Origin of the sequence: Curtobacterium sp. MCLR17_044 (genome assembly GCF_003234435.1) — a bacterium.
Lineage (GTDB): Bacteria > Actinomycetota > Actinomycetes > Actinomycetales > Microbacteriaceae > Curtobacterium > Curtobacterium flaccumfaciens.
Map to the genome: position 1 here is coordinate 112,249 of NZ_QKTC01000006.1, position 56,070 is coordinate 168,318.

At 71.2% G+C, this 56,070-nt stretch carries 48 protein-coding genes (1 of these 48 only partly in view); 23 read left to right on the forward strand and 25 right to left on the reverse strand.

Annotation, left to right across the window (positions count from 1 at the left end; translation table 11 throughout):
- The 4 genes in view from DEJ04_RS05795 to guaA are tightly spaced (at most 47 nt apart) and all read left to right on the forward strand, a layout consistent with a single transcriptional unit that may run on beyond the window.
- A protein-coding gene (locus tag DEJ04_RS05795) for a cation:proton antiporter (protein WP_111028990.1) crosses the window boundary here: on the forward strand, positions 1 to 1,229 show its 3' portion. Its footprint begins 223 nt before the window's first position; only the last 1,229 of its 1,452 coding nucleotides appear in the window; its start codon lies off the left edge, out of view; it ends in the stop codon at positions 1,227 to 1,229.
- Positions 1,230 to 1,276: 47 nt separating this feature from the next.
- Complete coding sequence (locus DEJ04_RS05800; RefSeq protein ID WP_181437745.1) at positions 1,277 to 2,011, forward strand: SURF1 family cytochrome oxidase biogenesis protein; 735 nt, start codon at positions 1,277 to 1,279, stop codon at positions 2,009 to 2,011.
- Between the two features lie 10 nt (positions 2,012 to 2,021).
- Positions 2,022 to 2,468 carry a DUF3817 domain-containing protein gene (locus tag DEJ04_RS05805; RefSeq protein WP_017885467.1) on the forward strand — a complete coding sequence of 149 codons (447 nt, stop codon included), beginning with the start codon at positions 2,022 to 2,024 and terminating at the stop codon, positions 2,466 to 2,468.
- The gene (guaA, locus tag DEJ04_RS05810) at positions 2,465 to 4,045 is read left to right on the forward strand and encodes a glutamine-hydrolyzing GMP synthase (RefSeq protein ID WP_110863189.1); all 1,581 of its coding nucleotides are present in this window, start codon (positions 2,465 to 2,467) and stop codon (positions 4,043 to 4,045) included. Before DEJ04_RS05805 ends, guaA begins: the two co-directional genes overlap by 4 nt.
- A gap of 413 nt (positions 4,046 to 4,458) precedes the next feature.
- On the opposite strand, the gene DEJ04_RS05815 is transcribed toward guaA, so the two are convergent.
- Together DEJ04_RS05815 and DEJ04_RS05820 are read right to left on the reverse strand one after the other, a co-directional pair.
- The gene (locus DEJ04_RS05815) at positions 4,459 to 5,331 is read right to left on the reverse strand and encodes a Bax inhibitor-1/YccA family protein (RefSeq protein ID WP_111046487.1); all 873 of its coding nucleotides are present in this window, start codon (positions 5,329 to 5,331) and stop codon (positions 4,459 to 4,461) included.
- A 31-nt stretch (positions 5,332 to 5,362) separates the two neighbouring features.
- Positions 5,363 to 6,376 (reverse strand): DUF817 domain-containing protein, encoded by a 1,014-nt coding sequence (locus tag DEJ04_RS05820; protein ID WP_111046488.1) that lies wholly within the window; start codon positions 6,374 to 6,376, stop codon positions 5,363 to 5,365.
- Between the two features lie 106 nt (positions 6,377 to 6,482).
- On the opposite strand from DEJ04_RS05820, the gene DEJ04_RS05825 reads away from it, so the two are divergent.
- Positions 6,483 to 7,505 (forward strand): glycerophosphodiester phosphodiesterase family protein, encoded by a 1,023-nt coding sequence (locus DEJ04_RS05825; protein ID WP_111046489.1) that lies wholly within the window; start codon positions 6,483 to 6,485, stop codon positions 7,503 to 7,505.
- Here the strand turns inward: DEJ04_RS05825 and DEJ04_RS05830 are convergent.
- Positions 7,470 to 8,141, reverse strand: a complete 672-nt coding sequence (locus DEJ04_RS05830) for a hypothetical protein (RefSeq protein ID WP_111046490.1) — start codon at positions 8,139 to 8,141, stop codon at positions 7,470 to 7,472. The two genes, DEJ04_RS05825 and DEJ04_RS05830, sit on opposite strands and share 36 nt — an antisense overlap.
- 57 nt (positions 8,142 to 8,198) lie before the next feature.
- Here DEJ04_RS05830 and DEJ04_RS05835 point away from each other — a divergent pair, with 57 nt between their 5' ends.
- From DEJ04_RS05835 to DEJ04_RS05860, 6 genes are all read left to right on the forward strand, one after another.
- Entirely contained in the window at positions 8,199 to 10,646 is a 2,448-nt protein-coding gene (locus DEJ04_RS05835) for an ATP-dependent helicase (RefSeq protein ID WP_111028996.1), read from the forward strand.
- A gap of 99 nt (positions 10,647 to 10,745) precedes the next feature.
- Positions 10,746 to 12,725, forward strand: coding sequence for a LamG-like jellyroll fold domain-containing protein (locus DEJ04_RS05840; RefSeq protein ID WP_111046491.1), 1,980 nt, complete (start codon positions 10,746 to 10,748; stop codon positions 12,723 to 12,725).
- Positions 12,726 to 12,866: 141 nt separating this feature from the next.
- The gene (locus DEJ04_RS05845; RefSeq protein WP_111046492.1) at positions 12,867 to 14,291 is read left to right on the forward strand and encodes a pyridoxal-dependent decarboxylase; all 1,425 of its coding nucleotides are present in this window, start codon (positions 12,867 to 12,869) and stop codon (positions 14,289 to 14,291) included.
- A complete protein-coding gene (locus tag DEJ04_RS05850) occupies positions 14,288 to 15,712 on the forward strand; it encodes a lysine N(6)-hydroxylase/L-ornithine N(5)-oxygenase family protein (RefSeq protein WP_111046493.1) in 1,425 nt (474 codons plus the stop codon). Before DEJ04_RS05845 ends, DEJ04_RS05850 begins: the two co-directional genes overlap by 4 nt.
- Complete coding sequence (locus tag DEJ04_RS05855) at positions 15,709 to 18,096, forward strand: GNAT family N-acetyltransferase (RefSeq protein WP_111046494.1); 2,388 nt, start codon at positions 15,709 to 15,711, stop codon at positions 18,094 to 18,096. The genes DEJ04_RS05850 and DEJ04_RS05855 overlap by 4 nt, the downstream gene beginning before the upstream one ends.
- A gap of 29 nt (positions 18,097 to 18,125) precedes the next feature.
- The gene (locus DEJ04_RS05860; protein ID WP_111046495.1) at positions 18,126 to 18,698 is read left to right on the forward strand and encodes a hypothetical protein; all 573 of its coding nucleotides are present in this window, start codon (positions 18,126 to 18,128) and stop codon (positions 18,696 to 18,698) included.
- Positions 18,699 to 18,714: 16 nt separating this feature from the next.
- On the opposite strand, the gene DEJ04_RS05865 is transcribed toward DEJ04_RS05860, so the two are convergent.
- The 8 genes from DEJ04_RS05865 to DEJ04_RS05900 all read right to left on the reverse strand — a co-directional run bounded on the left by DEJ04_RS05865 (position 18,715) and on the right by DEJ04_RS05900 (position 24,332).
- A complete protein-coding gene (locus tag DEJ04_RS05865) occupies positions 18,715 to 19,353 on the reverse strand; it encodes a pyridoxal 5'-phosphate synthase (protein ID WP_111046496.1) in 639 nt (212 codons plus the stop codon).
- 68 nt (positions 19,354 to 19,421) lie between these two features.
- Positions 19,422 to 19,832 carry a hypothetical protein gene (locus DEJ04_RS05870; RefSeq protein ID WP_146248433.1) on the reverse strand — a complete coding sequence of 137 codons (411 nt, stop codon included), beginning with the start codon at positions 19,830 to 19,832 and terminating at the stop codon, positions 19,422 to 19,424.
- A 121-nt stretch (positions 19,833 to 19,953) separates the two neighbouring features.
- The gene (locus DEJ04_RS05875; protein ID WP_111046498.1) at positions 19,954 to 20,538 is read right to left on the reverse strand and encodes a hypothetical protein; all 585 of its coding nucleotides are present in this window, start codon (positions 20,536 to 20,538) and stop codon (positions 19,954 to 19,956) included.
- Between the two features lie 2 nt (positions 20,539 to 20,540).
- Positions 20,541 to 20,897: a hypothetical protein gene (locus DEJ04_RS05880; RefSeq protein ID WP_146248434.1), complete on the reverse strand. Its 357-nt coding sequence runs from the start codon at positions 20,895 to 20,897 to the stop codon at positions 20,541 to 20,543.
- Positions 20,898 to 21,630: 733 nt separating this feature from the next.
- Positions 21,631 to 21,984, reverse strand: coding sequence for an SseB family protein (locus DEJ04_RS05885; protein ID WP_111046500.1), 354 nt, complete (start codon positions 21,982 to 21,984; stop codon positions 21,631 to 21,633).
- A gap of 28 nt (positions 21,985 to 22,012) precedes the next feature.
- Positions 22,013 to 23,596, reverse strand: a complete 1,584-nt coding sequence (locus tag DEJ04_RS05890) for a WXG100 family type VII secretion target (protein ID WP_146248649.1) — start codon at positions 23,594 to 23,596, stop codon at positions 22,013 to 22,015.
- A gap of 2 nt (positions 23,597 to 23,598) precedes the next feature.
- Positions 23,599 to 23,928: a DUF6507 family protein gene (locus tag DEJ04_RS05895; protein ID WP_128780490.1), complete on the reverse strand. Its 330-nt coding sequence runs from the start codon at positions 23,926 to 23,928 to the stop codon at positions 23,599 to 23,601.
- 107 nt (positions 23,929 to 24,035) lie between these two features.
- Positions 24,036 to 24,332, reverse strand: a complete 297-nt coding sequence (locus DEJ04_RS05900) for a WXG100 family type VII secretion target (protein ID WP_071404660.1) — start codon at positions 24,330 to 24,332, stop codon at positions 24,036 to 24,038.
- Positions 24,333 to 24,439: 107 nt separating this feature from the next.
- Between DEJ04_RS05900 and DEJ04_RS05905 the strand changes: the two genes are divergently transcribed.
- Positions 24,440 to 28,855 carry an FtsK/SpoIIIE domain-containing protein gene (locus tag DEJ04_RS05905; protein ID WP_111046502.1) on the forward strand — a complete coding sequence of 1,472 codons (4,416 nt, stop codon included), beginning with the start codon at positions 24,440 to 24,442 and terminating at the stop codon, positions 28,853 to 28,855.
- Between the two features lie 108 nt (positions 28,856 to 28,963).
- Here the strand turns inward: DEJ04_RS05905 and DEJ04_RS05910 are convergent, their stop codons facing one another.
- From DEJ04_RS05910 to DEJ04_RS05935, 6 genes are all read right to left on the reverse strand, one after another.
- Positions 28,964 to 29,575 carry an FHA domain-containing protein gene (locus tag DEJ04_RS05910; RefSeq protein ID WP_111046503.1) on the reverse strand — a complete coding sequence of 204 codons (612 nt, stop codon included), beginning with the start codon at positions 29,573 to 29,575 and terminating at the stop codon, positions 28,964 to 28,966.
- Positions 29,575 to 30,183, reverse strand: coding sequence for a hypothetical protein (locus DEJ04_RS05915; protein ID WP_071404663.1), 609 nt, complete (start codon positions 30,181 to 30,183; stop codon positions 29,575 to 29,577). Before DEJ04_RS05915 ends, DEJ04_RS05910 begins: the two co-directional genes overlap by 1 nt.
- Positions 30,184 to 30,188: 5 nt before the next feature.
- Positions 30,189 to 31,028: an oxygenase MpaB family protein gene (locus DEJ04_RS05920; protein ID WP_181437746.1), complete on the reverse strand. Its 840-nt coding sequence runs from the start codon at positions 31,026 to 31,028 to the stop codon at positions 30,189 to 30,191.
- Complete coding sequence (locus DEJ04_RS05925) at positions 31,025 to 31,390, reverse strand: hypothetical protein (protein ID WP_146248650.1); 366 nt, start codon at positions 31,388 to 31,390, stop codon at positions 31,025 to 31,027. The genes DEJ04_RS05920 and DEJ04_RS05925 overlap by 4 nt, the downstream gene beginning before the upstream one ends.
- A 57-nt stretch (positions 31,391 to 31,447) precedes the next feature.
- A complete protein-coding gene (locus DEJ04_RS05930; RefSeq protein ID WP_035809242.1) occupies positions 31,448 to 31,747 on the reverse strand; it encodes a hypothetical protein in 300 nt (99 codons plus the stop codon).
- Between the two features lie 242 nt (positions 31,748 to 31,989).
- Positions 31,990 to 33,621 carry a RecQ family ATP-dependent DNA helicase gene (locus DEJ04_RS05935; RefSeq protein WP_111046506.1) on the reverse strand — a complete coding sequence of 544 codons (1,632 nt, stop codon included), beginning with the start codon at positions 33,619 to 33,621 and terminating at the stop codon, positions 31,990 to 31,992.
- Between the two features lie 223 nt (positions 33,622 to 33,844).
- Here DEJ04_RS05935 and sucC point away from each other — a divergent pair, with 223 nt between their 5' ends.
- The 8 genes from sucC to DEJ04_RS05975 all read left to right on the forward strand — a co-directional run bounded on the left by sucC (position 33,845) and on the right by DEJ04_RS05975 (position 45,073).
- On the forward strand, positions 33,845 to 35,014 hold the full coding sequence (gene sucC / locus DEJ04_RS05940) for an ADP-forming succinate--CoA ligase subunit beta (protein ID WP_111024796.1): 1,170 nt from the start codon (positions 33,845 to 33,847) through the stop codon (positions 35,012 to 35,014).
- Between the two features lie 11 nt (positions 35,015 to 35,025).
- Positions 35,026 to 35,913 carry a succinate--CoA ligase subunit alpha gene (gene sucD, locus DEJ04_RS05945; RefSeq protein WP_111046507.1) on the forward strand — a complete coding sequence of 296 codons (888 nt, stop codon included), beginning with the start codon at positions 35,026 to 35,028 and terminating at the stop codon, positions 35,911 to 35,913.
- Positions 35,914 to 36,054: 141 nt separating this feature from the next.
- Positions 36,055 to 38,067: a DUF6350 family protein gene (locus DEJ04_RS05950; RefSeq protein WP_111046508.1), complete on the forward strand. Its 2,013-nt coding sequence runs from the start codon at positions 36,055 to 36,057 to the stop codon at positions 38,065 to 38,067.
- Between the two features lie 41 nt (positions 38,068 to 38,108).
- Positions 38,109 to 38,702 carry a phosphoribosylglycinamide formyltransferase gene (gene purN, locus DEJ04_RS05955; RefSeq protein WP_071404669.1) on the forward strand — a complete coding sequence of 198 codons (594 nt, stop codon included), beginning with the start codon at positions 38,109 to 38,111 and terminating at the stop codon, positions 38,700 to 38,702.
- Positions 38,699 to 40,333 (forward strand): bifunctional phosphoribosylaminoimidazolecarboxamide formyltransferase/IMP cyclohydrolase, encoded by a 1,635-nt coding sequence (gene purH, locus DEJ04_RS05960; RefSeq protein WP_111046509.1) that lies wholly within the window; start codon positions 38,699 to 38,701, stop codon positions 40,331 to 40,333. Before purN ends, purH begins: the two co-directional genes overlap by 4 nt.
- Positions 40,334 to 40,897: 564 nt before the next feature.
- Positions 40,898 to 42,706 (forward strand): ABC transporter ATP-binding protein, encoded by a 1,809-nt coding sequence (locus tag DEJ04_RS05965; RefSeq protein WP_027466673.1) that lies wholly within the window; start codon positions 40,898 to 40,900, stop codon positions 42,704 to 42,706.
- A 101-nt stretch (positions 42,707 to 42,807) separates the two neighbouring features.
- Positions 42,808 to 44,607, forward strand: coding sequence for an ABC transporter ATP-binding protein (locus DEJ04_RS05970; protein ID WP_111046521.1), 1,800 nt, complete (start codon positions 42,808 to 42,810; stop codon positions 44,605 to 44,607).
- 37 nt (positions 44,608 to 44,644) lie between these two features.
- Entirely contained in the window at positions 44,645 to 45,073 is a 429-nt protein-coding gene (locus DEJ04_RS05975) for a DUF805 domain-containing protein (protein WP_111046510.1), read from the forward strand.
- Between the two features lie 50 nt (positions 45,074 to 45,123).
- Here DEJ04_RS05975 and DEJ04_RS05980 read toward each other — a convergent pair whose 3' ends face one another.
- The 8 genes from DEJ04_RS05980 to DEJ04_RS06015 all read right to left on the reverse strand — a co-directional run bounded on the left by DEJ04_RS05980 (position 45,124) and on the right by DEJ04_RS06015 (position 51,312).
- Positions 45,124 to 45,462 (reverse strand): MGMT family protein, encoded by a 339-nt coding sequence (locus DEJ04_RS05980; protein ID WP_111046511.1) that lies wholly within the window; start codon positions 45,460 to 45,462, stop codon positions 45,124 to 45,126.
- Between the two features lie 13 nt (positions 45,463 to 45,475).
- Entirely contained in the window at positions 45,476 to 45,931 is a 456-nt protein-coding gene (locus DEJ04_RS05985) for a GNAT family N-acetyltransferase (RefSeq protein ID WP_027466669.1), read from the reverse strand.
- A 104-nt stretch (positions 45,932 to 46,035) separates the two neighbouring features.
- Complete coding sequence (locus DEJ04_RS05990; protein ID WP_111046512.1) at positions 46,036 to 46,785, reverse strand: SDR family NAD(P)-dependent oxidoreductase; 750 nt, start codon at positions 46,783 to 46,785, stop codon at positions 46,036 to 46,038.
- Positions 46,785 to 47,582: an SDR family NAD(P)-dependent oxidoreductase gene (locus DEJ04_RS05995; RefSeq protein ID WP_217499762.1), complete on the reverse strand. Its 798-nt coding sequence runs from the start codon at positions 47,580 to 47,582 to the stop codon at positions 46,785 to 46,787. Before DEJ04_RS05995 ends, DEJ04_RS05990 begins: the two co-directional genes overlap by 1 nt.
- Positions 47,579 to 48,928: an MFS transporter gene (locus DEJ04_RS06000; protein ID WP_181437747.1), complete on the reverse strand. Its 1,350-nt coding sequence runs from the start codon at positions 48,926 to 48,928 to the stop codon at positions 47,579 to 47,581. The genes DEJ04_RS05995 and DEJ04_RS06000 overlap by 4 nt, the downstream gene beginning before the upstream one ends.
- Positions 48,929 to 49,010: 82 nt before the next feature.
- Entirely contained in the window at positions 49,011 to 50,039 is a 1,029-nt protein-coding gene (locus tag DEJ04_RS06005; protein WP_111046513.1) for an asparaginase, read from the reverse strand.
- Positions 50,036 to 50,410 (reverse strand): hypothetical protein, encoded by a 375-nt coding sequence (locus DEJ04_RS06010; protein ID WP_111046514.1) that lies wholly within the window; start codon positions 50,408 to 50,410, stop codon positions 50,036 to 50,038. The genes DEJ04_RS06005 and DEJ04_RS06010 overlap by 4 nt, the downstream gene beginning before the upstream one ends.
- A complete protein-coding gene (locus DEJ04_RS06015; protein WP_111024790.1) occupies positions 50,410 to 51,312 on the reverse strand; it encodes a polysaccharide deacetylase in 903 nt (300 codons plus the stop codon). The genes DEJ04_RS06010 and DEJ04_RS06015 overlap by 1 nt, the downstream gene beginning before the upstream one ends.
- Before the next feature lie 195 nt (positions 51,313 to 51,507).
- Here DEJ04_RS06015 and DEJ04_RS06020 point away from each other — a divergent pair, with 195 nt between their 5' ends.
- The 3 genes from DEJ04_RS06020 to DEJ04_RS06030 all read left to right on the forward strand — a co-directional run.
- The gene (locus tag DEJ04_RS06020; RefSeq protein ID WP_220035547.1) at positions 51,508 to 52,560 is read left to right on the forward strand and encodes a LacI family DNA-binding transcriptional regulator; all 1,053 of its coding nucleotides are present in this window, start codon (positions 51,508 to 51,510) and stop codon (positions 52,558 to 52,560) included.
- A gap of 69 nt (positions 52,561 to 52,629) precedes the next feature.
- On the forward strand, positions 52,630 to 53,943 hold the full coding sequence (locus tag DEJ04_RS06025; protein ID WP_111046515.1) for an ROK family transcriptional regulator: 1,314 nt from the start codon (positions 52,630 to 52,632) through the stop codon (positions 53,941 to 53,943).
- 216 nt (positions 53,944 to 54,159) lie between these two features.
- Positions 54,160 to 56,070: lamin tail domain-containing protein (locus DEJ04_RS06030; protein ID WP_111046516.1), on the forward strand; the 1,911-nt coding region annotated here is incomplete at its 3' end.

The following is a 56,070-nucleotide window of genomic DNA, read 5'->3' on the forward strand; positions in this document are numbered from 1 at the left end:
TCGAGTTCGACCAAGAGGAGTTCTACGGCAACGCCGGCAAGCTCCTGGTGTCGGGCGGCACCTACGTCGTCATCAACATGGGCGTGGGGTTCGCCTTCGGGTTCTCGCTCGGCTGGGGCACCCGTGAAGCCCTGATCATCGCGGGCATGACGGCGACGTCGTCGAGCGCCATCGTGACGAAGCTCCTCATCGAGCTCCGGCGCCTGGCGAACGACGAGACCCCGATGATCCTCGGCGTGACCGTGATCGAGGACGTCTTCATCGCCGTCTACCTGGCGATCGTCTCCGTCGTGCTGTCCGGCGACACCAACGTCTGGGCCGTCGTCGGCAAGCTGGCACTCGCGTTCGGGTTCCTCATCGTGATGTTCACGCTCGCGCGCTTCGCGGGCAAGTGGGTCTCGAAGATCTTCGCCACCCGTGACGACGAACTGTTCACGGTGCTGTTCTTCGGACTCGCGGTCATGTTCGGTGGCATCGGCGACCTGCTCGGCGTGACCGACGCCATCGGTGCCTTCGTCATCGGCCTGCTCTGCGGGGCGACCCGGTACCGCGACCGCATCGAACAGCTCGCCCTGCCGATGCGCGACGTCTTCGCCGCGTTCTTCTTCGTGAACTTCGGCCTCGGCCTCGACCTGTCCACCTTCGGCGAGGTGCTCTGGCCCGTCCTCGGCGCCATCGGCATGACGGTCGTGCTCAACGCGGTCGCCGGCCAGATCGTCGCGCGGATGAACGGCTTCAACGTCCAGCAGGGCATCAACACCGCCGTCATCCTGGTGAACCGTGGCGAGTTCGCGCTGATCCTCGCGACGCTGTCGGCTGCCGCCGGGCTGGAGGCGCGGATCACCGCCTTCGCGGGCCTCTACGTCCTCTGCATGGCCGTCCTCGGGCCGCTGCTCGCGGTGAACTCGGACCGGATCGGCCGCCTCGTGGTGCGTCCGGGCCGGCTCATCCGCCTGCGCGGACGCCTGGGCGGCCGACGTGCCGTCGCCGCCGCAGCCGCTGCCGAGAGCGCCGAAGCGGCCGAGGCCGAGGCGGACGCGACCGCCGCGGCGCGGAAGGCCGAGCGGGACCGCCAGTTCGCCGAGGAGTTCGCGCTCGTCGAGGCAGCTGGCAGGGACGAGCGAGACAATGAGGGGTCCGACCCGACGTCCGCCCCCGTGACGTCGCCGGTCGAGATCCCCGCCGAGCGCCCCGAGCGCCCGGTCCGACAGCGCGATCCGGAGTACTGATACAGATGTGGGCCGTTGCCCGACGACCGAGGTGGATCGCGCTGCTGTTGCTGGCGCTCGTGCTGGCGGCGGTGTTCGCCGGGCTGGGCAAGTGGCAGCTGGAGCGGTCGATCGCCAACGGCAAGCCCCTACCGGCTACCACCGAGACCCGCCGCACGCTCGAGGCGGTCACCACCCCCGAGCGCCCCGTCAGCGAGAGTCTCGCCGGGCAGAAGGTCACCGTCACCGGGACCTTCGTCGCCGACGACACCACCGTCCTGACCGGCCGCACCGGGGGTGGGAAGTACCAGACCGTCGGACACCTGGTGGACTCGGACGGTGGGGCGAGCCTCCCGGTCGTCATCGGGTGGTCCGACCAGCGGTCGGCCGCCGTCGACGGGGGCGAGCGCCTGGCGGACGGGCAGACGCTCACGATCCAGGGTCGCTACTACCCGGCCGAGTCGCCCGACCAGGACGCCTACAAGAAGGGCGAGTACTCCGCAGTCGCCCCCGCCCGGTTCGTGAACACCTGGCAGGCCTTCGACGACCGCATGTACCTCGGGTACGTCGTCGCCGACGGCACCACCGCGAAGGCCGCCGACCTCGGCACCATCGCCGACCGCGCACCGTCGCGCGAGGTCCAGTTCGACTGGCTCAACCTGTTCTACGCAATCGAGTGGGTCGTCTTCGCCGGCTTCGCCGTGTTCCTCTGGTACCGGTTCGTGAAGGACGCCTGGGAGCGCGAGCAGGAAGAGGAGCGCGAGGCAGCCCTCGCCACCGAAGCCGACGCGCTCCGACGGTAGGATTGCCGGCATGGCCCTGACCGTCCGAACCCGTGACATCCCCAAGATCCCGGGGGCGGTGAAGTGGTACCGCGTCTCGGCGTACATCACCGGTGTGCTGCTGCTCGCCCTGGTGGTCGAGGTCATCATCAAGTACACGCCGCTGCAGCTCGAGATGCAGCTCGGCAACGGTCCGTTCTTCGTGCCCAACGGCACGGCGGGCGAGACCCCGGGCACGTTCAACCTGTCGATCGCGATCCTCATCGCCCACGGCTGGCTGTACGTGCTCTACCTCTTCACGGACTTCCGTCTGTGGAGCATCATGCGCTGGAGGCCGTCGCGCTTCCTGCTCATCGCCCTCGGGGGCATCATCCCGTTCATGTCCTTCGTGGTCGAACACCGCATGCAGCAGCGGGCCATGGACACCTACCACGAGCTGATCGCTGCCCAGCAGCGTGAGAAGGAGGCCGCTCGGTGAGCGAGACCGAACAGCGTCCCGTCCTCGTCGTCGACTTCGGGGCCCAGTACGCGCAGCTCATCGCGCGTCGGGTCCGTGAAGCGAACGTCTACAGCGAGATCGTGCCGCACTCCATCACCGCGGACGAGGTCCGCGCCAAGGACCCGGCGGCCATCGTGCTGTCCGGTGGTCCGTCGTCCGTGTACGAAGAAGGCGCGCCGTCCCTCGACGGTGACATCCTCGACCTCGGCGTCCCCGTGCTCGGCATCTGCTACGGCTTCCAGGCCATGGCGACCGCCCTCGGCGGCGAGGTCGCGAACACCGGTCTGCGCGAGTACGGCGCCACCGACGTGACGCTCGCCCCCGGCACCAGCACCCTGCTCGGCGACCAGCCGGCGGACCAGGTGACGTGGATGTCGCACGGCGACTCCGTGGCCAAGGCACCGGCCGGCTTCGAGGTGCTCGCCTCGAGCGCATCGACGCCCGTCGCGGCGTTCGCGTCCGACGAGCGCAAGCTCTACGGCGTGCAGTGGCACCCCGAGGTCAAGCACTCCGTGTACGGCCAGGCCGTGCTCGAGAACTTCCTGCACCGTGCCGCGGGCCTGCCCGGCGACTGGAACTCCAGCAACGTCATCGAGGAGCAGGTCGCCCGCATCCGCGAGCAGGTCGGCTCCGCACGGGTCATCGCCGGGCTCTCCGGTGGTGTGGACTCCGCCGTCGCCGCAGCCCTGGTGCACAAGGCCGTCGGCGACCAGCTGACCTGCGTCTTCGTCGACCACGGGCTCCTGCGTGCCGACGAGCGGAAGCAGGTGGAAGAGGACTACGTCGCCTCCACCGGTGTCCGGCTCATCACGATCGACGCCGAGCAGCAGTTCCTCGACGCCCTCGCCGGCGTGAGCGACCCCGAGCAGAAGCGCAAGATCATCGGGCGGGAGTTCATCCGCACGTTCGAGGGCGCAGCCGAGGCACTCGTGCTCGAGGCCCAGGCTTCCGACTCTGATGCCGAGGTCAAGTTCCTCGTGCAGGGCACGCTCTACCCCGACGTCGTCGAGTCCGGCGGCGGAGCAGGCACCGCGAACATCAAGTCGCACCACAACGTCGGCGGCCTGCCCGAGGACATGACGTTCGAGCTCGTCGAACCGCTGCGCACCCTGTTCAAGGACGAGGTCCGCGCGGTCGGCCGCGAGCTCGGGCTGCCCGAGGTCATCGTCGGTCGTCAGCCGTTCCCCGGCCCGGGCCTGGGCATCCGCATCGTCGGCGAGGTCACGAAGGAGCGGCTCGAACTGCTCCGCGCGGCCGACAAGATCGCCCGCGAAGAGCTCACCGCGGCCGGTCTCGACCAGGAGATCTGGCAGTGCCCGGTCGTGCTGCTCGCCGACGTCCGCTCCGTGGGCGTGCAGGGCGACGGCCGGACCTACGGACACCCGATCGTGCTCCGTCCGGTCTCGTCCGAGGACGCCATGACCGCCGACTGGACGCGTCTGCCGTACGACACCCTCGCGAAGATCTCGAACCGCATCACGAACGAGGTGCCCGACGTCAACCGGGTCGTGCTCGACGTCACGTCGAAGCCGCCGGGGACGATCGAGTGGGAGTAGGGCTCCCCTGAGTAACGGAAGGCCCGGTACGCGTCACGCGTACCGGGCCTTCGTGCGTCCGGGCGCGTCCCGGGGTCGGTGCCGGAGTCGCACGAACTGCCGTCTGCCGGGACGTCGGACGGCAGTTCGCGCGACCCGGGCGCTGCACGTGCGGCGTGTTGGGCGACCTCGGGCGGCTGGAGTCGGGGTGTGGGTGCTGCCGGGGCCGTCGAGTGGTCACGACACCCCGCGGGCCCGGTGCCGAGGGGTCACGAACTGTCGGCTGGCCCCGGCCCGAGCGACACTTCGTGACCACTCGGCGGGCGTTCGGCGGGGTGTTGTGACCACTGGGACCGCTGCCGCTCTCGCTTCCACCGGCCCGGGAACGACGAAGGGCCCCGGCAGCGCCGGGGCCCTTCGTGTGTGCGGTGGTACTAGTTGCGCGAGCTGCTCGCGATGATGGCGAGGATGCGCAGGATCTCGAGGTACAGCCAGACGAGCGTCACGATCAGGCCGAACGCCGCGGTCCAGGCGTAGATGCGGGGTGCCCCGCGCTCGACACCCGTCTTGATCTGGTCGAAGTCGAGGATCAGCGAGTACGCGGCCATCAGCACGACGAACACGCCGATGAGGACGCCGAGCGGGATGCCGAAGAGCGTCACGCCCATCAGGCCGAACGCGCTCTGCGTCACACCGGTCCACATCAGGACCAGGTTCACCAGGGAGAACGCCATGTACCCGACCATCGCGATCAGGAAGAAGCGCGTGGCCTTCGGAGTCGCGCGGACCTTGCCCGAGCGGAACAGGAGCAGGGTGACGAAGAACACACCGAGCGTGCCGAACACCGCCTGCGCGACGATGCCGTCGGCCTGGGGGAACGCGGTCTGGAAGTAGTTCGAGATACCGCCGACGAACAGCCCCTCGAAGAACGCGTACGTCAGGATCAGACCCGGCGACGGCTTCTTCTTGAAGGTGTTGACGAGCGCCAGGACGAACCCGACGAGCGCGCCGACGACCCAGACGGCCGGGGGCAGGTTCCAACCGGCCACCGCGGCGACGACGAGCACGCCGAACGCGAGCAGCGTCTTGACGATGGTGTCTTCGTACGACATGCGGTCGGTGTCCACCGGGGACGCAGTCGGACGGTCGTACATGTACTGCAGCTGCTCGGGGGTCATGCCGCCCTGGGCCTGCTGCGGGGTCTGTCCCCAGCCGGCCTGCTGCTGACCAGCACCGCGCCCGCCCCAGGTGTTTGCCCCCTGTGCGTTGAAGGCGGGGGACTGGTCGAAACCGGGCTTGAAGGCCATGGTGTCCTCTTCCTAGGAGATTCGAGTCCTCTCAGCCTAGGGGCGCTCGGTCGCGGAAGGCTGAGGATTCGCGGCGAGCGGACGCGGGCCCAGCGGGCCCCGTCGAGGGAAGCCTAGGGTCGCCCGCTGCACGCGCGCCCCGAGGACGTCGAGAGTCCGCCGTCGAGCCCGTCGAGCCCGTCGAGCGCGCCCGTCCCGACGGCAGCGCCGGGTAGAGCCAGGTGACGAGCGCGACCGAGATCGTCATGAGCAGGAACCACGCCACGATCTTCGTCGGCGCCACCGGCTGCCACACCGCGAGCTGCGCCGGGTAGCTCCACGCCCCGGCCCAGGTCGCGACGTTCTCCGCCGCCCAGATGAACACCGCGACGAGGGCCATCGCCACGAGGACGGGCATCCGCAGCGTCGCCCGGTGGATCCGCACGTGCATGGTCGTGCGGGCGAAGAGCAGCAGCACGAGCGCGAGCAGCACGTACCGGGCGTCGGCGACGAAGTGGTGGCCGAAGAAGTTCAGGTAGATCCCGCCCGCCACGCCCGCCAGCAGCCACTGCCGCGGGTACCGGTCGAACCGCAGGTCGAACAGCCGGTAGACCCGCACCATGTACGACCCGACGGCGCCGTACATGAACCCCGAGAACAGCGGCACCCCGGCGACGACGAACAGCCCACCCGGCTCGTAGGTCCACGAGCCCATGTGGGTCTTGAACACCTCCATCACCGTGCCGACGACGTGGAACAGCAGGACGACCCGGAGCTCCCGCACGGTCTCGAGCCCGAACACGAGCATCCCGACCTGCAGCAGCACGGCCGCGATCGTCAGGACGTCGTTCCGCATCGCCGCGGGCACCGTCAGGTGCACCACCGCCATGGTCGCGAGCAGCAGCGCCCCGAACGCGCACGCCCAGGCCTGCTTCGCGCCGAACACCAGGAACTCGGTGACGAACACCCGGACGGGTCGGTGCGGCTGGTGCCCGGCGTCGAGCAGACGGCGTGCGGCCCGGTCGATCCGGGCCTCGACGGCGGTGGAGAGCGAACGGACGGTCATGCGGCGATGGTCGGCGTCGTCGCTGGGAACGACGGGCCTCGGAGCGCCGGGTGTGTCCCGCGACACAGGTGCCCCGCTGGTCACTCGCGGCAAGTAGGGTCGCGCCATGACCCTCGTGATCGCCCACCGCGGTGCGTCCGGCTACCGTCCCGAGCACTCGCGGAGCGCGTACGAGCTCGCGATCGAACTCGGCGCCGACGCGATCGAACCGGACCTGGTGCCCACGAAGGACGGCGTGCTGGTGCTCCGGCACGAGAACGAGGTCTCGGGCACCACGGACGTCGCCGACCACCCCGAGTTCCGGCACCTGCGCACGACGAAGACCGTCGACGGCCAGACCCTGACCGGCTGGTTCACCGAGGACTTCACGTGGGCCGAGCTGCAGACGCTCCGCACCCGCGAGCGCCTGCCGGTGCTGCGTCCGGGATCCGCCGAGCACGACGGTGCGCAACCGATCCTGCGGCTCGTCGACCTGCTCGCGATCCTCGACGCGGCGCCCCGCCCGGTCGGGCTCGTCGCCGAGGTGAAGCACGCCGCGTCCTTCGACCGCGCCGGGTTCCCGATGGGTGCACTCGTCGACGCCGCGCTCGGCGAGGCCGGGTGGCGGCAGGACGAGCGGCTCACGGTGGAGAGCTTCGAGAAGGGCGTGCTGCGCGACCTGCGCGAACGGGGGGCCGGTGGTCGGCTCGTGTACCTCCAGGAGGCCCGTGGCAGCGCCGCGGACGAGGTCGCATCCCACGGGTCGCTCGCCCCCACCTACGCCGCCGAGCGTTCCGAGGACGCGCTCGCGTCGTTCGCGACCGAGTTCCACGGCATCAGCGTCGACCTCGGCACCCTGATGGCCGGTGTCGACAGCGTCGCGCTCGACGACCCGACGCCGGTGCGCAGCGCGATCGTCGACCGTGCCCACGCCGTGGGGCTCGCGGTGTACACGTGGACCCTCCGGCCGGAGAACCGGTTCCTGCCGTCGCCGCTGCGTCGTGGCGGCGACGTCGCGGCGTTCGGCGACTGGGAGCGGTGGTTCACGTCCGTGATCCGCACCGGACTCGACGGGGTGTTCGCCGACCACCCCGACCTGGCGGTGCGTGCCCGGTCAGTCCTCGAGCGCCTCGAGCGGGATGCCGGCTGACCGGAGGGCCTCGAGGGCCTCCTCGCGTGCGGACGTGGCAGCGGCGCGGAGCCCGGCCAGGTCCTCGGGCCGGTAGAACCACGAGCTCCGGTCGCCGGGCGAGACCGTCCGTTGCGCGTCCGTCAGGTCGGCGTCGTGTTCGCCCTTCCGGAGGTCGGCACGCGCACGGTCGAGCGCCTGCAGGACTGCCGAGGCACGGATGACCTCGGCCGCGGGCAGGTCCCCGGGCGCGAGACGGGCGACCCGAGGGTCGATCGGTGTCACCGGGAGGGCCTGCACCGGTGGCTGTCGGCGCCGCCGTCGATCGACGAGGACCGCGACGGCGGACGAGACGACGAGGAACACCACGACGGCGACGAGGAGCCGGGCACTCCTCGGGAACGTCGACGCAGCGAGGGCCCCGAGTACGGCCAGGCACAGCCCAGCGGTGACCAGGCCGACCGACAGCGGGACCAGGCACCCCGCCGTGTCCTGTCGAGACCGCTGAGCACGGGCCCGACGGTGGCTCTCGACGATCGCGGCCGGGTCGTCGCGCCCGTCCGGAGGCAGGATGCAGAGGACGTCCTGGGTGGTGGGGACCGCGGCCGACATCGCAGGGAGCACGAAGACGTCAGGTCGGTCCGGTGTGATCGCCACGGCGCCATCCTGCCGCACGAGGTCGCTGTCGGGGGTCTCGCCTAGAATGTCCCGAACATGACGATCGTGCTCGACCCCTTCGAATCGACGCCCGAGCCGGGCGCCGGTGCCCGCGCGTACGAAGACCCGTTCACCGCGGGTCTGAACCCCCAGCAGAAGGAAGCCGTCGAGTACCGCGGCGAGTCCCTGCTGATCGTTGCCGGCGCCGGTTCCGGCAAGACGAGCGTGCTCACCCGCCGCATCGCGCTGCTGCTCGCCAACCGCGAAGCCTGGCCGTCGCAGATCCTGGCGATCACGTTCACGAACAAGGCCGCCGCCGAGATGCGCGAGCGCGTCCGGGCCCTGGTCGGTGGCGAGGCCGAGGGGATGTGGATCTCCACGTTCCACTCGGCGTGCGTGCGCATCCTGCGGCGCGAAGCCGAGCGGTTCGGGTTCCCGCAGTCGTTCACGATCTACGACTCCGCCGACTCCAAGGCGCTGCTGAAGCGGATCATCAAGGAGCTCGAGGCCGACTCCCTCGGGCTGACCGTCGGTGCCGCGGCGTCGAAGATCTCGAAGCTCAAGAACGAGCTGCAGGACATCGACACCTACGCGCGCAACATCAATGTGAACGACCCGCAAGAGGTCATGTTCACCGAGGTGTTCCGGCGCTACACGAACGAACTCCGCCGGGCGAACGCGTTCGACTTCGACGACCTCATCGGGCAGACGGTGTTCCTGTTCCGGGCCTTCCCCGACGTCGCCGCCCTGTACCAGCGCCGCTTCCGGTACATCCTGGTCGACGAGTACCAGGACACGAACCACGCCCAGTACGCCCTGATCCGCGAGCTCACCCGCCCGGTGCCGGTCGAACAGGTCGACAAGCTCGAGGACTCCGGCCAGCACGTCGCCCGGATGCGCGAGACCGACGGCTCGATCGCCCCCGCGTCCCTGACGGTGGTCGGCGACTCCGACCAGTCCATCTACGCCTTCCGCGGGGCGGACATCCGCAACATCGTCGAGTTCGAGCGGGACTTCCCGAACTCCAAGACGATCCTGCTCGAGCAGAACTACCGCTCGACGCAGAACATCCTCGACGCGGCGAACGCCGTCATCGCGAACAACTTCGACCGCCAGGCGAAGAGCCTGTTCACCGACGTCGGCGCCGGCGAGAAGATCGTCGGCTTCACCGGGTACACCGGCCACGACGAGGCGCAGTTCGTCGCCGACGAGATCCAGCGCCTGCGTGAAGACGGCATGGACTACCGCGACATGGCGGTGTTCTACCGGACCAACTCGCAGACCCGTGCGCTGGAGGAGATCTTCATCCGTGCGGCGATCCCGTACCGGGTGCTCGGTGGCACCAAGTTCTACGAGCGTGCCGAGATCAAGGACGCCATGGCGTACCTGATCACGGTCGCCAACCCGGCCGACCCGATGGCCCTGCGCCGCATCCTCAACGTGCCGAAGCGCGGCATCGGCTCGGTCACCGAGACCACGCTGCAGCGCTACGCCGACGAGCACGAGACCACCATGCGCGACGCCCTGCGGCACGCGGGCGAGCTCGGGTTCGGGCCGAAGGTGCGCAACGCCATCACGGAGTTCGCGGCGCTGCTCGACGCCGTGTCCGAGAAGGCCCCGACGCAGCCGGTGGTCGACACCCTGACGCAGCTGCTCGACGGCTCCGGGCTGCTCGACAACCTGCGGAAGTCGCCCGACGCGCAGGACGCCGCCCGCGCCGACAACATCGACGAGCTCGTGGCCGTCACGCGTGAGTTCCAGAAGAACAACCCCGAGGGCACGCTGTCGGACTTCCTGACCGAGGTCTCGCTGGTCGCCGCGGCGGACGAGCTCGACGACTCCTCGGGCACGGTCTCGCTGATGACCCTGCACACCGCGAAGGGCCTGGAGTACGACGCGGTGTTCCTGACCGGTGTCGAGGAAGACCTGCTCCCGCACCGGATGTCCGCCAACGAACCCGGCGGGCCGTCGGAAGAGCGTCGGCTGTTCTACGTGGGCATCACCCGCGCCAAGAAGGTCCTGTTCCTGTCCCTCGCGATGACCCGTGCGCAGTTCGGTGACGTGAACGTGGCGATGCCCTCGCGCTTCCTGCAGGAGATCCCCGAGGGGCTCATCGAGTGGAAGCAGTCCCCGGGCATGGCGAACAGTCGTGGTGGCACGCAGCCCCGCGCCCTGAACGCCAAGCGCGACGGCGGCTTCGGTGGCGGTGGCGGCGGCGGTGGCTACCGCGGTGGTGGTGGCTGGGGCGGCGGCTCGTACGACCGCGCAGCGGCTGCCTCGAAGACCCGTCCGAAGACCGAGTGGGCGAACCGGGTGTCCGGGCAGGTGCGTGACAACGGCGACATGGAACTCGTCGCCGGTGACCGCATCAAGCACGTCGACTTCGGCGAGGGCACGGTGTCCGCGGTGACGGGGCAGGGTGCCAAGCGCATCGCCGAGATCGCGTTCGACTCCGCGGGCCGCAAGAAGCTCCTCATCAAGATCGCCCCGATCGAGAAGCTGTAGGAGCCCTCACCGGTCCACACCGAACCGGCAGCCGCGGCCGGTCTGGAGTTCACGGAACGGACCCGGGGCGTTCCCCCGCGATCCGTACGGTGCGGTGCTGTGCAGAACAGCCCTGACGACCGCGACGACGCCCACGACCACGCCGGAGAGCGCAGCAAGCGCATCCCGGTCTCCCGCCGGGGCTTCCTGGTCGGGTCCGGACTCGCCGGTGCCGCCGGTCTCGTGGCGTCGAACGGCTTCGGCAGTGCCCCGGCCGTCGCCGACGCGCTGACCGCGGCACCCGCTGCGGCTCCGGCAGCGCTCGGCGGATCGGCCGCGGCCGCGCAGGCAGCCGTGGTGCGCGGCCACACCGGACGGTGGCGCCCGGACACGACCTCGCCACGCTTCACCGTCGCGGTGATGCCGGACACGCAGTACATGTTCGACGGCGCCGCGGTCGACCAGGCACCGATGCGCGCCTCGCTCGAGTACGTCGTCCGCGAGCAGGCCCGGCACAACACGGTGTTCCTCGTCCACCTCGGCGACCTGACCCAGAACGGTGCGGCGTCCGAGATGCGCGCGTCCGGTGCGGTCTTCGACGTGCTCGACCGAGCCGGGGCGCCCTACAGCGTGCTCGCCGGCAACCACGACGTCGACTCCTCGACCGACGACCAGCGCGGCCGCACCCCGTACCTCGACGTGTTCGGTCCGCAGCGGTTCCGGAAGGCCCCGGGCTGGATCGGTTCGAGCCCCGACGGCTACAACACCGCCCACCGGTTCACCGCGGCCGGCCGAGAGTGGGTCGTCCTGGCACTCGACTGGCGGACGAGCGCGAGCGGGCTCGCCTGGGCCAGCTCCGTGCTCGCGGCCCGGCCGCACGCTCCGGTCATCCTCACGACGCACGCCCTCGTCGACTCGGACGCCAGCGGTGGAGCGGCGTTCGACCCCTACGGCCAGCAGCTCTGGGACTCCTTCATCTCGAAGCACGACCAGGTGTTCCTGACGCTGAACGGGCACTACTGGGGTCCGGGCCGCACGACGGCGAAGAACGCCGTGGGGCACGACGTCGCACTCCACCTGACCAACTACCAGAACCGCTACTACGGCGGCGCGGCCATGATCCGGCTATACCACGTCGACCTCGAGCGGAACGTCATCGACGTCGAGACGCTGTCGCCGTTCCTGCTCGACGGCGGTCTCGGCGACGCGAACGAGCTCGCAGCCCAGGAGGTCAACCTCAGTGGCGACGTCGACCGCTTCACCATGGCGGTGGACTTCGACGCGCGTTTCGCGGGGTTCGCGCCGGTCGCACCACGGGCCTCCCGGCCGGCGGCACGCATGCTGGTGCCGGGGACGCTGGCGTACTGGCGGTTCGACGGCAACCCGGACGGGGCGGCGCTCGCGCCGACGACGCGGGTGCGCGACCAGAGCGGCAAGGGCAACGACCTGGTGGTCGCCCGGCGGACCGGTGCCGTCGCAGGGGCGCTGCGCTGGACGGCGGCGCACCACCCCGACCAGCCGGGCGCCGGCAGCCTCGCGCTGCAGGGCGGCAAGACCGGCGGCGACCACCTGCAGACCGTCGACACGGCACCGCTCAACCGGACCCACTTCCCCCGGGGCTACACGGTCGAGGCGTTCTTCGTGCTGCCGACCACGTTCGACCCGAGTGCGAACGGGTTCAGCGCCCTGCTGTCGCAGTACTCGAGCGCCGGCCAGGTTGGGAAGGCGACCGGAGCCGACGGCGACCGGGACGAGCCCGCGGTGACGCTGAGCCTGTCGGGGGACCGCGAACTGCAGTGGTGCGTGTACCCGGCGAGCCAGGACGGATCACTGACGAACTGGGGGCACGAGTTGCCGCTCGGCGCCTGGTGGCACGTGGCCGTGGTGAACGACGGGACGCACACCGTGCTCTACGTCGACGGGTGCCCGGTCGTGCGCAACCCGTCCACCCCGAACCGCGGTCTCAGCACGATCGGCAAGCCGTGGCTGCTCGGTGGGTACCGCTACGGCGACAAGCTCGACAACGTGTTCGTCGGGTCGATCGGCGACGTGCGCGTCGTCGGCCGGGCCCTGCAGCCGAGCGAGTTCATGAACGCCTGACGTCCGGCGGCGGACGCCTGACCCGCGCGGTGGGTGGGGGCTCGGGCTGCCCGGCAGACGTGCGTCTGACACGCCCGACCGTTCGGCGCGCCCCTCGTTCGGGTGGCACGATCACGCTTTGTGAGGTTAGCCTTACCTAACGTGACACCTCCCATCGAACTCCTGACCACCGCCACCGCCGAGCGCTACCGCTCCGCCGCGACGTCCACGGTGGACCGTCTGGCCGACCGCTTCGCCGCCGCCGACCGTCCGACGACCGACACCGCTCCCGAGGTCCTCCGGGCCCGGGTGCAGGACGTCGACCTCGACGCCGAACCCCTCGGGACGGACCGTGCACTCGCCGAACTCGACGAGCTGTTCGTCCGCGAAGCCGTCTGGTTCCACGACCCGGCGTACCTCGCGCACCTGAACTGCCCGGTCGCGCTGCCCGCGGTCGCCGCCGAATCGGTCCTGGCCGCCGTGAACCCGTCGGTCGACACCTGGGACCAGTCCCGCATCGGCACCGAGATCGAGCGGCACGTCGTCGCCTGGCTCGCCGGTCGGATCGGGTTCGCCGCGGGGGACGGCATCTTCACCTCGGGCGGCTCGCAGTCGAACCTGCAGGCCCTGCTGCTGGCGCGCGAGGCCCTCGGCACCAGCGGCACCGTGTTCACGACCGCGGAGACCCACTTCAGCATCGCGAAGTCGGCGCGACTGCTCGGGCTCGAGGCCGTGGTCGCCGTCGCCACCGACCATGCCGGCCGGATGATGCCCGCCGCCCTCGCCGAGGCGGTCGCCGCCGCCCGCGCAGCCGGGCAGACGCCGATGGCCGTCGTCGCCACCGCCGGCACCACCGACCGCGGGGTCATCGACCCGCTCGAGCCGATCGCGGACGTCTGTGATCTGGAGGGAGTGTGGCTGCACGTCGACGCCGCGTACGGCTGCGGGCTGCTCGTGTCCCCGACCCGCCGGCACCTGCTCGACGGCGTCGAACGGGCCCGGAGCGTGACCGCCGACCTGCACAAGTCGTTCTTCCAGCCGGTGTCGTCGAGCGCCCTGATCGTCCAGCGCCCGGAGGACCTGCGCCGCACCGCCTGGTACGCCGACTACCTGAACCCCGAGGACGCCGCCGAGCCGAACCAGGTCGACAAGTCGCTGCAGACCACCCGCCGGTTCGACGCCCTGAAGCTCTGGGCCACGCTGCGGGCGACCGGTGCCGACGCGATCGGTGCGGCGTTCGACGCCGTCATCGACCTCGCCGCGGCCACCCACCGGATCGTCGAGGAGCACCCCGACCTGGTGCTCGTCGCGCCGACGCAGCTCAGTACGGTGCTGTTCCGCTGGCAGCCCGCCGGCATGACGGACGAGGCCGCCGACGCACTGGTCGCCCCGATCCGCTCGGCCCTGCTCGCCGAGGGCCGGGTGCTCATCGCCAAGACGGTCATCGACGGCCGGCCGTGCAACAAGCTCACACTGCTCAACCCGGAGACGACGCCGGAGCAGATGCGCGCGTCGCTGGAGCACGTCGTCGCGACGGCCGCGCGCGTCCGAGCCGCCACCACCGAGACCGAGGGAGCGAACCGATGACCGCCGACCGCACCGCCGCCGACCGCACCCGCGCCACCGCCGATCCCGCCGTGCACGACGTCGTCGGCATCGGCATCGGCCCGTTCAACCTCGGCCTCGCCTGCCTGACGGACCCGATCGCCGACCTCGACGCGGTCTTCCTCGACGCGGCTGACGGCTTCGCCTGGCACCACGGCATGATGCTCGACGACGCCACCATCCAGGTGCCGTTCCTCGCCGACCTGGTGACGATGGCCGACCCGACCTCGCCGTTCTCGTTCCTCGCGTGGCTCAAGGAGACCGGCCGCCTGTACCCGTTCTACATCCGCGAGGACTTCCACCCCCTGCGCAGCGAGTACGACGCCTACTGCCGCTGGGCCGCCGACCGGCTCGACACCCTGCGGTGGGGCCGCCGGGTGACGGCCGTCGAGCACGACCCGGTCACCGACACGTTCACGGTGCACGCCGAGACCGATCAGGGTCCCGAGACGTACCGCGCACACCACGTCGTCGTGGGCATCGGCACCGAGCCGTCCGTCCCCGCCCCGCTGCGCGGGATCGGCGGACCGGCGGTCCACTCCGCCGAGTTCCTGCCGAACCGCGATGCCCTGCGCGACGCCGGGTCGATCACCGTCGTCGGCAGCGGGCAGTCCGCCGCCGAGGTCTACCGCGAACTGCTCGAGGACATCCGGCAAGACGGCTACCGCCTCGACTGGATCACGCGGTCGCCCCGGTTCTTCCCGATGGAGGACACCAAGCTCACCCTCGAGATGACGAGCCCGGAGTACACGGACCACTTCCACGGGCTGCCCGAAGCCGTCCGCGACCGCCTGGGGCGGGAGCAGCGCGGCCTGTACAAGGGCATCAGCGCCGACCTGGTCGACGACCTGTACGACCAGCTCTACCGGATCAGTGCGCGCGGCCCCGTCCCGACGACGCTCCGGACCGAGACGAGCGTCGTCGACGCCGCCTGGCTCGCCGACCGCGGCACCTACCGGCTGACGCTCCGCCACGAGCAGCTCGACCAGACGTACGAGCACGAGGTCGAGCAGCTGGTGCTGGCCACCGGGTACACCCCGCGGGTCCCGCGGTTCCTCGACCCGGTCGAGCACCTCGTCGCCCGCGACTCCCGCGGTCGCCTGGCCGTCGCCCGCGACCACCACGTCGACACCCTGGGCGGACGCATCTGGGTGCAGAACGCCGAGGAGCACACGCACGGCCTGACCGCGCCCGACCTCGGCATGGGTGCGTGGCGGAACGCGTCGATCATCCGGTCCGTCACGGGTCGCCCCGTGTACGGCCTGGAGGCCCGGATCGCCTTCCAGGAGTTCGGCCTGCCCGCCTCGGAGCCGTCAACAGCAGCGCCGTCCACCGGCCGCCCCGGCGCCGCGGAGCGCGCGCCGGCCCGCCCCGCGACCGAGCGCGCGGAGGTGTCCGCATGAGCACGACCGTGACCACCACGGCGCCGGACGCGACCGCGCCTGGGGGAGCCGAGCCGGGCCTCCTGACCGTCGAGCCCGTGGACCCGGAACGCGACGCCGCCGTCGTGCAGTCGTGGCTCGCCCACCCGGCGTCGTCGTGGTGGGAGATGGGCGACCTCGACGTGGAAGGGGTGCGCGCCTACCTGGTCGGCGTGCAGGCGGACCCCGCGCAGGCAGCGTGGCTTGGCCGCCGGAACGGAGAGCCGTGCTTCCTGGCGGAGACCTACGACCCCTCCGCCGTCCTGCTCACCGACGTGTGGGCGGCCGAACCCGGCGACGTCGGCATGCACCTGCTCGTCGCGCCGGCGCCCGCTGACCGTCGTGTCCACGGCCTGACCAGCGCGGTGATGCGTGCCGTCGTCGAGCACTGCCGGTACGCCCTCGGCGCGCGCCGGGTCGTCGTCGAACCGGACGTGCGGAACGCCGCCGTGCAGGCGAAGAACGCCGAGGTCGGGTTCCGCGCCCTGCGACAGGTGGACGTCGACGGCAAGCGGGCCCTGCTGTCGGTGCTCGACACCGATCGCATCGGCGTTCCCGATGACGACGGGCCGGCCGCGCACCTGCGGCCCGAGCACCTGGAGCCCGCCGAACGGCACCTCGTCGCGAAGACGATCGCGGAGTTCACCCACGAACGGCTGATCGCACCCGTGCCGGACGGGGACGGTTGGCGGCTCGAGGCGGGGGAGTCGACCTACCGGTTCCGGGCGCGGCAGCACGTGCTCGAGCACTGGTCGATGGACGAGGCCTCGCTGACGCGGACCCGTGCGGGGGCGCCGGCGCCGCTCAGCGCGCAGGAGCTCGTGCTCGAACTGCACGAGGTGCTCGGGATCCCCGACGAGTTGCTCGGCACGTACCTGGAGGAGATCGCGTCGACGCTGGCGAGTGCCGCGGCGAAGCACCGGCGGGGCGGACCGTCGGCTGGGCAGCTGGCACGGGGGCGGGGCGGGGCGTCCGTTTCGTCCGGTTCGACCGGGTCCGTCGAGGACGTCGTCGCGTCGTTCCAGGACGTCGAGGCGGCGATGACCGAGGGGCACCCGGCGTTCGTCGCCGCCAACGGTCGGATCGGGTTCGGGCTCGACGAGTACCGGGCGTTCGCGCCCGAGTCCGGCGGCCGGTTCCGGTACCGGTGGCTCGCCGCCCGACGCGAGCACACGCACCTGGCGCTCGCCGCGGACCGGACCGAGCAGGCGCACTGGGAGTCGGAGCTGTCGGCGGCGGTCGTGGCCGGGTTCCGTGCCACGCTGGAACGTCGCGGGCTCGACCCCGACGACTACGTGTGGCTGCCCGTGCACCCGTGGCAGTGGCAGCACCGGATCGCCGTGACCTTCGCGCCCGACCTGGGCCGACAGGACCTGGTCGACCTGGGCGAGGGACCCGACGAGTACCAGCCGCAGCAGTCCATCCGCACCGCGTTCAACCGCACCGACCCGGCACGCTCGTACGTGAAGACGGCGCTCGCCGTGCAGAACATGGGGTTCCTGCGGGGGATGTCGCCCGCCTACATGCGGAACACCCCGGCCGTGAACGACTGGGTCGAGTCGATCGTCTCCGCCGACCCCACGCTCGCCGCCGCCGGGTTCTCGGTGCTCCGGGAGCACGCCGCCATCGGCTACACGGGCGACGCCTACCACCGGGTCGACGTGTCCTCGCCGCAGCGCAAGATGCTCGCGGCCCTGTGGCGGGAGAGTCCTCTGCCGCGGGTGGCGGACGGCGAGCGACTGCTGACGATGGCGGCGCTGCTGCACCGGGACGCCTCGGGGAACGCCGTGGTGTCGGCGCTGATCGAGGCCTCCGGTCTGTCCGCCGACGTCTGGGTCCGGCGCTGGCTCGACGCCTACCTGCTGCCCGTCGTGCACTGCCTGACCGTGCACGACCTGGTGTTCATGCCGCACGGCGAGAACCTGGTGCTCGTCGTGCGCGACGGCGTCGTGGTCCGCGCCGTGATGAAGGACATCGGCGAGGAGGCCGCGGTGCTCGGTCGGCACGACGACCGCCCGGTACCAGCCGACATCGACCGGATCGTGCACCCGGTGTCCGATGACGAGGCCGCGCTCGCGGTGTTCACCGACGTGTTCGACGGGGTGCTCCGGTTCGTCGCCGCGATCCTCGACGACGACGCGGTGCTGCCGGAGTCCCGCTTCTGGCAGGTCGTGGGGGAGTGCATCGACGCCCACGCCGCCGCGCACCCGGACCGCCGTCGTCCCCTGGACCTGCGGGTGCCGACGTTCGAGCACTCGTGCCTGAACCGGTTGCAGCTGCGGAACACCCTGTCGATGGTGGACCTGGCGGACCAGTCGGCGTCGCTCATCCGGGCGGGGGCGATGGTGAACCCGATCGGGCGGTAGGGGCGTGCGGCGTGAGCGAGACTGGTCCGATGGAGACCGGTGCTGGCACGGGTGTGGGGGCGATCTCGGTTGCGATCGAGGACGTCGCCGAGGCACGCTGCGTCCTCGCTCGAGCGTCGCACCGTGCCGAACGCGTCGCGGGCATCGGATGGGTGCTCGGCGTCCTGGGGTCCATCGTCGGGGTCTCCGGCATCGATCGCATCCCCACGGTCGATCCCGAGGCTGGACCGTGGGTCGTGACCCTTGCGGCGATCGGCCTCGTGGTGATCGGGTACCTCGCCGCCTACTGGATCACCCGGAACCCACGGGCGGAACGGTCCGCCGCCGTCGATGCCGCAGCAGAGCGCATGATCGCGGCAGCGCGCGCCGGGGGATTCCCGGAGCTCGATCCGAAGAGCGTCCGGCGCGCGTTGCGCGAGGACGACAACGGGCCCGCGCCGTGGTTCGATCCCAAACTCGGGCCGCACTCGTGGCCGGTGTGGCGGATCGGTACCGTCGACCCAGCGGAGAGCCACTTCGTCATCGCGGAACGATCGAACGATGCTCGATCGCTCACGGTCCGAGTTGAACCCGCTCAGCCGGCGTGGTGGTCCAGGGACTGAACGCCGGCCGTCGGCCTCAGGGCTGGAGGCGTGTGGCCGTCCAGGCGCCCTCGGCGAGTGCGTACTGCAGTCGTCGGTGCATGCGGTCACGGCTGCCGTGCCAGAACTCCACGATGTCGGGCTCGAGCCGCCAGGCAACCCATCGTGCAGGTCGCGGGACGTCCTCGCCGGAGTCGTCGAGCAGGTCGTTCGCGTCGTCGATCAGGTCCTGCAGGGTGCGGGGCTCGAGCACGGCGGACTGATCGGCGATGGCCGTCGCGGCGCGTGACTTCGGGGAGCGGTCCGCGAACAGGGCGTCGGACTCGGCGTCCGACAGCCGGACGACGTGGCCTTCGAACCGGAGCTGCTGCATCGTCTCGCGCCAGTACGCCTGCAGGGCTGCGTGCGGGTTCTCGGCGAGCTGCCGGCCCTTCGGGCTGTCCTCTGACGTCCCGAAGACCAGTCCGCCCGCCTCGATGCGCTTCACGTCGACGGTGCGAGCGGACACGCGGCCGTCGGCACCGGCCGTGGCGAGGGTCATCGAGAGCGGCTCGGAGACCTCCCGGTCCTTCGCTGCGGACAGCCACTCGCGAGCGAGGTCGAGCGGAGACGCTGGCGGGTTGTCGAACTCGGGCAGGTGCAGGGAGTCGTCACCGGAGAGCGGGGCAGAGGACATGTACCCACCCAACCGTGCGCGGGGGCTCGGTGTTCAGGGAGTCACGGACGGTCGTCGCCGGCACCCGGTCAGGCGTCGGGGAACTTCGCTGCGACGAACGCGCGTTGCGCCTGCACGGTGCCGAGGTGTTCGTCGGCCGGGGCGAACACGTCGACGAGGTCCTTGAACCGAGGCCGACGACCGCGGCGGAGTCGGTACGCCCGCATGCCACCGCCCTGCTGTCGCGCCATCCCACTCGGCCACACGTCGACGCGGGCCCCCTGCACGCCCAGGAGCCAGCCCTCGTCGTCGAGCGCCTCGCGCACCAGGCTCAGTGCCTCGAAGGCGTCGTACGCCGTGGCCGTGTGCTGTGCGCCCAGCAGCAACACGGTCACGGTGTAGCGCACCTGATGGTCGGGGTTCGTCAGGTCCATCTCGACGATCACGGTCGCCGGCGCGCTCGTGCCGTTCCTGTGAGCGGTTCGTTCGTAGGTCGTCATGTCACGCACTGAGCCGCAGCGAGACCACGGCGCGCACCGTCTTCCGTCCCGAGCACCCACAAGCCGAGATCGACAATCCGTCTCCAGCTTGCGCGTCGTCGGCGCTCGAACGTGGAGGGCGTCAAGCGCTCACCTCGGCGGCCACGAGATCACGGGCGGCCTTGCGCCAGATTCGCGGAACTTCGTCCAGGTCCTCGACGACCGTTATCTCCGGGTGTGGCCTCCGCCCCAGCGCCGTGGTCGCCCGCGCCCGCCACTCGTCAGGATCGCGGTCGATCACCAGGTTCAGCGTTGGACGGGAAGCAGACTCGAACAACCGCCAGGCCGACTGCGGTCGTGCCGTGTCGCGGACGATCTCGGCCCAGATCCCCTGGACCGCTGTGATCGGCAGTGCATGAACTGCGCGGGTCGGGATCGGCAGGAGCCCATGATGACGAATGGGTCTGTCCACGACTGGGAGCCCCTCGAAGCGATCAGCTGCTGCGTCGACTTGGACGATGTACCGACCGCCGGTCTCATCGTCGATGAGTGATTGACGGCTCACCTGCCGAGTGGACGTGCCCCGCCCAGCGGGCCGATCGCCTGCGATGGAGTAGGCGAACTCCACCATGACGCCCCGGTCGTACGGTTCGGTGACGCGCTCGCCGCTTGAGTCCACTGCGAGGTGGAGCGTGTCGGGGACAGCTACCGCGGGGATACGTTCCAAGATCAGTGATCCGTGTAGAACGGGCGCGTTTCGCTTTGCATCGACTCCGTCAATTCGTAGGTCGTCATGTCACTCACCGAGCCGCAGGGCATGGACGAAGGGGATGCCCGGGTGCACGAGCGCGCCTCCTGGGGTCGTGCTCGGCTGAGCACAATGTCGACGACCAGTCGTCCGTCGTCGGCGAACTCTCGATTCACGGCATGCCCCACCACGAGCACGTTCGGCAGGCACTCGCGGATCATCTGGCACTCCCCGCGATCGGTCGAGGACCTGCTGTCGCGCGTGGCGGTGCACGATGGGTATCGATGCGCATCGGCATCGGCATCGGCATCGGCATCAGCAACGGGACTTGCGGTCACGATTCGCCGCTCAGGAGCAGGGCGTTGAACGGGCTTCCGGGGAGATCGAGGTCGGCCCCTGGCCCGATTCTCACCAGCATTCCGGAATCGGGGTCGCTCACATGATTGCGAGGTGTCGCGGAGTAAACGTTCCGCCCGAACGTCGGGAAGCGAACTCGCGGCGCAACGTCTTCGAATCGAGCTCTCCCATCCAGACGAGCCCCGTATCCAACATGCAGGTGACCAAGAGTGTCGACGTACTCGACTCGCTGGAAGGTCCGCGGCACCTGGGCAGTATCGCTGGGGGAAGACAAGACATCCGCCAAGCGAGCAAGTACTAGGCAGAGGGCGATCCGGGACGCAAGTGGGCCGGCCGGGATCTCGCGGACGAGGTCGTGCGTGAAGGGGAGATCGGTAGTGTCGCCCGAGTTCTTGACATGGACCGGGGTACTGGTGGTGATCTCCGCAGGTAGTTCGGCGTGTCGCGCGAAAGGAACGTAGGGCGGGAGCGGTGCTTCGCGGAGGTTACCGTCGTCATCGCGCCAGGATGTCTGGAGGTCGTCAGGGATGTCTTCTTCCCCAACGACGACGAGTGATCGGTCGTACAGGCTCCAGTAGGTATCGCAAGCCACGCAGCGGAAGTACTCACTCTGCTGCACCCGACTCACCCCGATGGAGAGCTCGACGCGGCCGTGACGTTGCGTCGCCGCGGTGCAGACGGAGCACCCTGGCTCGATGAGTCCGGCCGCTGGCCTCAACCCAGCCGCCGGATGTAGTCAGCAATGGAGGTAGGCAGGAATTCCATGCCGAGTTCGAACGTCCGAGGATTCAGGACGACGCCGAACTCGGGGCGCAGTCGGCGGAAAAGCTCCCCGCCCGTCATGAGCAAGAAGTAGCCGGCCTTCTCCCCGACCTCACCGATCCGGCTTGGATCGGAGAACGCCGCCACCATCGGGGTTCCGTCACGGTCGAACAGCACGGGTGCGAGATCCTCGAAACCCTTGGCGGGAGTCGCTGACGACACCGCAATCGGCGTGTTCCATACCGCGTCCGCCACGACAAACTGGTCCGCTCGCCCGGCCCGTCCCTCAAGGATCAGCTGTTCCAACCGGTTGCGGGGTTCTACCTGGGCAGCTTCATCCAAAGCGGCGGACCACCATTCGTTCTCCGTTGTCCATGAGCTGGAACACCTCAGACCCTGCCGGAACTGGGCGACCACCGTCGATCACGAACTCGCGTGTCTCGTTGATCATGTGCCCTTCCTCGAACGCCACGGCGGTGTGCCCCCCGGGCGTGTAGTTGAGGTTCCCACCAGCATCCGCTGCCGAAGGGAGCCGGGGGGAGGTTCCTTCCAGAGGGAACCGAATCCCGTACACAGGCTCATTGTGCATCACAGCCTGGCGTACAGAGGGGGCCAAGCCTGTCTGCACCATGGCATCGATGGGGTTGTGCACGTACTGCAGAGCGTCCTCTTCCGGCATGAGGAAGAAAGGCCCGCCGGGAGCGCCGATGGTGCTGTCGCCGGCTTCGTAGTAGGCGTGGTAGCTCGTTGCGTCGAAGTAGGAGTGCCCCATCCCCTCGACTGACGCACGCTCGCGCTCGCCCTTCTGGAACGCCTGAGTCATGCGCTCGATCACGACGGATGCCTTGGTCTTCAGCGCCGTGTTCAGACCTCGGATGCCCGTGATCGCTCTCTGCCCCGCTCCGACGACGCGCGCAGCAGTGTTGGAGAGTGCTGCGAGCTTGGTCGCTCCCTCAGCAAGACGCGCGGTTCGAGCTGCAGCGGCGACCGCGCCGCCTGCGGGGACGCAGTCGAGCAGGGAGAACGCAAGGTCCCACCCGTCGGCTTCGCCCTTGCTCATCTTGTACAACGTGTCCGCCAACACCACGAGCGCGATCGCCGCGATGATCAACGTCCACGGCCCCGGGATGATCATCGCGATGATCCCACCCACCGCCACAACGACCTTCGCCACCGACACGATGGTCTCCCACGCCTCGGACCCGAAGATCTTGTCCCACGTGGACTGCTTCCCGAGGCCCGCGTCGGCAGCTTCACCGATCTTCGTCGCGGTCCGCTGCTCCGCGTCCTGCCAATCACCCTTCGCATCCGCCACGAGCCGCTTCGCCGCATCGATCCGCGACTGCGCCGCCGAGATGTCCCCCTGCGCCGACGACACCGACCCCTGCGCGACGGACGCGTTGTCGGACGCTGCCCGCAACTGCGCCGGCGAGGGAACATCCACCCCGTCCGGCACGTCGGAACCCGCCGGGTACTTGTCCGCGACCTTCGACAGGTCCTTCGACGCGGACTCGTAGTGCGACAGCGTCGACTGCGCATCCGCCAACCGGTCCTGCGCCGCGGCGAGGTCCCCGGTGGCGTCCTTCGCATCCGCCAACGCACCATCAGCCCGGTACTGGGTGTCATCGACCGTGTCAGCCCACCCCGACAACGCCGTCGCGGCGAGTTCGTACGAATCGACGAGCTTGGTCAGGTCCGACGGGGTGTCCTCGATCGCGTCGACGAACACATCAGCGGCCTCACCCTCCCAGTCGGTCAGCCACCCGGACCCCTTCACCGACTTCAGCCGGGTCGAGGCGTCATCGGCCGCGTCGGAGATGCGCTGGTACTCCCGCGCCATCATCCGCAACGTCGACGGATCACCCTTGACCGGATCATCACCCTGATCGACAACGTCCCACCCCGACGGTCGCCCCACGACTACTGCGCCCTCGAGGCAGCGGGTCCGCCGCCGCCGTTCTCGTCGTTGACCTGCAGGGCCTGTGCCAGCTGCTCGTCGGTCTCGGTGTAGGTCTCGATGGACGAGCTCAGCATGTCCGCCAACGCCTTCGTCGACTCGCTGATCTTGTCCCGCTTGTCGCCCCAGCGGTGGTCGAAGTCGTGCAGAGCGTTCTGCACCGTCCCCGAACCGATCTCGTCGTCGGACGCGTCGACACGCTTGTGCGCCTGCTCGAGCGTGCTGTGCACGGTCGTCAGGTCGTTCTGGAGCTCCCCGAGCCCCATCAGGTCAACCAGCAGTTTGCCTGCCACGGAACAATCCCTCCCCGATCACGAACCGGCGCCGTCAGGACGGCGCCACAGGAACCGCGACGACCCCGTGCCCCACGCGATCGCGGGGCACGGGGTCGACGACGGTGTCAGCCCTTGAGGCCGGAGGCGAGCGACTCGTCCGTCTCGGACAGGGTCTGCGAGGCCTTGGAGAGGAACGTGGAGAGGCCTTCGAGCCCCTGGACCGTCTGGGTCACGCCACGGTTGAACTCGTCGTAGGACTCGCCGAACGCGACCGACGACTTGTCGGTGACGTAGCCGTCCGAGATGAGCTGCTGGATCTTGCGCTGCAGTGCCGACAGACGGTCTTCGATGTCTGCCTGGCCCGCCTTGAGGTCGGAGGCTGCTGCCTCGAGGTCTGCGTACGAGACGTTGATGTTCGCCACGGTGTGACTCCCTTTCCCCGGAGTTTCGTTTGTCCCCCCAACGGGGCGTGTTGCAGGGGACACTACCATCGTCCTGCGACACGAAGTCAACGCTACGGGGGAATGCCATGACCTTCACGTTCACGATGGTCGACCGCGAGAGCGGCCAGACCGCGAACGTCTACGTGGACGGCGACGACTCCCGGGCGGTGCGCGAGCTGGTGGCCGAGGCCGAGCGCCTCATCGCCACGGACGTCGTCGCCTCCGGCCGGACCCCCGTGTACTTCGTCGGGGAGCAGCCGCTCGACCTCTCGGCGTCGGTCGCCGAGTCGGGCGTCCGCGAGGGCGTGGTGGTGCGCCGGAGCCTCGAACAGGTGCCGCCGCCGCCGCTCCGCCCGCTGACCGACGCCGAGGTCCGGATCGTGTCCGGGCTGCACGCGGGGACGATCGTGCGGGTCAGCACCGGCACGGTGACCATCGGCACGGCACCGTCCGCGCACGTGCGGGTTCCGGTGAGCACCACGGACGAGGTCGAGGCCGAGGCGTCGGGGTCCGACACGGTGCCGGAGATCGCCCTGCTCGTCACGGTGACGGCCGACGGCGCGAAGGTGCGCCCGGCGAACGGCTACTCCGGGGCGCTGCTGGACGGCGAGCCGGTCACCGAGGAGACCGACTGGCCCGAGACCGCACAGCTCGCGGTCGGCGGGGTCCTGCTCGGCTTCGGCCGCGCCCCGAACCGCGGCGCCCACCTGTCCCTGGCGGACGACGGCATGTCGCTCGAGTACAACCGGCCGCCGCGCATCCTGCCGCCGGACGAGCACACCCGCTACCAGCTGCCCCCGCCGCCGACCGAGCCCCCGGCCCGGGCGCTCCCCATCCTGATGGCGCTGGCGCCGATGGGCATGGCGGTCATGTTCGTGTCGACCACCGGTCGCTGGATCTACCTGCTCATCGCCCTGCTGTCGCCGATCCTGATGATCATCACGGGCCTCCAGGGCCGCCGGCAGGGCAAGAAGACGTACCGACAACGCGTCGTGGAGTACGAGGACACCAAGGCGCGGATCGAGGCGGACGCGACCGAGAGCCTCCAGTCCGAACGTGCACGCTGGATCGCGAGCGCGCCGGACCCCGCCGCCGTCTACGAGACGGCGGTCACGCCCCTGCCGCGCCTGTGGGAGCGACGCCGGACGGATCCGGACCACCTGCTGGTCCGCGTCGGCACGGCGACGCAGCGCTCCGAGGTGACCATCGAGGACCCGGAGCAGCTGTCCCACAAGCGGACCGTCGCGTGGGACGCGACGGACGTGCCGGTGCGCATCCGCCTGGCCGAGCGCGGCGTGATCGGCATCGCCGGTCCGGACGACGACGCCCGACGACTCGCGAACTGGGTGGTCGCGCAGCTCGCCACGCTGCAGAGTCCGAAGGACGTCACCTTCACGCTGCTCACCGACACCACACGCACGTCGCTGTGGGAGTGGATGTCCTGGCTGCCGCACGTCCGCCGCGACGGTGCGGACCAGCCGATGACGAGCATCGCCTCGAACGCCGCGTCGACCGCGCGGGCGATCGCCGAGCTCGCCGCGATCATCGACGCCCGCAAGGAAGCCGGGATCGGCAAGAAGACCCCGCCGGCCGACGAGATCGTCGTCGTGATGGACGGCGCACGCCGGCTCCGCGCGATGCCCTCGCTCGTGCAGGTGCTCAAGGAGGGGCCGTCGGTCGGGGTGTTCAGCATCTGCCTCGACCTGGACGAGCGGCTCCTGCCCGAGGAGTGCGACGCCGTGGTGGTCGTCCGCGACGACCGGGTGCGGGTCACCCAGCAGCGCAGCGAGCGCATCGACGACGCACGCCCGGACCTGGTCGACCAGGACTGGCTCGAGTGGGTCGCCCGGTCGCTGTCCCCGATCGTCGACGCCAGCCCGGACGTGCAGGACGGCGCCATCCCGTCGTCCGCTCGCCTGCTCGACGTGCTCCAGCTCGAACCGCCGACGTCCGAGGCCGTTCAGGCACGCTGGCTGCTCGGCGGCCGCAGCACCACCGCCGTGGTGGGGGCGTCGATCGACGGGCCGTTCGCGATCGACCTGCGGAACGACGGCCCGCACGGCCTGGTCGCCGGGACCACCGGTTCCGGCAAGTCGGAGCTGCTGCAGACGATCGTGGCGTCCCTCGCCGTGGCGAACCGGCCGGACGAGATGAACTTCGTGCTCGTCGACTACAAGGGCGGCGCGGCCTTCAAGGACTGCGTCGACCTGCCGCACACGGTCGGCATGGTCACCGACCTCGACACGCACCAGGTCGAGCGCGCGCTCGAGTCGCTCGGCGCCGAGCTCCGCACCCGCGAGCACGCTCTGGCCGAGGTCGGGGCGAAGGACCTGGAGGACTACCAGGACCTGCAGGCCAAGCGCGCGGCGAACGGGGACACGATCCCGAGCCTGCCGCGGCTGCTCATCGTCATCGACGAGTTCGCCTCGCTCGCCCGCGAGCTGCCCGACTTCGTGAAGGGCCTGGTGAACATCGCCCAGCGCGGTCGCTCGCTCGGCATCCACTTGATCCTCGCCACGCAACGTCCTGGCGGCGTCGTGTCGCCCGAGATCCGCGCGAACACGAACCTCCGCATCGCGCTGCGCGTCACCGACCAGTCGGAGAGCCAGGACGTCATCGGCGCGAACGACGCCGCGCGGATCGCCAAGTCGACCCCGGGGCGCGCCTACGTGCGGCTCGGCGCTGCCTCGCTGCTGCCGTTCCAGTCCGGTCGTGTGGGTGGGCGCCGGCCCGGCTCGGACGACCAGGAGGCCCGCCCCGCCCTGGTCCGCGAGCTCACGTTCGCCTCGTACAGCGATCCAGCCCCCCGCCCGGCCGCCGTCGAGGCCGCGGCCAGCGACGTGGAGGTCACCGACCTGAGCGTCCTCGTCGCGTCGATCGACGACGCCACCCGCGCCCTCGGCACCCCCGAGCAGCGGAAGCCCTGGTTGCCGCCGCTCGGCGAGGTCGTCGGGCTCGACGACGTCGAGGCGACCGGCACCGGCGACCTGGCACCCCTGGCGGTCGCCTGGGGCGTCGAGGACCACCCGGGTGACCAGCGGCAGCGCCCGGCGGTGTTCGACCTCGACGCGGACGGTCACCTGTTCGTCATCGGCTCGCCGCGCTCGGGTCGCAGCCAGACGCTCCGCACCCTGGCCGGCGCGATGGCCCTGCGGCTCGGCGTCGGCGACGTGCACATGTACGGGATCGACTGCGGCAACGGTGCCCTGCTGGCCCTCGGGGCGCTGCCGCACTGCGGTGCCGTGGTGCAGCGGCACGAACCCGACCGGGTCTCACGGCTGCTCGGCATCCTGCTCCGCACGGTGCAGGAGCGCCAGGCCGCCTTCGCCGCCGGCGGGTACTCGTCGATCGCGGAGCAGCGGACCGATGCGGGCACCGTGCCGATGCCGCACATCGTCGTGTTCCTCGACCAGTGGGAGAGCTTCATGGCGACCCTGGCGGACGCCGAGAACGGTGCGCTGCACGACGCCGTCCAGACCCTGCTGCGCGAGGGCGTCGGCGTCGGCGTGCACCTGGTCGTCTCCGGCGACCGCACCCTGACGTCCGGCCGGATGTCGAGCCAGGTGGAGCGGAAGCTGCTGCTCGCCCTGGCCGACCGTGGCGACTACAACTACGAGGGCATCAACGGCAAGAAGCTGCCGGAGTCGATCCCACCCGGGCGCGGGTTCCGCAACGCCACGGCGACCGAGACCCAGGTCGCCGTGCTGCCCGGTGGACTCGGGGGCCGTGACCAGGCCGCCGCGCTCCGGGGCATCGGTGACGAGGTCCGTGCGCACGTGCCGGCCGACGCCCCGAAGCCGTTCCGCATCGACGTGCTCCCGCGCTCCATCACCTTCGCGGACGCCGTGCGGTACCTGCCGTCGGCCGAGGCATCGGTCGGCCGGGTCGCACTCGGTGTCGGCGGCGACGAGCTCCGGCTGTTCACGCACGACTTCGTGCAGGACACCCCGGTCTTCATCGTCGGCGGCAGCCCCCGCTCGGGCAAGAGCACCGCGCTCGTCGCGATGGCCCGCCACGTGCTGTCGGCGGGTGGGTCGGTCGTCGCGGTGACACCGCGGGAGTCCCCGCTCCGAGCACTCGACGGAGCCCCTCGCGTCACGGTCGTGACCGACGGCGGCATCGGCGCCGAGGGGCTGTCCGCCGCGATCGACACCGGCTCGGACGGCTTCACGCTCGTGCTGGTCGACGACGCCGAGGCCCTGAAGGAGTCGCCGGCCGAACCGGTGTTCCGGGCGATCATGGACTCCGACCGGGGTCGCTCGGTCGGGCTCGTCCTGGCCGGTGACGTCGAGGGCGTGGCGAGCGGGTTCCGCGGCTGGCAGGTCGACGCGAAGAAGGCCCGTCGGGGCATGTTGCTCGCGCCGCTCAGCACCGTCGACGGCGACCTGATCGGCACGAAGCTGTCGAAGAGCCTGGTCACCCAGGACCGCGTCGCGGGTCGGGCGCTGCTGAACGACGCCGACCAGGCGCTCCGACTCGTGCAGGTACCGGCCGGCGACTAGCGTCGGTCGCGGGTCGTCGGCCGCGGGGGGCACCGGCCGCGGGGCGCCGGCCGCGGGGTCGCAGTCCGGAGCCTGCGCACCCCGGAGCCGGCCCGGTCCGGGGCCCGCTCAGCCCAGCGGCGTCTCGCTGACGAGTCCGACAGCGGGTTCGGCGCGGAGCGTGTGCCCACCGAACACCACGGTGTCGCCGGGCTGCACGGTCGTGCGCTGCGACGGCACGAGCATCGCCGCGGGGAACCCCGGGCGCTGCAGCTCGACGCCGTTCGCCGAAGCGGTGTCGAGCACCCAGAGGGAGCCCTCGGCACCGAACCCGAACTCCAGGTGGGTGCGGCTGAGCAGCCGCTCCGGGTCCTCCAGAGCGATCATGTGGGCGTGACCGCCGTCCGGGTGGGCGCTCGCGGGGTCACGGCCGATCAGCCCTCCACCCGACACGGTCACCCGCTGGGCACCGTCGAGGACGAGCACGGCAGCCGCTGCCTGGCGGGCGGGGGCGGCGTCACGACGGGCGGTGGTGCCGCCGGACGACCCGAGCGGTCGGCCGGGCATCTGCGCCACGGTCGCCCGGACCCGGTCGGCACTCGCACGCGGAGCCGGCGGTGGCGTGGTGACCGACCGGGCGAGCTCGCCACGCTGGGCCATCTGTGCCAGGTCACGCTCGCCGACCCGCTCGACGACGGGTTCGACGACCTTGCGCTTCTTCCGGAACGGCCAGAGGCGCATCAGGACGCCTCGCTGCCGACCGCGGCGGAGTCGATGAGCTCGAAGGTGTCGGTCACGGTCTCGAACAGTTCGTACAGGGGCTCGGCCAGGTCGGTCGCGGGCGACGAGACGCTGACCAGGGCGACCTGGTCGCCGGCGGGCACGAACGTCTGCATGAGCACGACGTCGAACGACCCGCGGCCGTCCGGTGCCTGCACCGTCGAGACACCCCAGACGCGCGGCACCCGGCCGACGCGGGGGACCTCGTGCACGTCGACGTGCATGCCGTCGTCGTCACCGCCGAGTGCTGCGACGTGGTCGGTGAGCGCGGCGAGCGGGTCGCCGCCGGCCTCGGGCGCGGGCAGGACCGTCACGGTGAGCGCACCGGAGACGATGCCGTCCTCGCTCGGCTCGGCGAACGCGGCGCAGTACCGCGCGCCGCTGTCCCACGCCGAGCGGGCGAACCGGCGGAGCACCCGGACGATCTCGGTGCGGTGGTCCCACAGTTCCCGGTGGTCCTCGATGCGTTCCTGCACGAGGGCGCTGATCCGGTCGTCGCGGCGTTCCGGTTCGACCGGGAGCTCGAACCAGGACCGCGGGACCGTGATGGCGAAGTGGTCGACCGACATGCCCGCTACCGTACAGTGGCGTACCGCCTCGCGGTCCGCCGCATCGCACGCAGCAGCAGCGGACCCGGCAGCCGCAGCAGCACCCTCGGCACGAGCGCCCGCACCCCGGCCACCACACGGACTGTGCGCCGGAAACGCCGTTCCTCCCGCGGCCCCCAGGCGAAGCCGTACGCCGTGCGCACCCGTTCCGGCAGCATCCCCACGGTCACGATGCGGACGAGGGGCATCGCCGCCCGCACCCACAGCGGCGCGAACCGCGGGTGCAGCAGGTCGCGGACGACCCCACGGGCGTCGTCGGTGACCTCGAGCCCCTCCAGCGTCCGCTGCCAGTACCGGTCGAACGCCGCCACCGAGGTCGGCCAACGCTCCGGCGGCACCCGCAGCGCGGTCGCGATCGGGGCGTAGGCGGCGAGGACCTGCTCGGCGCGGGCCGCGGAGACGCGTGTGCCGAACAGGTCGTGCGCCCGCCGGGCGGAGTCGAACAGGGTCGCGGCCACCCAGAGTTGCCGGTCGACGTCGTCGGCGCCGGCGACGGGCCGGTGCGCACGGTTGACGAAGCCGGCCGCGGTCGCCGAGTCGGTCTCCGTGCCGATGACGACGGCGTAGACGAACATCAGGGTGTGCGCGAGCCGCTGCTGGGGTCGCCGGGCGAAGTCCGAGTGCCGTCGGACACCGGCCGCGACGACCGGGTCGGCGATCTGCAGCAGGATGGCGCGGCCGCCCGCGGCCACGGGGGTGCTGTCGGCGAGGAACCGACGCAGGTGACGGTCGTGGACGCGCCCAGCAGGCGGACGGGAGGCACGGTGCGGGTCGTGTGTCGCGCCTCCAGGCCGTGGGGTGGTCACGCCGCCCCCCGTCGGCGTCGCGCCCGCAGGACGGGCCACAGGTCCGCGGCGATCGCCGCCAGGAGCGCGACCGCGCCGACGACCAGGGCGACCAGTGCGGACGAGGCACCGACGGGCGCGTCACCGGTCAGGGCGAGGAGCGTCGCGACGAGCCAGATCGCGGGGAGCGGCCAGAGGCGGGTCGGTGATCCGGTGACGACCGCACCGACGACGCCGACGACGAGGAGCGGCACCCAGCGGCCACCGGGCTCCGAGCGGGCGGCGAGGTGTGCCGCGGCGGCGACCAGCAGCATCGCCGCGACCGCCAGCAGCCGCGCTGCCGAGGGCATGCTGCGGACGCTGGAGCGGACTCGTCGGAACACGGCCCGATGCTACCGAGCCGTGTTCCGGGGGAGCCTGATCAGCTCAAAGATCAGCGCTCAGAGCGGCTTCGTGCCGAGGTCGTTGCCGAGGTCGGCGCGGTCCTCGTCCTGCTCGTTCTCGTGCTCCCACAGGTCGGGCGAGCCCTCGCGCGGGGATCCGCCGGTCGGACCGTCGTCGGAGCCGTCACCGGGCTGCGGCTCCACCGTCTCGCCGGCGACCGCGTCGTTCGTCACCGTCTCGAGGGACTCCTCGGCCTCGTCCACCTCGTACGGGCCGACGTGCTCACGGTCGATGTCGTCGTCGCGACGCTGCTGGGACTCGAAGTCGTCGACGGGGCTGATGCCGGGGTCGCTCATGGTGGTTCCTTTCCGTTGCGGGCTTCCTGCCTACCCGCCGGCGCTTGGCGGCCGTCCGGTTTCGTGTCGTGTTCACCCGGGCGTCACCTTCCGGTCACACCGCCACGGCAGCATCGCCGATGCTCGGGGGAGTGGAGCGCGGTCGCCGACGGGTGGTCGAGCGACCGCGCCTTCCCCGCCCGGGCCGGCCGGGCCGTCCGGGCCCGTGCGCCGGCCGCCGGTGCGCTTCGTCCGTGCCGCTGTCAGACGCGTTCGAGCAGGTCGCGTTGCTCGACGTCGGCGAGTGCGAGGGTGCGGTAGCCGGCGGACTCGAAGAACACCGTGATGCGGTCCTCTTCCGTGCTCATCACCACGCCCGTGCCCCACTCGGCGTGCTCGACGCGGGCATCCGGCGGCCACGCTTCGTCGTTCGCACCGTCGGCGACGTGGGCGGAGGCCTCGCGTGCCGTGCCGGACGAGCAGGTGTCGCAGTTCCCGCACGGCTCCGGCAACTCGTCGCCGAAGTAGCCGAGCAGGAACTGCCGGCGGCACCCGGTCGTCTCGGCGAGCTGGCGCATCATCGCGATGCGGGACTCCTCGACCCGTTCCCGTTCGGCAGCACGGTCGGTGGTGGCACGTGCCGCACGGTCGGCGTCCTGCGGGCCGTCGGGCACCCGGGAGACACCGTCCACGTCGTCGCGCAGGGCGCCAGCGTCGAGCAGGGCGTTGAGTGCTCGACCGGCGGTGCGGGCCGACAGGCCGGCGGCCTCCACCAGTGCGGAGCGGCCGATCGAGCCGGTCGCCGGGACGGCGTCGAACACGGCCCGGACCGAGGCGGGCCGCGGCGAGCCGGACGCGAAGAACGTGCGCAGGCCGAAGTCCTCGGCGCGGTAGTGCAGAGTGGCGCCGGCCGGTTCGGCATCCCGCCCGGCCCGCCCGATCTCCTGGTAGTAGGCGTCGATCGACTCGGGGACGTCGGCGTGCACGACGTACCGGACGTCGGGCTTGTCGATGCCCATGCCGAACGCACTCGTCGCGACCACCACGTCGACGTTGCCGTCCAGGAACCCGGTGTGCACGGCCTCGCGCTCCGCCACCCGCATGCCGGCGTGGTACGGCTGCGCGCGGCGACCGCGGGCGGCGAGGGCGTCGGCGTACTCCGTCGTCGCCGCGCGGGTGGCGACGTAGACGACGGTCGGCCCGTCGAGCTCGGCGACCTGGTCGACCACGGCCTGGCGCTTCTCGGCGTCCTCGGCGTGCCGGACCACCTCGAGCCGGATGCCGGGACGGTCGAACCCCGAGGCGAGCACGAACGGGTCGCGCATGCCGAGCCGCTCGACGATGTCGTCCCGCACCGGAGCGGAGCCCGTCGCGGTCAGGGCGAGCACCGGCGGGCGGCCCAGGCGCTCCGCGACCTCGCCGAGCGCCAGGTAGTCCGGTCGGAAGTCATGACCCCACGACGAGATGCAGTGCGCCTCGTCGACGGCGACCAGTGCGACCCCGGCGTCGCGGAGGCGCTCGAGCACGTCGTCCTTCACCAGCTGCTCGGGGGCCAGGAACACGTAGCCGACCTCGCCCGCGGCGACGGCGTCCCACGCGTCGGCGACGTCCCGTGCCTTCTTCGTGGCGTTCAGGGCGACGGCTCTGGGTGCGTCGGGATGGTGCTCGAGCCCGACCACCTGGTCCTCCTGCAGCGCCACGAGCGGGGAGACGACCACGACGAGGCCGTCCAGCCCGAGGCCGGCGACCTGGTAGATCGCGGACTTCCCCGATCCGGTGGGCATGACCGCCAGGGCGTCGCGGCCCTCGAGCACCGCGTCGATGACGGACTCCTGGTCGGGGCGGAGCTTCCAGCCGAAGACCTCGGTGGCGCGGGTACGGAGTTCGGGTTGCACCGATCCACAGTGCCGAGCGCCAGCTCGGGCCGGTCCCAGCGGTGCGCGCAGCGGCTCATGCGCGTCGGGGCGGACCGTGGCCTGGCATCCGTGCACCGGCCGTCCACCGAGCAGCGCTAGGCTGCGTGGCGGCCGTTGTCTCGACATCGAGCGACCCTCGATGTGGAGTGCGCGACCGGGAAACCGATGCCGATCGCACGAACCGTGCGGGAAGAAGAACAGCGTGGATCTTTTCGAGTATCAGGCCAGGGACCTCTTCGAGTCCTACGGCGTCCCCGTGTTGCAGGGGATCATCGCCGACACCCCCGAGCAGGCGAAGGCGGCGGCCGAGAAGATCGGTGGCGTCGTGGTCGTCAAGGCGCAGGTGAAGGTCGGCGGTCGCGGCAAGGCCGGCGGCGTGAAGGTCGCGAAGACCCCGGACGAGGCGTTCGAGCACGCGCAGGCCATCCTCGGCCTCGACATCAAGGGCCACACCGTCCAGCGCGTCATGGTCGCCCAGGGTGCGGACATCGCCGAGGAGTTCTACTTCTCCGTGCTGCTCGACCGGGCCAACCGCTCCTACCTCTCGCTCACCAGCGTCGAGGGCGGCATGGAGATCGAGCAGCTCGCCGTCGAGAAGCCCGAGGCGCTCGCCCGGGTCGAGGTCGACCCGCTGACGGGCATCGACAAGGCCGCCGCGCTCGAGATCGCTCGGCAGGCGAACTTCCCATCGGAGCTGCAGGACGCCGTCGCCGACGTCTTCGTCAAGCTCTACGACGTCTACAAGGGCGAGGACGCGACCCTCGTCGAGGTGAACCCCCTCGTCCGCACCGGCGACGGCCAGATCCTGGCACTCGACGGCAAGGTCTCGCTCGACGAGAACGCCGACTTCCGCCACGAGGGCCACAAGGACCTCGAGGACACCGCCAGCGAGGACCCGCTCGAGGCCAAGGCGAAGGCCCACGGCCTGAACTACGTCAAGCTCGACGGCCAGGTCGGCGTCATCGGCAACGGCGCGGGGCTCGTCATGTCGACGCTCGACGTCGTCGCCTACGCCGGTGAGCGCCACGGCGGCGTGAAGCCCGCCAACTTCCTCGACATCGGCGGCGGCGCCTCGGCCGAGGTCATGGCCAACGGCCTCGACGTCATCCTCGGCGACCCGCAGGTGAAGAGCGTCTTCGTGAACGTCTTCGGCGGCATCACCGCGTGCGACGCCGTCGCGAACGGCATCGTCGCCGCGCTCGGCATCCTCGGCGACGCGGCCACCAAGCCGCTCGTCGTGCGCCTCGACGGCAACAACGTGGAAGAGGGTCGTCGGATCCTGGCGGAGGCAGCGCACCCGCTCGTCACCGTCGCCGCGACCATGGACGATGCGGCCGAGAAGGCCGCCGAACTCGCCGCCGCAGCGGCCTGAAGGGACTGACCATGTCGATCTTCCTCAACAAGGACTCCAAGGTCATCGTCCAGGGCATCACCGGTGGCGAGGGCACGAAGCACACCGCCCTGATGCTCAAGGCCGGCACGAACGTCGTCGGCGGCGTGAACGCCCGCAAGGCCGGCACCACCGTCACCCACGGCGACGTGTCGCTGCCGGTCTTCGGCTCGGTGCGCGAGGCCATCGACACCACCGGTGCCGACGTCTCGATCGTCTTCGTCCCGCCGGCGTTCGCGAAGGACGCGGCGATGGAGGCCATCGACGCCGAGATCCCGCTCGTCGTCGTCATCACCGAGGGCATCCCCGTGCAGGACTCGGCCGAGTTCTGGGCGCACGCCAAGGCGAAGGGAGGAACGACCCGGATCATCGGGCCGAACTGCCCGGGCATCATCACCCCGGGGGAGTCCCTCGTCGGCATCACCCCGGCGACGATCACCGGCAAGGGCCCGATCGGGCTCGTCTCGAAGTCCGGCACCCTGACCTACCAGATGATGTACGAGCTCCGAGACCTCGGCTTCTCGACCGCCATCGGCATCGGCGGCGACCCGGTCATCGGCACGACGCACATCGATGCGCTCGCCGCGTTCGAGGCCGACCCCGAGACCGAGGCCATCGTGATGATCGGTGAGATCGGTGGCGACGCCGAAGAGCGTGCGGCCGAGTTCATCAAGGCGCACGTCACGAAGCCCGTCGTCGGCTACGTCGCGGGCTTCACGGCCCCCGAGGGCAAGACGATGGGGCACGCCGGCGCGATCGTGTCCGGTTCGGCCGGTACCGCCGAGGCGAAGAAGCAGGCGCTCGAGGCCGCCGGCGTCAAGGTCGGCAAGACGCCGTCCGAGACCGCCGCGCTGCTGCGCGAGGTCGTCGCCGCTCGCTAGCGGCCAGCCCGTTCCGCAAAACACCGGTGTTCGTCGGTTGAACCGCGTCCTGCGCGTGTTCGTCCTGCGAACACCGGTGTTTTGCGTCGGCAGCCGCGCGGCTCCGGGGCGGCCGCGCGAGGGGCACGTATCCTCGCTGCGATGAACCGCCTGGGAACCGCTCTGCTCGCCGCGATCGAGGCGGTCGTGACGGTCGGCGTCGGCATCGGGATCGCCCTCGTGCCCCTGACGTTGCTCTGGGGGTTCGAGTACGGCCTGCAGGTCGACTGGGACGTGTTCTGGAAGGCCACCGGCAGCGTGTGGCTCGTCGGACACGGCGTCGACGTCTCGTTCCTGCTCGGGTCCGCACTCGCCAAGAGCACCGGGGTCAGCGGCGCCGCCGACCCCATCCACGTCACCCTGGCGGCCCTCGGGTTCGCGGTCGTGACGGCCTGGCTCGGCGCCCGCGCCGGACGTCGGTTCGCGGAGACCGAGCACCGCACCACCGGGCTGCTGGTCGGGACCGCCGTCGTCGCGCTCCTCGGTCTGGCCGTCGCGCTGTCGTCGACCTCCGCCGCCACCCGCCCCACGCTCTGGCAGGCCGTGGTGCTGCCGGCGCTCTGGTTCGGGATCCCCGCACTCGCCGCGTCCGAGGTCTGCCGTCGTCGCCGTGACCTGCCCGCCGACGCCGGCACCCAGCGCGTCATCGACGTGGTCGACCGCATCCCCGCCGTCTGGCGGGCCGTCGCCGGGTTCGGCCTGCGCGCCGGGACCGCCGCGACCGCCGTGGTCGTCGGCGTGGCCGCGGTGCTCGTCGGCCTGCTCCTCTTCACCTCGTTCGCCGAGGTCATCACCCTGTACGAGCAGTCGCACGCCGGGGTCATCGGCGGCGTCGCACTCACCGTCGGACAGCTCGCCTTCCTGCCGGACTTCGTCGGGTGGGCGACCTCGTGGCTGATCGGCCCCGGGTTCGCCATCGGCACCGGGTCGAGCGTGTCCCCGATCGCCACGACCCTGGGCCCGATCCCCGGGCTGCCGGTCTTCGGCGCGCTGCCGACCTCTGGTCACACCTTCGGGCTCGTCTGGATCCTCGTGCCGGTCATCGCCGGGTTCGCGATCGGCGGCTCGATGCGGCCGCGGTTGGTGCGGGCCCTGGGCACCGCCGACTCCGCGCTGCACCGTGCGCTCGGCGGTGTCGTCGCGGGACTCGTGGCCGGGGTGCTCACGGGGCTCATCGCCTGGGTGTCCTCCGGTTCGTTCGGCCCCGGCCGCCTGGCCGACGTCGGTCCGCACGCCCTCGCGGTCGGCGGGTTCGCCGCACTCGAGATCGGCCTGCCGGCGATCATCGCGCTCGCCGCGGGCAGTGACCTGGTCCGGCTGCCGGACCGCGGATGGACGCGAGAGCGCTGGACCGAGGCCGACGAACCCGACGATGCCCACGACGCGGCGCGCGCCGGGGTCGATGTCGGCGAGGGGTCCCTGCTCGCCGCGCTCGACCAGGCCGGCGCCGGGCGCACCACCGACGTGCACCGCTTCGTGGTCGAGGAGTCCCACGACGGGTCGACCGCTGCACGGCCCCGTGCGACGACCGAACACGTGACCGAGCCGGTCAGCAGTGAGCCGATCGGCAGCGAGCCCGCCTCCGCCCCCGCGCCCGTCGCACCGCGCGCGGGCGACACGGACCACGACGTCGCGCTCCCCGACTGGGCGAAGACCGACGCGGTGGCCGCCGACCGCCTGGCCGCCGACCCCGAACCGGAGCGCCGCAGTGCCGGACGAGCAGCGCTGGGTGGCCTCCGCGACCGCCTGGCCGGTGCGGCCGAGGGCGTCCGGGGACGAGCCGGTGCACTCCGCGACCGCGTGACCGGCTCCGACGCCGAGCCGGAGCAGCCCGGCCCCGAGCGGCCCGCAGCCCAGGCAGCCGCGTCCACATCCGCACCCACCCCGGTGCCGACCGACGCCCAGCCCGCGTTCCCGTGGAGCACCGAGGAGTTCGTGGCCGGCCGCGACGACGTGGACGAAACGGCCGAGGCGGACCGCGTGGACGTCGCGCCCGACACCCGAGCGCCCGCCTCGAAGCCGGCGGAGCCGTCCCGCCCGGCGAAGTGGGACGTCACCGACCAGATCCCCGAGGACGAGCTGCCCTGGTGGCGGCAGCCGAAGGACGACCGGTAACAGCGCCCGTCGCGTGCGTGCCTGCCGGTAGGGTTGGTGCCGTGCTCGAACTGGTCGTCCTGATCTCCGGTACCGGGTCGAACCTCCGAGCCCTGCTCGAAGCGACCTTCGACGCCGAGTACCCCGCCCGTGTCGTCGCCATCGGTGCCGACCGTGACGCCGAGGGTCTCGGCCTGGGCGAGGAGTTCTCGATCCCGACCTTCACGGTGCCGTTCACCCGCTACGACTCCCGCGCCGAGTGGGGCCAGGCCCTGGCGGAGCAGATCCGCCCGTGGTCGCCCGACCTGCTCGTCCTCTCCGGCCTGATGCGCCTGCTGCCCCCGGCCGTGGTGTCCGAGTTCGCCCCGGGGATCATCAACACCCACCCGGCGTACCTGCCCGAGTTCCCCGGCGCCCACGGCGTGCGGGACGCCCTGGCCGCAGGGGTCACCGAGACCGGCGCGAGCGTCATCGCGGTCGACGACGGCGTCGACACGGGGCCGATCCTCGCGCAGGAGCGCATCCCGGTGCTGCCGGGCGACACCGAGTCCACGCTGCACGACCGCATCAAGCCGGTCGAGCGCCGCCTGCTCATCCAGACCATCCTCGACATCGCCAACGGCACCACCGACCTGAAGGGCACCCCGAGCGCATGAGCGTGCACGCAGCCGACCCCAGCCTCTACCGCGACCGTGACGTGGTCCCGGTCCGCCGTGCACTCATCTCGGTGAGCGACAAGTCCGGCCTGCTCGAGCTCGCCGGTGCCCTGGCCGACTCCGGGGTGGAGATCGTGTCGACCGGCTCCACCGCCCAGACCATCCGTGACGCCGGGTACGCCGTCACCGACGTCGCGAGCGTCACCGGGTTCCCGGAATCCCTCGACGGTCGCGTGAAGACGCTGCACCCGTCGGTGCACGCCGGCCTGCTCGCCGACCTGCGGCTCGAGTCGCACGAGCAGCAGCTCGCCGACCTCGACATCGCGCCGTTCGAGCTCGTCGTCGTGAACCTCTACCCGTTCGTCGAGACCGTGGCGTCGGGTGCCGACACCGCGACCGTGGTCGAGAACGTCGACATCGGCGGCCCCGCGATGGTCCGTGCCTCGGCGAAGAACCACCCGAACGTGGCGATCGTCGTCTCCCCGGCGTCCTACCCCGAGGTCGTCGAGGCCGTCCGTGCCGGCGGCACCACGCTCGAGCTCCGGAAGCGCCTCGCCGCCCAGGCCTTCGCGCACACCGCCGCCTACGACACCGCGGTGGCGTCCTACTTCGCGAGCGACGTCGTCACCGCCGCTGCGGCCCCGACGACCGCCGGCGACATCCGGACCCCCGGTGCGTTCGACGAGCACCTGACGGTCGAGGCCGAGCTGTCCGCGACCCTGCGCTACGGCGAGAACGCGCACCAGGCCGCGGCGCTCTACACGACGTCGGACGGCACCGGCATCGCACAGGCGACGCAGCTGCACGGCAAGGAGATGTCGTACAACAACTACGTCGACGCCGACGCAGCGGTCCGTGCGGCCTTCGACTTCGACGAGCCCGCCGTCGCGATCATCAAGCACGCCAACCCGTGCGGCATCGCGATCGCCCCGGCCGACGCCGCCGACCCGATCGCCTCGGCCCACGCCGCCGCGCACGCCTGCGACCCGCTCTCGGCGTTCGGTGGGGTCATCGCCGCGAACCGCCCGGTCACTGTCGCCATGGCCGAGACCGTCAAGGACATCTTCACCGAGGTCGTCGTCGCCCCCGGGTTCGACCCCGAGGCGCTCGAGATCCTGTCGCGCAAGAAGAACATCCGCCTGCTCACGCTGCCGGCCGACTTCGCGCTCGCCGACCGCGAGGTCAAGCAGATCTCCGGCGGCTTCCTGGTGCAGGACGCCGACCGCTTCACGGGCTTCGACCAGGCCACCTGGACCCTCGTCGCCGGCGAGCCCGCCGACGAGCAGACCCTCGCCGACCTGGCCTTCGCGTGGCGTGCGAGCCGTTCGGTGAAGTCGAACGCCATCCTGCTGGCGAACCAGGGCGCGAGCGTCGGTGTCGGCATGGGCCAGGTCAACCGGGTCGACTCCTGCCACCTCGCGGTGAACCGTGCGGGTGACCGTGCGACCGGCAGCGTCGCGGCGTCGGACGCGTTCTTCCCGTTCGCCGACGGCCTGCAGGTGCTGCTCGACGCCGGTGTCCGTGCGGTGGCGCAGCCCGGTGGCAGCGTCCGCGACGACGAGGTCATCGCTGCGGCGAAGGCCGCCGGCGTCACGATGTACTTCACGAGCGAGCGCCACTTCTTCCACTGATGTGAACAATCGGTGGCGAACCATTGCGCGCCGTGAGTCACTGTGAATAGTCTGTAAGGCTCCGCGGCAGGCAGCCGACGATCCCTCGGGACCGGCGGCACCGCGGACACAACGGTGACGAAGACGACGACTGGAGTGACGATGGACAACATGACCGGAACCGTGGCGACGGCCGCCCGTGCAGGTCTCGTGTCCGTCGTGGGGACCACTCCCGCACGGCGATCCCTGATCGCACCGCGGCCCCGCGCCGCGGCCGCCGTCTAGTCGGGCCGTTCCCACGGCCCCGCGACGCAGCACCACCGGCGTCCGCGAACCACCCGCCTGAACCCGGGGGACGACTGTCCCTCGGTGCCTCCGGCCCGACCGACGTCACGCGAGTGACGGCGGAGACGCGACCACGCGCCCGGCCGATGATCACCACGCAACGCCACACCGAGCCTCCAGGCCGAAGCCGCGCGACGCGAGCAAGCAAGCAGCAAGCAAGCAAGCAAGCAGCAAGCAAGCAGCGAGCACGCACCGCGCAGCGCGACCCGGGGACCCGGCAGACGCATGAGGACGCAACGCATGTCCAAGTCGCCCACCACGGCGCGCCCGTCCACCTTCCGCGCGATCGCGCGGATCTACCCCTACGTGAAGCCCTACCAGGGGCGCCTCATCGGCGGCATGGCCGCAGCGATGGGAGCCTCCCTGGTGGCGCTCGCAATCCCCTACGTGCTGCAGTGGCTCGTCGACGGTCCGCTGTCGTCGCGCGACTCGGCACAGATCTGGCCCGCCGGGCTCGGGGTGCTCGCCCTCGGTGTGCTCGAGGCGTTCTTCATCGCCTCGCGCCGCCGGCTGGTGATGCGCCCCTCGACCCGCATCGAGACCAGCATGCGCAACTCGCTCTACGCGAAGCTGCAGGACCTGCCGGTCGCGTTCCACGACCGCTGGGAGTCCGGGCAGCTGCTGTCCCGTTCCGTGTCGGACCTGTCGCTGATCCGGCGCTGGCTGGCCTTCGGCGTCGTCCTGCTCGTCGTCAACATCGTGACGATCGTCGTCGGCTTCGTCGTGCTGTTCACCTTCGGGTGGATCCTCGGGCTGATCTTCCTGATCGCCTCGATCCCGCTGTGGATCAACGGCCTGCTGTTCGAGCGCCGGTACTCCGCCGTCGCACGCCGCAGCCAGGACCAGGTCGGTGACCTCGCCACGAGCGTCGAGCAGTCGGTGCACGGCATCCGCGTGCTCAAGGCGTTCGGTCGCGGCGGCGCGAAGCTCGAGGAGTTCAGCGAGCAGGCCGAGGCCCTGCGCGGCACCGAGATCAAGAAGGCGAAGGCCATCGCCGGCATCTGGCTGTGGCTGCTGCTCGTGCCGGACGTCGCGTTCGCGCTGTGCCTGCTCGCCGGCATCTGGCTCGCGTCGCAGGGGCAGCTCAGCGTCGGGCAGCTGTTCGCGTTCTTCGCGACGGCGACGGTGCTGCGGTTCCCGATCGAGTCGATCGGCTTCCTGCTCTCGATGACGTTCGACACCCGCACGGCGGTCGACCGCTTCTTCGAGGTCATGGACTCCGAGAACACCATCACGGACCCGGAGCACCCGAAGACGATCGCGGAGCCGCACGGTGCCCTGTCGTTCAACGGCGTGCACTTCCGGTACCAGGACTCCGCACCGCAGTACCCGGACCTGATCAACGGCGTCGAACTGCAGCTGCAGCCGGGCGAGACCATGGCGCTCGTCGGGCTCACCGGCTGCGGCAAGACGACACTGCTCTCGCTCGTGCCGCGTCTGTACGACGTGACCGGCGGTTCGGTGACGATCGACGGGGTCGACATCCGCGACCTCACCCGCGAAGAGCTGCGCCGGCACGTCGGCGTCGCGTTCGAGGACGCCACCCTGTTCTCGTCGACCGTGCGTGAGAACGTGCTGCTCGGTCGACCGGACGTGCAGGGTGCCGAGGCCGAGGCGCTCATGCGCGAGGCGCTCGACATCGCGCAGGCGTCCTTCGTGGACGACCTGCCCGACGGCGTCGACACCCGGGTGGGTGAAGAGGGGCTGTCGCTGTCCGGTGGGCAGCGCCAGCGCCTGGCACTCGCCCGCGCGATCGCCGCACGGCCGTCGGTGCTCGTGCTCGACGACCCGCTGTCGGCGCTCGACGTCGACACCGAGGCGCGGGTCGAGGCGGGCCTGCGACGCGTGCTCGCCGACACCACGTCGCTCATCGTGGCGCACCGTCCATCGACGGTGACGCTGGCCGACCGGGTCGCCCTGATGGAGAACGGCGTCGTCACGGCCGTCGGGACCCACCACGACCTGATGGCCACCAACGAGCACTACCGCTACGTCATCTCGTCGCTCGACGACGACGACGCGACCGCACGACAGGAGGCGATGGCATGAGCCAGCAGACCGACCAGAACCTGCCGGGAGGAACGGCGTCCGTCCCGCAGGAAGCTCCGGACGAGCAGGCTGCCGCCCCCGTCACCGCCTCGATCACCACCATGGGCGTGCGCGGCGAGGAGCGTGAGGACTTCACGAAGGCCGAGAGCAAGCGCCTGCGGCGCCGGTCCCTCGCCCTGCTCGGGTCCCTCGCCGCACCGCTGAAGCTCCGGCTGGTGCTGCTCGGGATCGTGGTCGTGGTCTCGACCGCCGGCACCGTCGCGGGTCCGGCGCTCATCGCGTGGGGCATCGACAACGCCCTGCCCGCGGTGATGGACCAGAACGACTGGGTGCCGGCGTTCGGGGTCGTCGCGACGTACATCGTGGTGGCCGTCCTCGGTGCGGTGCTCACCGCCTGGTACACGGTGCTCGCGGCACGGATCAGCCAGGCGATCCTGTTCGACCTCCGCAAGCGGGTGTTCCTGCACACGCAGCGGCTCTCGCTCGAGTTCCACGAGACCTACACGTCGGGCCGGATCATCTCGCGCCAGACGAGTGACCTCGACTCGATCCGGGAGCTGCTCGACTCCGGGCTGAACCAGCTCATCCAGGGCGTGCTGTACATGGCGTTCACCGCCGTGGCCCTGGTGCTGCTCGACCCGACGTCCGGGCTCGTGCTCGCGGTGTCGCTCGTGCCGCTCTGGTTCCTGATCCGCTGGTTCCAGACGAACTCGCAGACGCTGTTCCGCTCCACCCGTGTCACCTCGGCGCGTGTCATCGTGCACTTCGTCGAGACGATGACGGGCATCCGCGCGGTGCAGGCGTTCCGCAAGGAGTCCCGCAACCGTGACGAGTACGGCGGCTACGTCGAGGACTACCGGGTGGCGAACACGAAGGTGTTCAACCTGTTCGGGACCTTCGACCCGGTGCTCGTGCTCATCGGCAACGCCACGCTCGCCGCGGTCGTCATCGTCGGTGGTTTCCGGATCGTCGGCGGGACGCTCGAGGTCGGTGCGCTGCTCGCGGTCGCGCTGTACGCCAAGCGCTTCTTCGACCCGGCGCAGGAACTGGCGATGTTCTACAACGGGTACCAGTCGGCCTCGGCGGCGATGGAGAAGATCTCCGGTGTCCTCGAGGAACGGCCGAGCGTGCCGGACCCCGTGAAGCCCACCCGTCTGGCGGACGCCACCGGGAAGATGGACTTCGACGACGTCGTCTTCGCCTACAACAAGGGCAAGGTCGTGCTGCCCCAGTTCGACCTGCACATCCCGTCGGGGCAGACCATCGCCCTCGTCGGGTCCACCGGTGCCGGCAAGTCGACGCTCGCCAAGCTCATGGCGCGCTTCTACGACCCGACCCAGGGCTCGGTCAAGCTCGACGGCGTGGACCTGCGCGACCTCGACACGAAGGACATGCGCCGCGCGATCGTGATGGTCACACAAGAGGCGTACCTGTTCTCCGGCACCGTCGCGGACAACATCGCGCTCGGCAAGCCCGGTGCGTCGCGTGAGGAGATCGAGGCGTCGGCCAAGGCCGTCGGCGCGCACGAGTTCATCATGGCGCTGCCCGACGGGTACGACACCGACGTGAACAAGCGCGGTGGCCGTGTCTCGGCGGGCCAGCGGCAGTTGCTCTCGTTCGCGCGGGCGTTCATCGCGGACCCGAAGGTGCTCATCCTCGACGAGGCCACGGCGTCGCTCGACATCCCCTCGGAGCGACTCGTGCAGGAGGGCCTGGAGACCCTGCTCGCCGACCGCACCGCGGTGATCATCGCGCACCGGCTGTCCACCGTCGCGATCGCCCACCGGGTGCTCGTGATGGAACACGGCCGGATCGTCGAGGACGGCACCCCCGCCGACCTCATCGCCGGCACCGGGCGGTTCGCCCAGCTGCACGCGGCCTGGCGCGACTCGCTCGTCTAGGCCCCGGTCGGGCTGCACCACGTGGTTGGCTTGCTCCATGAGCAACGACAGCGTGGTGCAGCCCGGCGGCGTCGCCCTGCACGACCCCTTCTACGGTGCCCCCTTCACCGAGGCCGTCCGACGGTTCTGGCGGAAGTACACCGTGTTCACCGGACGGGCATCGCGCGCCGAGTTCTGGTGGTGGTGGCTGACGTCGTTCGCGATCGGGCTCGTGCTGCAGCTCGTGCCGCAGGTGTTCACGCCGGACACCCCGGTGCTCGAGAACCCCGTCGGCTCGTACCTGTTCATGCTGTGGGTGCTCGCGACGCTCATCGGGTCGCTCGCCCTCGGCGCCCGACGGCTGCACGACGCCAACCTGTCCGGCTTCTGGCAGTTCCTGCACGTGCTGCCGGGCCTCGGCTCACTGATCGTGTACGTACTGTGCCTGCTGCCCGTGAACCCGAAGGGTGCGCGTTTCGACCGCTGACGGTGGACCCTGACGGAGCACCCTGGCGGGCCGGCCTGCGCGGCCGGGGATCAGAACGGGTCGTCCGCGTCCGTGGTGGGTGACCAGCGGGCACGACGCATGTCGAGCCTCCAGGCCGTCGTCCCCTGCACGAGCGGCGTCCCCTCGACGCGGTAGTGCTCGAGCGCACGGGCCTCGTGGTGGAGCGGCGGGTGCCCACCCGCGCGCACCACGCGCCACCACGGCAGGTCGGCGCCCTCGTGCGCCATCACCTTGCCGACGGCACGCGACGCCCGCGACCCGAGGGCTGCGGCGACGTCGCCGTACGTCATGACGTGACCCGGCGGGATCATCCGCACCACCTCGGCGACGGCGGCGCCGAAGTCGACGGCGGCGTCGTCGGATGCCACGTCGTCGGGCGTGCTAGAGCGTCAGGACCGCGAAGTGGTCGCCGTACTGGGTCTCGCGCACGACCTCGAAGCCCACGGCGCGGAAGAACGCCTCGGGGCTGTCGTCGCCGCCCGGCTCGTACACGACCGTCAGCCGCTCGAACCCACGGCTGCGTGCCTCGTCCGCCAGACCGTGCACGGCGAAGCGACCGACGCCCCGGCCCTGCGCGCTCGCCGCCACGTTGACGCGCCAGATGCAGCTGCGCAGCTCTTCCTGCGCGTTGTCGGCGTCGAACGAACCGATGATCAGGCCGAGGACCTCGTCGTCGTCGAGGACGACACGGGTCCACGCGGAGCTCGGCTTGACGTCGGACTCGGCGACCCCGTAGGTGGTCGGCTGCACGAACTGTTCCTGGCCCGGCTTGAGCGTCAGGGAGTTGGCCGCGGCAGCGGTCTTCGCGGAGAGTTCTTCCAGGCGCAGGTCGGACATGCGGCCAGGCTAACGGTGCAGACCCTGCGGAAGCCAGAGACCGGGGCAGACCGAGACCGCACCGTTGCCGCGGCGGAACCGACCGGCCGACCGGCGTGTGGTGCTCACGGCATGACGTCACCCGAGTTCGGGCCGAGCGTCTGCCCGGTGTACAGGTCACCCGCTGGCGACGACGCGAGCAGCAGGGCGGTCGGAGCGACCTCGGCGGGGACCCCGAAACGTCCGATCGGGAGCTCGGCGGCCTTGTCCGTCCGCCACTGCGCCGTCATCCGGTCCGTCATCGGCGACACGATCGGGCCGGGTGCGATCGCGTTGACGAGCACGCCCCGTCCGCTCCACTCGATGGCGGCGCTCTTCGTCAGCGCGATGACCCCGGCCTTCGCGGCCGCGTAGTGCGCGACCTCGGAGCCGCCCTTGATCGCCAGCTGGGAGGCGAGGTTGATGATGCGCCCGTGCCCGTCGCGGAGCATCCGCCGACCGACTGCTCGCATCACCAGGAAGACCCCGGTCAGGTCGATCGCCATGACACGCGCCCAGTCCGCCGTGGTGAGCTCCTCGAGCGGGGCCTGCGTGAGCACGCCGGCGGCGTTCACCAGGACCTGGATCCCGCCGGACTCCTCGTCGACCGACGCCACGGCGGCCTCGACCCGGTCCTCGTCGGTGACGTCGAGCACGATGGTCCGGACGCCCAGCCGCTCGGCGAGGTCCGCCAGGCCGTCGGCGTCGAGGTCCGCGGCGACGACCCGCGCTCCGGCGGCGACGAAGGTCTCCACGATCGCGAGACCGATGCCGCTCGCGCCACCCGTCACCAGGGCGGTCGTCCCGGTGAGGTCGAACACCGTCCCGTCGGGCATCAGTCGGCCATCAGGATGGTCAGGCCGCCGTCGACGACGAGTTCCTGCCCGGTGACGTAGCGCGCCTCGTGGCTGAGCAGGAACCGGATGGCCGCGGCGGCTTCGTCGGCGTGGCCGACACGACCCCACGGGATCCGCGCACCCGCGGCGGCGAGGCCCGCCGGGCCGAGCGAGTTCTGGGCGTCCGAGGACTGCGGCGTCTCGATGAGCCCCGGGACGATGGTGTTCACCCGGATCCCGCGCGGCGCCAGCTCGGCTGCCGCACTCCGGGCGAGGCCGATCACTGCAGCCTTGCACGCGGCGTAGTGGCTGTGTGCGACCCAGCCGTACACCCCGCCCGCGATCGAGGACACGGCCACCATCGACCCGCCCCGGTCGAGGTGCCGGGCACCGGCCCGGAGCGTGCGCATCACACCGTGCAGGTCCACCTGCAGGATGTCGTCCCACGCCGCGTCGGTCATGGTGTCGAGCGGCTGCCGACGGAGGACCCCCGCTCCCGCCACCACGTGGTCGACGCGACCCCAGCGGTCCACGGCCGCCTGGAACACGGCGTCGACGTCCTCGGTGCTGCGGACGTCCGCGGTGACCGTCAGCGCACTGCCCCCGGCGGCCTCGACGGCGTCGACGACGGGTGCGGGATCGTGCGGGTCACCCGCGAAAACCGGGATGACGATGTTCGCGCCGTACTCGGCGAGCTGCACGGCGAGGGCCGCGCCGATCCCGCTCGCGGCGCCGGTGATGACGACCACGCTCCCCGAGAACTCGGAGTACACGCCGGTCGGTGTCGTGGCGCTCAATGGTCGATCACCGCCACGCGCTTCGTCCCGAGCATGATCAGACCGGAGAGGACCATGCCGCCCGCACCGACGATGAGGGCGGCCGGGCCGAGCCCGATGCTCCCGGCGACGAGGGCCGTCAGCACAGCCGAGCCGATGATGGTGCCGGGCTGGCCCATCGCGGTGACGAACGCGGACCCGGTGGCGCGGCAGCTCGAGTCGAAGCACTCCGCCTGCAGGAAGAGCAGCGACGCGTACGGTCCGAGCAGGAAGAACAGCGTCAGCATGTACGTGACCAGGACGTAGCCGAAGTCGTCCGGACCGAGCACGAAGAGGGTCCAGCAGACACCTGCGAGCACCCAGCCCACGACGATCGTGGTCTTGCGGCCGATGATGTCGCCGAGCCAGCCGTGGAACAGGTAGCCGGCGGCGCCGACCACGTTCGACAGCACGATGATGAGCAGCGACATGCTCGCGTCGACACCCTTGACGCCCTCGAGCATCGTCGTCCCGAGCACGCTCGTGGTGGTGATGCCGAAGTAGTTCACGATCCACGCGATCGAGAGCACGACGGTGTTGCGTGCGTACCGTCGGCCGAAGATCGCCCGCAGCGGGTTCGGACCCTCGTCGACGATGCCGAAGCGGGTGGCGACCTCGGCGGCTTCCTCGGTGCGACCGGACTTCCGCAGCTGCCGCAGGTACGTGTTCAGACGGTGCTGCGGCGTCTCCTTGATGCCCTTGCGCAGGAACAGGATGAACAGCGCCGGAACGGTGGCGATGAGGAACGCGAGCCGCCAGGACTCCTGTCCGAACAGCCCGTTGATGCCGGCGATGAACGCGGCGGCGAGGAGCGCGCCGATCGGCCAACCGGTCTGGACGAGGCTGTAGAAGAAGCCGCGACGCTTCTTGACGCCCTCGAGCTCGGTGAGCGCGAAGACCTCGTTGAGGTAGGTGGAGTTCACCGACTGCTCGGCCATCCCGAAGCCGCTCAGGGCCCGGAAGCCGACGAGCGAGGCGACCCCCGTCGATGCCGCCGTCAGCAGCGACGACAGGGCCGCGCCGCCGATCGTGATCATCATGCCGCGGCGCCGGCCGAGTCGGTCCACGAACAGACCGACGAGGACGACGACGACGAAGACACCGACGCTCACGAGGGTGTTCGCCAGCAGGGCGGTCTGTTCGTTCCACCCGAAGTCCTCGGCGATGCGGGGGAGGAGCGTGCCGAACATGATGAAGTCGTAGACGGCGAGCGTCCAGGCGAAGAACGCCAGGGTCGCGCCGCGCTTGGTCTCCTTCGGCCCGATCGTCGGGAACGTCCCGGTGGCGAGCTCGAGGTCCTCGGGCTCGTGGATGGTCGTGGTGGACATGGTCTTCCTCTCGGTACGGCGGTGCGGCGCTGCGACGGTGTCGCGGCGCGGGCTGACGGGCGGAGGCGGAGCGTGGGTGCGGTCAGGGGTGGCCGGTCGGGGGAGAGCCCCGGCCGTGGGCGGCGAACGCCGCGTGGATGCGGTCGTCCGGGGCGTCGAGGGCGAGCAGGGCAGCCAGCAGGAGACGCGCCTTGAGGCCGTCGAGGTTGCCGGCGGGGACGAGTCCGGCGCCGAGCAGGTCGATCTCGCCGCCCGCGAAGCCGTACGTCGTCGTGAGCGTCGCACCGGCGCCGGTCCGCGACGCCAGCACGACCGGCATCTGCGCGGCGAGGGCGCGGACGGCGTTGACCGTGCGCTCGGCGACGTGCCCGCCGCCGAAGCCTTCGATGACCGCGCCGCGGTACCCGAGTCCGTCCAGGGTCGACAGGACCCGGCCGTCGTCGGCGAGGGTGACCCGGTGCAGGGCCACCGGAGGCAGCGGTGCGACGCGTGTGGTGAGCGCGGGCGCTCGGGTCGCCGGAGCGTGGAAGACGGGCGAGCCCTCGGTGACCCGTCCGAGCGGACCGGAACCCGGTGAGGCGAAGGCACCGGTCGACGAGGTGTGCGTCTTGCGGACCGTCCCGGCGGCGTGCACCTCGTCGTCGAGCACGACGAGGACGCCACGTCCCACTGCTGCCGGTGCCGCGGCCACGCACACGGCCGCCAACAGGTTGGCCGGGCCGTCCGCGCCGGGCGAGGAGGCGTGACGCATCGCTCCGGTCACCACGAGGGGCTCGGGGCGGTCCCAGGCGAGGTCGAGCAGGTACGCGGTCTCCTCGATGGTGTCCGTGCCCTGCGACAGCACGACGCCCGAGGCTCCGGAGCCGACGGCGTCCCGCGCGGCGTCGAGCGCCCGCTGCACGTCGTCGAAGTCGAGCGAGGGCGAGGGCACCATGCCGAGCTGGCGGGCCTCGACCCGTGCGACCTGCGCGATGGCCGGCACACCGGCGAGGAGGTCGCGGGCTGCGATCCGCGGCACGGCGCCGCAGTCGCGCGGATCGCCCGAGGTGACGCTCGCGATGGTCCCGCCGAGGGCGAGGTACACGATCCGGGGGAGCGTGGGGTCCGTCACGGCAGGGTGTCCCTTCGTCGATCGACCGCGCGGGCGAGGCTGCGGTGTTCCCAGTCGGTGTCGTCACGCGGGTCGGCCCTGCGGACACGGGTGGCGACGGCCGACCAGTCCGTGCGCCCGGCTCCGACCTGTTCGACCGCGTCCAGGACCCCGTCGACGCCCTGGGCCACGACGCGCTTGCCGGTCGGCCCGACGATCACGAGCCGCACGGTGCCCGGGACCTCGTGGACGCGGATCCGATCGCCCGCGAAGAGCCGGGTCGCCCAGGCAGCCAGCCGGAGCTGCGCCCGCTTGCGCGCCGCGGGGGTGTCCTCGACACCGGCGGCGTACCAGTCACGGTGCCCGCCGTTGCCGCCACATCCGCCGCACATCAGTACTCGCGTGGGCGCTCGGGCTGCGCGAACGGGAAGCGGACGCGGAAGTCGTCGGCGATCTCGTTCATCGTGACGAACCGGACGCCCTCGTGGCCCCCGATGTACTCGATGAGCCGCTCGATCATGAGCAGGACCTGCGGCCGCCCGGAGACGTCGGGGTGGATCGTGATCGGGAAGACGGCGTAGTCGAGTTCGCGGTACACCCAGTCGAACTGGTCCTTCCACATCTGCTCGACGTCGCGCGGGTTGACGAAGCCGTGGCTGTTCGGGCTCGACTTGATGAACATCATCGGGGGCAGGTCGTCGACGTACCAGTTCGCCGCGATCTCGACGAGGTCGATCTCGCTCCCGTGGACGAGTGGCGTCATCCACGTGTGCGGGTCCTGCGAGTAGTCGATCGGCGTCCACTGGTCGCCGACGATCGAGTAGTAGGGGACGAAGTCCTTGTGCTGCTGACTGTGGTCGTAGCTGAACCCGAACTTCTCCAGGAGCGTGGGCGTGTAGCTGCTCAGTTCCCACCACGGCGCGACGTAGCCCGTCGGCTGCTGACCCGTGAGTCGCGTGATCAGCTCGACCGAGCGCTCCATCACCGCGTCCTCCTGCGCTTCGGTCATCGCCACGGGGTTCTCGTGGCTGTACCCGTGCGCACCGATCTCGTGGCCGGCGTCGAACAGGGCCTTGCACTGGTCCGGGAAGGTCTCGAGCGAGTGGCCGGGGATGAACCAGGTCGCCGCGATGTCGGCGCGGTCGAACACCTTCTGCAGACGGGGGACGCCGGTCCGTCCGGCGAAGATCCCGCGCTGGATGTCCGAGGGGGAATCCGCCCCTCCGTAGGAGCCGAGCCAGCCTGCGACCGCGTCGATGTCGACGCCGAAGGACACGAAGATCTCTTTCACCATGGGACACCGTCTCTCGTCGTTGCTGCAATTCGTGCAATCGTTTGCATTGACCGGAATCCTGACAGTCGACTGTTTCGATCGACGTCCAACCGTGTAACCAGTGTGTTTCGGCTCGTCCGGGCTGTCGTTGGGCGGGGCACCTGCAAACGTTCGCGCCGCACGGTGTGACGACGATCTGTCACCTAGACTCGACGGATGGGCAGTACGAGCGACGACCCGGCCGGACACGGTCAGCAGGATCGTCGTGGTGACGTGAAACTGCAGGCCATCGCTGCGCTCGCCGGCGTGCACATCTCGACGGCGTCGCGCGTGCTCCGACAGGCGGAGCCGACCAAGGGGTGGAGCGCCTCGGCGCAGCGGGTGATCGCGGCGGCGGCCGAGCTCGGGTACCGCCCCAACCGACTCGCAGCATCGCTCCGGACCCGGCGGTCGAACACCATCGGCGTCGTGATGCCACGGCTCGCCGACACGGTCATCGCGACGATCTGCCAGTCCGTCGAGTCGGCCGCCCGCTCTGCCGGGTACCAGCTGTTGCTCACAACGCCCCCGGACGACATGGGCGCGCAACTGGACGCGGTCGACTTCCTGCTCTCCCGACAGGTCGACGGCCTCATCGTCAGCTCGCTCCACCTGTCGTCCCCGAACCCTCGGCTGATGGACCTCCCCGTGCCGGTCATCGCGACGAACCGCCACCCCGGGGACTGGATGCCCGCCGTGGTCGGTGACGACGTCGAGGGCGGCCGGATGGCGACGGAACACCTGCTCGCGCTGGGGCACCGCCGCATCGGCGTCATCGCGGGTCCGCGCCACGCCAGCACCGCCGTGGAGCGGGTGGCCGGGTTCCGCCTGGCGCACGAGCAGCGGGACCTCGCCGTCGACGACGCGCTCGTCGTCCACAGCGACTTCGAGGTCGAGGGAGGCGTGGTCGGCGCGCACACGCTGCTCTCGCTGTCGGACCCGCCGACCGCGATCTTCGCCGTCAACGACACCGCGGCGATCGGCGTGATGGGCGCCGCACGGCAACGCGGCCTGCGCGTGCCCGACGACCTGTCGATCGTCGGCTACAACGACATCTCGGTCGTGGCGCAGCTGCCCACGCCCATGACGACCGTGCACTCACCGACCGCCCTGATGGGCACCGTGGCCGTGGAGCGGCTGCTCGCGGCGATCGGCGACGGGGCACTGCAGGGAGCGACGCTCCCGGTCTCGCTCGTGGTGCGGTCGTCGACCGGACGTCCGGCGGGCTGATCCAGGACAGGGCGCTCTGACCGGACCACGCGAGCGGGTGCCCGAGCGGCGTCGCGGTATGGTCGCGGCATGGCAGAGCATCGACGCGGAGCGAACCTCCCGTCGATCGGCGGGTTCAACCGCACCGTGGTCCTCGACGCCGTCCGCCGCTCGCCCGACGGCCTGAGCCGCGTCGAACTCGCCGCCCGCACCGGCCTGAGCGCGCAGACCGTGTCGAACGTCACCCGGTTCCTGATCGAGGCCGGCATGATCGTCGAGTCCGGCACCGTCGTGTCCGGCCGCGGCAAGCCCCGCACCATCCTGCGGCTCGAACCGGGCAGCCGGTACGCGGTCGGCGTGCACGTCGACCCGGCCGTCGTCACCTACGTGCTGCTCGACCTCGCCGGCACCGTCGTCGCCGCGTCCACCACCTCGACCCCCACCGCCGACGACCCGTCCGAGGTAGTGCGCACCATCGCCTCGGCCGTCGACGGGCTCGTCGCCGACGCCGGGGTGGCCGTCGACAGCGTGCTCGGCGTCGGGATCGCGAGCCCCGGACCCATCGACGTCGAGGCCGGCATCGTGGTCGACCCGCCGTTCCTGCCCCGGTGGCGGGACGTGCCGCTGCGCGATGCGCTCGCCGAGGCCACCGGCTACCCGGTCCTGCTCGAGAAGGACGTCACGGCAGCCGCGGTCGGCGAGATGTTCCTGGCGGGCGAGTCCTCGGCCCGGAACTTCGCGTTCGTGTACTTCGGCACCGGGTTCGGCGTCGGGCTCGTCGTCGACCACGAACCCGTGCGCGGGGTGGGGTCGAACGCGGGTGACGCCGGGCACATCATGGTCGACCAGGGGTCGCTCGCGGGCACCCCGGACGGCTCGGGCACGCGCGGCGAGGTCGGTGCAGCCGTCGCGCCGGACCGGCTGGTGCGGGTCGCGCGGTCGCGGGGGCTCGCGTTGTCGGGCGGCCGCGCGGTCGCCGAGGCAGATGCTGCTGCAGACGCCGCCGATGCCACCGACGCCACCGACGCCGCCGACGCCGCCGACGTCGACGCCGTGAACGCCGCGTGGGACGAGCTCGCCGCGGCCATCGCGGACGGGGAAGACACCGCCGTCACGCTCGCGGCCGATGCCGGCACCGTCATGGGCAACGCCGTCGTCCTCATCGTGAACCTGCTCGACATCGACCGCGTGGTGTTCGGCGGCCCGTTCTGGTCACGCATCGCGAGCGCTGCCCTGCCGGCCGCGCGGACCGCCATCGTCGGGTCGCCGCTGCTCGTGCCGAAGCACGCCGTGCAGGTGGTGGAGAGCGACCGCGGTGCCGACGTCGCCGCCGTGGGTGCCGCCTGCCTGGTGCTCGACGCCGCGCTCTCGCCGCGGGCCAGCACCCTGCTCATCCGGCGCTGAGCGCGCGGGCTCACCGGATGCGGTGAGCGCGACCGCAGGGCGGACGGGAGGCGCGGTGCGGGCCCGCCCCGCGCCTCCCGTCCGCACGCCGCGCGTCCAGGGCGCCGGTCGTGACCCGGGACACCGCCCGTTCACCCCGCGGCCACCGGCCGGTCGCGTGGATGCTGAACAGTCATGCAGGTCTCCGCCCGCTCGCTCCCCCGAGAAGGACTCTGCATGCGCGCTCCCGCCCTGCGCCCACCGACCCTGCGCCCGCTCACCCTCCGCATCGGTGCTGCCGTCGCGACCGCCCTGGTCGTCGTCGCCGGTGTCGTCACCGCCAGCCCGGCCCTCGCGGCCGTCGGTGACGACGACCCGGCCGTCGGCGACGTCGCGGCGAACGGCCTCGTCGTCAACGAGGTCGAGTCGAACGCCGACGACACCGACTGGGTCGAGCTCAAGAACACCTCGGGCACCGCGATCGACCTGACCAGGTACGCGTTCCTCGACTCGGACAACTCGCACGACGCGTACGTGCTGCCCAGCGGCTCGACGATCGCCGCCGGCGGGTACTTCGTCGTCGACCAGCTGTCCGCGACCGCCCCCGGCTTCGACTTCGGGCTCGGTGGTGCCGACACCGCGCGCCTGTACGACCCCGCCGGCGACCTGGTGCTCCGGTACGCCTGGACGACCCACGCCGGTGTCACCTACGGCCGCTGCGCCGACGGTGTCGGGCCGCTCGTGGACACCACGGCCTCGACCAAGGGGGCTGCGAACGACTGCTCCTCGCCCGTGCGCATCAACGAGGTCGAGTCGCAGGACGGCACCCCCGGCGACTGGGTGGAGCTGACCAACACCGGCAGCACCACCGTCGACCTGGGCGGGTACGTGCTGCGCGACAGCGAGGACGACCACACGTACACGATCCCCGCGGGCACGACCGTCGCGGCCGGGGGCTTCACGGTCCTCGACGAGGCGGCGTTCGGCTTCGGACTCGGCAAGGCGGACTCCGCGCGGCTCTTCGACGCCCGCGGTGCGGTCGTCGACTCGACCTCGTGGACGGCGCACGCCGCCACCACGTACGGCCGCAACCCTGACGGCACCGGCGACTTCGCCGAGACGGCAGCACCCACGAAGGGCGCGGCGAACCGGTTCGCCGGCGTCGTCACCGCCGAGGCCTGGCCCGGCGGCCCGGACGAGACCGTGCTCGACGACGAGGACACCTTCACCGGTGACCTCAGCGGCCTCGACTGGACGACCTCGGGGAGCTCGCGGGACGGGCAGCTCTGGGCCGTGCAGAACGGCGACGGCCTGCTCTACCACCTGACCTCGGACGGCGCGGGCGGCTGGGCGCCGTCGAACGCCGCGGGCACCGACCTGCGCTACGCCGACGGCACGGGCACCCCGGACGCCGAGGGCGTGACCGTCACGAGCGACGACCCCGGCGCCGTCTACGTGTCGACCGAGCGGAACAACGACGTGTCGAGCACGAGCCGCCCGTCGGTCCTGCGCTACGCCACGACCGACGGCTCCGAGGCCACCCTGCGGGCCACGGACGAGTGGAACCTCGCCGCGGACTTCCCCGGGCTCGGCGCGAACGCCGGGCTCGAGGGCGTCACCTGGATCCCGGACGCCTGGCTCACCGCGCACGGCTTCGCCGACGAGCGCACCGGCGCCGCCTACGCACCGTCGAGCTACGCCGGACACGGCGAGGGCCTGTTCTTCGTCGGGGTCGAGGGCACCGCGAGTGTGTACGCCTACGCCCTGATGGACGACGGGTCCTCGGCGCGGGTCGCCACGATCGCGACCTCGCTCGCCGTCGTCGCCGACGTGCAGTTCGACCCGACGCTCGACGCGCTCTGGGTGGTCTGCGACGAGGTCTGCTCGGGTCGGACCGCGCTGTACGAGGTGACCGACGGGGCCTTCACCGCCTCGACGCTGTACGAGGCGCCGTCGGCCGCCGACCGCACGCTCGCCAACGAGGGCTTCGCGATCTCGGGCGTCTGCACCGACGGGGAGCGCGCGACCTTCTACGCCGACGACAACGACACGGACGGGTTCTCGCTCCGCACGGGGACGTACCCGTGCGAGGGCGGCGACACCGATCCGGGCACGGAGCCCACGCCGACCCCGACCCCGACCCCGACC

What these genes read in the sequence shown, in the direction of transcription:
- DEJ04_RS05855 (WP_111046494.1), top strand. Translation starts at nt 15,709, where the DNA reads ATGAGCACGACCGTGACCACCACGGCGCCGGACGCGACCGCGCCTGGG.
- DEJ04_RS06020 (WP_220035547.1), top strand. Translation starts at nt 51,508, where the DNA reads ATGGGCAGTACGAGCGACGACCCGGCCGGACACGGTCAGCAGGATCGT.
- DEJ04_RS05950 (WP_111046508.1), top strand. Translation starts at nt 36,055, where the DNA reads ATGAACCGCCTGGGAACCGCTCTGCTCGCCGCGATCGAGGCGGTCGTG.
- purH (WP_111046509.1), top strand. Translation starts at nt 38,699, where the DNA reads ATGAGCGTGCACGCAGCCGACCCCAGCCTCTACCGCGACCGTGACGTG.
- DEJ04_RS05975 (WP_111046510.1), top strand. Translation starts at nt 44,645, where the DNA reads ATGAGCAACGACAGCGTGGTGCAGCCCGGCGGCGTCGCCCTGCACGAC.
- DEJ04_RS05990 (WP_111046512.1), bottom strand. Translation starts at nt 46,785, where the DNA reads ATGCCCGACGGGACGGTGTTCGACCTCACCGGGACGACCGCCCTGGTG.
- DEJ04_RS05850 (WP_111046493.1), top strand. Translation starts at nt 14,288, where the DNA reads ATGACCGCCGACCGCACCGCCGCCGACCGCACCCGCGCCACCGCCGAT.
- DEJ04_RS05970 (WP_111046521.1), top strand. Translation starts at nt 42,808, where the DNA reads ATGGGCGTGCGCGGCGAGGAGCGTGAGGACTTCACGAAGGCCGAGAGC.
- DEJ04_RS05825 (WP_111046489.1), top strand. Translation starts at nt 6,483, where the DNA reads ATGACCCTCGTGATCGCCCACCGCGGTGCGTCCGGCTACCGTCCCGAG.
- DEJ04_RS05870 (WP_146248433.1), bottom strand. Translation starts at nt 19,832, where the DNA reads ATGACGACCTACGAACGAACCGCTCACAGGAACGGCACGAGCGCGCCG.
- DEJ04_RS05985 (WP_027466669.1), bottom strand. Translation starts at nt 45,931, where the DNA reads ATGTCCGACCTGCGCCTGGAAGAACTCTCCGCGAAGACCGCTGCCGCG.
- DEJ04_RS05805 (WP_017885467.1), top strand. Translation starts at nt 2,022, where the DNA reads ATGGCCCTGACCGTCCGAACCCGTGACATCCCCAAGATCCCGGGGGCG.
- DEJ04_RS05905 (WP_111046502.1), top strand. Translation starts at nt 24,440, where the DNA reads ATGACCTTCACGTTCACGATGGTCGACCGCGAGAGCGGCCAGACCGCG.
- DEJ04_RS05865 (WP_111046496.1), bottom strand. Translation starts at nt 19,353, where the DNA reads ATGTCCTCTGCCCCGCTCTCCGGTGACGACTCCCTGCACCTGCCCGAG.
- DEJ04_RS06015 (WP_111024790.1), bottom strand. Translation starts at nt 51,312, where the DNA reads ATGGTGAAAGAGATCTTCGTGTCCTTCGGCGTCGACATCGACGCGGTC.
- DEJ04_RS05910 (WP_111046503.1), bottom strand. Translation starts at nt 29,575, where the DNA reads ATGCGCCTCTGGCCGTTCCGGAAGAAGCGCAAGGTCGTCGAACCCGTC.
- DEJ04_RS05860 (WP_111046495.1), top strand. Translation starts at nt 18,126, where the DNA reads ATGGAGACCGGTGCTGGCACGGGTGTGGGGGCGATCTCGGTTGCGATC.
- DEJ04_RS05835 (WP_111028996.1), top strand. Translation starts at nt 8,199, where the DNA reads ATGACGATCGTGCTCGACCCCTTCGAATCGACGCCCGAGCCGGGCGCC.
- DEJ04_RS05820 (WP_111046488.1), bottom strand. Translation starts at nt 6,376, where the DNA reads ATGACCGTCCGTTCGCTCTCCACCGCCGTCGAGGCCCGGATCGACCGG.
- DEJ04_RS05915 (WP_071404663.1), bottom strand. Translation starts at nt 30,183, where the DNA reads ATGTCGGTCGACCACTTCGCCATCACGGTCCCGCGGTCCTGGTTCGAG.
- DEJ04_RS05815 (WP_111046487.1), bottom strand. Translation starts at nt 5,331, where the DNA reads ATGGCCTTCAAGCCCGGTTTCGACCAGTCCCCCGCCTTCAACGCACAG.
- DEJ04_RS06025 (WP_111046515.1), top strand. Translation starts at nt 52,630, where the DNA reads ATGGCAGAGCATCGACGCGGAGCGAACCTCCCGTCGATCGGCGGGTTC.
- DEJ04_RS06010 (WP_111046514.1), bottom strand. Translation starts at nt 50,410, where the DNA reads ATGTGCGGCGGATGTGGCGGCAACGGCGGGCACCGTGACTGGTACGCC.
- sucD (WP_111046507.1), top strand. Translation starts at nt 35,026, where the DNA reads ATGTCGATCTTCCTCAACAAGGACTCCAAGGTCATCGTCCAGGGCATC.
- DEJ04_RS05965 (WP_027466673.1), top strand. Translation starts at nt 40,898, where the DNA reads ATGTCCAAGTCGCCCACCACGGCGCGCCCGTCCACCTTCCGCGCGATC.
- DEJ04_RS06000 (WP_181437747.1), bottom strand. Translation starts at nt 48,928, where the DNA reads ATGTCCACCACGACCATCCACGAGCCCGAGGACCTCGAGCTCGCCACC.
- DEJ04_RS05930 (WP_035809242.1), bottom strand. Translation starts at nt 31,747, where the DNA reads ATGAGCGACCCCGGCATCAGCCCCGTCGACGACTTCGAGTCCCAGCAG.